This window comes from Streptomyces sp. GC420 (assembly GCF_009916105.1).
Lineage (GTDB): Bacteria > Actinomycetota > Actinomycetes > Streptomycetales > Streptomycetaceae > Streptomyces.
The window spans coordinates 1-42,295 of record NZ_JAAAXQ010000015.1 but is presented as its reverse complement, the minus strand read 5'-3'; the positions used below and the strand labels follow the sequence as shown (position 1 = coordinate 42,295).

The window sequence follows — 42,295 nt, the reverse complement described above, 5'->3', positions numbered from 1 at the left end:
GGCCGCGGGCGGCTGCGTGCTGCTGCGCACCGCGGCGGCCGAGCGGGCGGGGGTGCCCGGGAGCATCCGGCACGCGGTGATCGACGACGTGACGCTGGCGCGGGCGGTGCGGGACAGCGGCGGCCGGATCTGGCTGGGGCTCGCGGAGCACGTGGAGAGCGTCCGGCCGTATCCGCGGCTGAGTGATCTCTGGCAGATGGTCTCGCGCAGCGCGTACGCGCAACTGCGTTACAACCCGCTCGTCCTGGCGGCGACGGTCGGGGGACTCGCGCTCGTCTATCTCGCGCCGCCCGTCGCACCGGTCGCGGGGATGCTGTCAGGCGACACCCCCGCCGTCTGGGCGGGTGGCGCCGCCTGGCTGGTGATGACGGCCACCTACGTGCCGATGCTGCGCCACTACCGCCGGCCGCTGTGGGAGGCGTTGCTGCTGCCGGTGACGGCGGCGCTGTACCTGCTGATGACGGTGGACTCGGCGGTGCGGCACCACCGGGGACGCGGAGCGGCCTGGAAGGGCAGGACGTACGCGCGTCCCCGGACCGCCACTGCCCCGGAAGCGGCCCCGGGGGCCGCCCCGGAGTCCTGAGGGAGTCCTGACTGAGTCCGAGGGAGTCCTGACCGACTCCGAGGGCCGCCCTCGGGAAGCCCCGACGGCCGGCGCCGGGGCGGCGGACGGTCACTTGCGGCCGGGGGTCCAGTTCATGCCCCAGCCGTATGCCTGGTCGATGGTGCGCTGCGGGCTCACGCCGCGCTGCGGCACCAGGAAGCGGGACTCGCGCCGCACGACGAGGTCGCCTCCCTCGTTGGTCAGCAGGGCCAGCGCGCAGACGGTCGAGGGCACGGCGCAGTCGTCGAGGGAGAAGTCCACGGGGGCGCCGTGCTGGAGGTGGAGGGTGACCGTCGCGTGCAGGTCGGCGAAGCTGCGGGCGCCCTCGTAGATGGTGACGAAGACGAGGATCCGCCGGAAGTCGGCCTTGTGGTCGAGGTTGATGGTCATGTTCTCGCCCGCGGCCGAGGCTCCGGTGCGGTCGTCGCCGTCGAGGTGGATGTACGGCGGCTGGTGCAGGGCGCCGAAGGCGTTCCCCAGTGCCTGCACGACTCCTTTGCGGCCGTCGCGCAGCTCGTACAGTGCGCACAGGTCGAGGTCCAGGTCGGAGTGCATCGCGGTGGCCCTGCCGAGTTTGCTCGCCCAGCCGGTGAACTGCTTGCGCACCTGCCAGTTGAGGTTGACGCGCAGGGCCCCGGAGGTGCCTCCCTGCTTGGTGAGGGAGACGGAGGGCGCCTGCTTGGTCAGCGTCACCTTGGTCAGCCGCACCGGCGCGGGCACGGGCGGGGCCGGAGGCGCGGGCATCGCGGGCGCCGGGTCGGCCGGTGGCGCCGGTGCCGTGTGCTGGGGTTCGTCCACGGTGATCCCGTAGTCCGTGGCGAGCCCTTCGAGTCCGCTGCTGTATCCCTGCCCCACCGCGCGGAACTTCCAGGCGCCCTGCCTGCGGTAGAGCTCGCCGAGCACGAAGGCGGTCTCGACGGTGGCGTCCTCGCTGTCGAAGCGCGCGAGCTCCGCCCCGCTGCCCGCGTCGAGAACCCGGATGTAGAGCCCCGGGACCTGGCCGAAGGTCCCGCCGTCCGCGGAGGCGGCCAGCACCACGGTCTCGACGGCGGGCTCCACCCGGGCGAGATCCACGCCGAGCACGTCCACGACCTCCGCGGCGGAGGTGCGCCTGCCCTCGTGGCGTACCGCGCCGGAGGGATGCGCGGGCTGGTTGTAGAAGACGAAGTCCGCGTCCGAGCGGACCTTCCCGCCGACCAGCAGCAGGGCCGAGGCGTCGGCGTCGGGGATGCCGGGCCCGGAACGGCGCCCCAGTTCCACCCGCACCGCCTGTGCTCGCACCGGAACGTTCGCGCCTTTGCGCAGTGACATGTCCGCCCCCTCCTCGGTCCGTATCCCGCCGTCCGGCCGCGGTGGCGCGGTGCGTCCGCACGTCGTCCTCCGGCCGTTGTCCCACGCACACTCAACCTAGCCCCGCGGGGTGCGGAAGGCCCACAGTGCGGCAGGGCGCGGATCTCCGGGTCAACCGCCGGTAACCCGCCGGGAACTCGGGTTTTACACGATCCTCATGCACCTGGACGACCGATTTCGACGAGTTCGCTCGCATTGGGGATCGGCGGCCACTGGCAGCTCATAAAACAACCCTCTTATCGGGCTCCCCAAAAACACATCGTGGGCTTAACTTATGTGCCATGACCTCCCCCCGCGTCACCTACGGCGGCGGCTACTACTCGGCGTCGCCGTTCCCGGACACCCCGATCTACGACTCGCTCGTCGCGGAGCGGGGAACGCCGCAGATCGCACCCATACGGGTCCCCGCCGCGTATGACACGCCGGGCAGTTATCTGCCGGCCCTCCCGGCGGCGCTCCCCGCGCTTCCGGCTGCCCCCTCCCAGCCCGCCTACTCCTCGGGGTACGGCTACCCGCAGCATCATGCCGCCCAGCATCCGGCCCCGCTCCAGCAGGCGCCGTTGCAGCAGGCCCCGGCGCCGTACATCCCGCAGCAGACCGCCGGCCCGCGCGGATACCCCGGCACCCAGCCCCAGCAGCGTCCGATGGGCGGGGGGTACGAGGCGATGCGCCCCGCGGCCCCGCGTCCCGCCGCGCCCGCACCGGCGCCCACGGGTTACCAGGACCCGTACGGCACCGGCGGTTACCAGGGCCGCGGCTACTGATCCCTCAGCTTCCTCAACCAGCGGGCACCGAACCGGGGATGAGGGTCGGACAGGGACGGGCCGCAGGACGGACGGCATGCCGCGGACCGGCGCGCCGGGGTCCGGGCGCGCCGGACGGACAGGTGACCGGGGCCGGCGCGCCGGTGGCACGCGGATGCGGTGCGCCTGCGGCGCCCTGACGCGGTGTCGCCTGAGCCGCTGACGCCCCGACGTGGTGACGCCGGCCCGTCGCGCGGGGGCCGGGCCCGCCGTCCGGGCCGGCTGGCAGGATGGCCGGTATGCCGAATGCTGTCGTTCATTCCCTCCACGTCCACCCGGTGAAGTCGGTCGCGGGCTGCGCGCCCGACGAGGCGGTCGTGGAGCCGTGGGGGCTTGCCGGCGACCGCCGTTGGGCGCTGGTCGACGAGCGAGGGCGAGTGGTCACCCAGCGCGAACGGCCCACGCTGGCGCTCGCCTCGGCGGAGCCGCTCTCCGGGGGCGCCGTGCGGCTGCGGGTGCCCGGACGCGAGCCGCTGACCGTCGCCGTGCCCGATCCCGGGGCGGTCGGCACGGTCCCGGTCCAGATCTTCGAGGACAAGATCGAGGCCGTTCCCGCCGCCCCGGACGCGCACGCCTGGTTCAGCGCCCACCTGGGCACGCGCACCCAACTGGTCCATCTCGACGACCCCGCGGTACGCCGCCCCATCGATCCCCGCTACGCCCTGCCCGGCGAGACCGTGAGCCTCGCCGACGGCTACCCGCTGCTGGTCACCACCCTGGCCTCGCTCGACGCCCTCAACTCCCTCGTCGCGCAGGGCGACCACGCCGACGAGGGACCACTGCCCATGAACCGCTTCCGGCCGAACGTCGTCGTGGACGGCACCATGCCCTGGGCGGAGGACGACTGGACACTGATCCGGATCGGCGAGGTCGTCCTCCGCGCCGTCAAGCCGTCCGGCCGATGCGTCGTGACCACCACCGACCAGCGGACCGCCCGGCGCGGCAAGGAACCGCTGCGCACCCTGGCCAGGCACCATCGCATCGGCAACCGCCTGGTGTTCGGGCAGAACCTCGTCCCCGAGGGAACAGGCACCATCCGGGTCGGCGATCCGGTCGAGGTCCTCGGACAGCGGCTCTCGCACTAGCGGTTCACGCACCGGCAGTTCACGCACCGGCAGTTCACGCACCGGTGGCTCTCGCGGTCGCGGTTCGCACACCGGCGGTTCTCCGCTCAGCAGTTCTCCCGCAGCGCGCGCACGCCGGGAACCAGGCCCGACGGCACGCGCGTTGACCCGGTGAGGCCGGAGCTCCGCAGCGTACCGGTCAGGGCTCGAACAGGACGGAGGGACGGGTGATTTCCCTCTCGCTTGAGCCGGTTCGCGCATGCGCCGCGCCCTGGATGGCTATGACGGACGCGGAAGGGGGGTGCAGGACTGTGCGAGCGGTGACGGGCATGTGGCGCTGGCGGCACAACCCGCTGCGCCGCGCGACGGATCTCGTCGAGGCATGGGTGGCGCTCGCCGCACTTCTGCTGATCGTGCTGGCCGCGCCCGCGGCGGGCTGGTCGACCGGTGCGCTCGCCCACGGCGCGCTGCACAAGACGATGCGCGAGCAGCAGGAGCAGCGGCACCGGGTGACCGCGACGGTGGTGCGGGCCGCCACGAAGACCGCCGCCGATCCGGACCCCGAGACGTTCCCCCAGCGGGACGCGGTGGGCCGCGTCGTCGCCACGTGGCGAGCGCCGGACGGCACCCGGCACACGGACTCCGTGCGGCTCAGGCTGCGGCAGGCGGCCCCGGGGGGCCGGATACCCGTGTGGACCGACCGCCGGGGCCGCCTGGTGCCGCAGCCGATGGACTCCTCCACCGCCGCGACCCACGCCGTGCTGGCCGGCGTCGGCGCCTTCGCCGCCGTCGGCGCCCTGGCCGAGGTCGCCAGACGGCTCGTCGTACGGCAACTGATGCGCCGGCGGTTCGACGCGTGGGACCGTGCGTGGGCGCAGGCCGGGCCCGACTGTGGCCGCACGGGCACCGGAAGCTGACCGCCGGGCCCGGCCCCGGGGGGCGCCGCGCGGCCCGCGGTGCCCGTCCGGGACGCGGGGCCGCGGGCGCCCGGCGCGGGCGGTGCCCGTCCGGTCACCGCGAGCAGGGCGGACCGGTCAACCACGCTGCCCCGCGCGCGCTACGGTGGACCACCGGCCGCATCGGTCTCAGGTCCGCGACGCACGAGGTGGGGGCACAGCAAACCCATGGCACAGGGCACGGTCCAGGTGACGCACACCGGCACGTCGAGGTGGCGTCGCCGCACAGGCGAGTACGCCTCGCTCGCCGCGGCGTTGGAGGCGGCGGGAGACGGGGACGTCCTCACCGTCGCTCCCGGCACCTACCGCGAGAACCTCGTCGTCGAGCACGCCATCACACTGCGCGGCCCCGAGGGCGCCACTGGATCGGTGCGGCTCGCCCCGGCCGACGGGGTGCCCCTGACCGTGCGTGCCTCGGCGGTGATCCAGGACCTGCACGTGGAGGGACAGGACGCCACCTCCCCGGCCCTGCTGGTCGAGGACGGCTCGCCCGAGCTGGCGGACGTCCGGGTGGTGACCCGGTCCGCCGTGGGCATCGAGGTGCGCGGCAGTGCCCGGCCCACCGTGCGCCGCTGCACCGTCGACAACCCGGCGGGAGTCGGTATCGCCGTACTCGACGGCGGGGGCGGCATATTCGAGGACTGCGAGGTCGTCGCGGCCGGGCAGGCCGGGGTGTCGGTGCGCGGCGGGGCGCACCCGCGGCTCGAGCGCTGCCGGATCCATCACGCCTCGGGTGCGGGCATCTCGCTGACGGGGGAGTCCAGCGCGCTGGAGGCGGTCGGCTGCGAGGTGTACGAGATCAAGGGCAGCGGCGTCCAGGTCGCCTCGCGCGCGGCCGGCCACCTCACCGACTGCACGGTGCACCGCACCTCGTCCGACGGCGTCACCCTCGACACGGACGCCGTACTGACGCTCTCCGACTGCGACATCCACGACGTCCCGGAGAACGCCCTGGATCTGCGGTCCCGTTCGGTGCTCACGCTGACCAGGTCGAAGATCCGCAGGTTCGGCCGCAACGGACTGTCGGTGTGGGACCCGGGCACCCGCGTCGACGCCAACCAGTGCGAGATCCACGACAGTACGGGCGACTACCCGGCGGTGTGGGTCAGCGACGGGGCGACGGCGGTGCTGGACTCGTGCCGGGTGCACGACGTGCCCGACGCGCTGTTCGTCCTCGACCGCGGCTCGCGCGCCGACGTCGTCGACAGCGACCTGACGCAGGTGCGCAACACCGCCGTCTCGGTGAGCGACGGCGCCACGGTGCAACTCGACGACTGCCGGATACGCGAGGCGTCCACCGGCGCGTGGTTCCGTGACCACGGCAGCGGCGGCACGCTCGCGAACTGCACCATCGACGGAACCCAGACCGGGGTGATCGTCACCAAGGGCGCCGATCCGACGATCGAGCGCTGCACGGTGACCTCCCCCGCGGAGGCGGGCTTCTACGTCTCCGCGGAGGGCCGCGGCAGCTTCGACGGCTGCCGGGTGACGGGCAGCGGCGGCTACGGCTTCCACGTCATAGACGGCTGCCGGGCCACCCTCACCCGCTGCCGTACGGAGCGCTGTGCCCGGGGCGGCTACGAGTTCGCCGACGGGGCCGGTTCCTCCGGCGGCGGACCGGTCGTCGAGGACTGCACGAGCGACGAGAGCGCGAACCTGCGGCCGGGCGGCCCGGCCGGCTCCGCGAACGACGCGGGCTCCGGGAAAGCGGCCGCGACCGCCGTGCAGACCGCCGTCCGGTCGCCGGGACTGCTGTCCGCCCTCCCCGAGCAGCGCCCCGCGGCCGCCACGTCGGCCACGGCCGCGACGCCGGCCGGCGAACCGGCGCGCGACTCCGGGACGGTCCTCGACGAACTCGACGCCCTCGTGGGCCTGGAGAGCGTGAAGCGGGAGGTCAGGGCCCTCACCGACATGATCGAGGTGGGCCGGCGCCGGCAGCAGGCAGGGCTCAAGGCCGCCTCCGCGCGCCGCCATCTGGTCTTCACCGGCTCCCCCGGCACGGGCAAGACCACGGTGGCGCGGCTGTACGGCGAGATCCTCGCCTCCCTCGGGGTGCTGGAGCGCGGCCACCTGGTCGAGGTCTCCCGCGTCGACCTCGTGGGCGAGCACATCGGCTCCACGGCGATCCGCACCCAGGAGGCTTTCGACCGGGCGCGCGGCGGGGTGCTGTTCATCGACGAGGCGTACGCGCTCTCCCCCGAGGACTCGGGGCGGGACTTCGGGCGCGAGGCCATCGACACCCTGGTGAAGCTGATGGAGGACCACCGGGACGCGGTCGTGGTGATCGTCGCCGGTTACACGGCGGAGATGGAGCGCTTCCTGTCCGTCAACCCCGGCGTGGCATCCCGCTTCTCACGCACCATCACCTTCGGCGACTACGCGCCCGAGGAGCTGCTGCGGATCGTGGAGCAGCAGGCGGAGGATCACGAGTACTCGCTCACCGAAGGCGCGTCCGAGGCCCTGCTGAAGTACTTCACCGCACTGCCCAAGGGACCGACCTTCGGCAACGGCCGCACCGCACGGCAGACCTTCGAGGCGATGGTGGAGCGGCACGCGGGCCGGGTCGCCCAGCTCGCGGAGCCCAGCACGGACGACCTGACCCTGCTCTATCCGGAGGACCTGCCCGGCCTTCCGGGCCTGCCCGGCTGACACCGGCCCCGGCGGCGCGCCGGGCTGGGGGCCTGCTCGGTGCCGAGGGCGCCCTTTCGGCCGCTGGTGGCCGACGGGGAACGCACCGCGCCGGGCGGCCGACGGGGGACCTCGACTGGCCGACCTTGCCGCCGATCGGGAGCCCTCTGCCGGGCTGCGAGGCAACGCTGGTGATCATGCCCGAGCCGCTGCGCCGTGACGCGATCGCCCTGCTCGACTGGCTGGCGGACAACCGGATCGAGCGCCTGACAACGTGCCCCCACCAGGGCGCGATCCCGCCGGCGGCCGGCGTCGCGGGCGGCACCCTGCCCGCCCGCGTCAGCGCGTCGGCCTTGCGCGTGGCCTTGCGCGTACGGCCAGGGGGCGGACGACCCCAGCCGGTGGGTGGCCCGCTCCCTGGCCGATGCCCGTGCCCGCCGGTCGCCGACGCGGCGGGCGGGATCGCGGGACCGACGGTGACCGCCCCCGGGGATCGCGCCGTGCCACCTGCCGCGCCGCCGCCTCCGCCCCGCAGCGGCCCGGCTCCCGCGGCGCCGCCTCGGTCCGCGGACCGAGGCGGCGCAGGCGCGGAGATCCCGGCCGGAGATCGCGCGGCGGCAGCCGCGCCGTGCCCTGGCCCGGCCGCGCCGGGCTGCCGCACGGCCGCAGCGGTCCGCCCAGAGGCTCCTGGCGGAGCCTCAGACCTCGGGCGCCTCGTGGGCGCGCGGACCGGGCGGACCGGCCTGCGCGGCACGCGAACCGTCACCGGGCGGCTCCCCCGTCCCGGCCCGCGCGCGGTCACCGGTCCCCGTCCCCCGCTCCGGCCCGGGCCCCGGCGGCTGGCGCGGCACCGGCGCACCGGGGCGCAGCAGCTCCAGCAGGGTGCTGCGGGCACTCTCGAACGAGGGGTCCGCCCGGTAGTCGGAGTGGCCCAGGATCGGTGCGGGCAGCGGGTGCTGCCGCGTCCGCCCGTAGGCGAGAGGGTCCTTGAGCGGCCCCAGGTCAACGTCGGCACCGCCGTCCCCCGCGAGGCGCACCGGGCCCCCGATCGGGTCGGTTGCCCGCCACAGGTTGCGCCAGCAGCGCGTCTCGTCGTGCAGGGCACGCAGGCAGTCGGGCCCGAAGTGCGCCGGGAACCAGCGCCCGTACAGCCGCTCCAGCGGTGAGCCGTAGGTGAGCAGCGCGACCTTGGCCCGGGTGCCGGGGTCGAGCTGCCAGACGGCGGAGGCTGCCAGCACACTGCCCTGGGAGTGCCCGGAGATGACCAGCAGGCCGTCCGGGTGTGCGCCGGTCCAGGCCGCCATCCGCCAGGTGAGGTCGGGCACGGCCCGTTCGGCGTAGCAGGGCGGGGCGAACGGGTGTGCGGCGCGCGGCCAGTAGGTGCCGACGTCCCACAGGATGCCGATGGTGCGGCGTGCCGTGGCGTCGCGGTAGGCGCGCCTGGCCCACGTGACGAACAGTATGAATCCGAAGCCGATCAGCCAGGAGCCCAGGGCCTGGGAGGTCTCCGCGAACGACTCCACGAAGGGCGGCGTGCCCTCGGCGGCCCGGCCCGGCACCTTCCGCGTGGTCCAGGCCCCGGTCAGCGCGGCCGCTCCGAGGACCAGGGTGACCAGGGCGGTCGCGCCGACGAACCAGGGTGCGCGGTCGGTGAGTCCGGCCCTGGCGCGGGTGCCGGCGATACGCCGGGTGCGGGCGGTGTCGGGCCGCTCCTCCGGGTACTCGGCGGGCACCGCGCCGAGGAGCTCCCGTTTGACCCGCCATGTGCGTACGGCGAAGTACGCGGCCAGCGCCAGCAGGACCACGATCAGCGGCGGGATGACGGCGGCCTGCCAGGAGAGGACCTCCGGAGGCCCCTTGATCAGGCCGTTGCCCATGCCGGGTGTTCCGGGCCCGTCGAGCCAGTCCCCGACACGCTGCGCGACACCGCCGGTCATCACGCCGCCGAGCGCGCAGCCGAGCATGGCGACGGCCGGGCCGCCGAGTCCGCGCAGCGCCGCCCGCGGGTCCGGGGCGCTGCGGCGCAGCAGAACGGCGGTGATGCCGAGAGCGACGACCAGGAGTCCCTGGAGCAGCGCGATGACTCCGAAGGCCTGGTTGCCCGGGAGAAGTCCGTGCGAGGCCCAGCCGGGCCGGTCCCAGGCGGTGTGCAGCACGGCGAGGGCGAGCAGCACGGCCGAGGCGGCCGGCAGCCGGCCGGTGATCGCACCGTCGATGGCCATGTCGAGCCTGCGCTCGCTGCGGCCGCGGCTGCACACCACCCACAGCACGACCAGGGCGGCGGCGCCGAGGGAGCACTGCAGGACGGCCCCGAGGACGGCGAGGACGGGGTCGCCGTGCGGGCCGCGGTCGAAGCCCGCGGCCGCGAAGCTGAGGGTGGCGGCAACGGTCAGCAGGCCGGCCGCGGTGTGGGCGGCGCGCAGCCGCGCCACCAGCCGCCTGCCGTACCAGAAGCCGGGCCGGCCGAGCGCGGGGTGGCCGCCCGTCTCGCCGTCGTCGGGTTCCGGCAGACCGGGCAGCGGCCGCTCGGACTCGTAGGAGCTCCAGGTGCGGTGGGAGAGGTACCACAGCAGCACGGTGAGGGCGGTGGGAACGAGCGCGGCGAGGGCGAGGCGGCGGCCGGGCCCGGTCCACCAGCCGCCGCCGGCCGGGGACAGGAAGCCCAGCCAGGACCGCTGGCCGGCGCAGGCGGGCCGGCCGGCGCACTGCCAGGCGGCCAGGTCCAGGGCGACCTCGCAGGCCGCGCCGACGAGCAGCACGGTGAGCGTGAGTGCGACCACGCGCACCAGCAGCCCGTAGAGACGGCAGAGACGGGCCATGCCCCGGGCGGCGGGCCGCATCCAGTGAGCGAGGTTCACCACCATGAAGGGGAGCAGCAGCAGCCACAGGGCGCGGGAGGAGTTGCCCGAGGTGAGGTTCGACCACACGTACGCCTCGGGGACGGGCCGGTCCTGGTAGTCGGCGGGCCGGTCCTCGGCGTCGGCGTCCTCGCTGCGGCGGTGGACCGCGGCGGTCTCGTCCCCGGTGACCCGGACGGTCCGCGGGTCGCCCAGCATCGCGTCCGGCGTGGTGCCGCCCACGCCGTGGACCAGTAACTCGAGTGCGACTCGCGTCTCCCCCGCTGCACGCTGCACTGCTCTGCGCCCTTCCCCCGATGTACGGATCCGCCCCGTGCGGACTCGTCGTACGAGTATTCGCCACATGTCCGCTCGTGGCTGGACCCAGGATGTCGGGACGGCCGCGAATCCGCACCCCTCCCGCCACCGGTTGCTCCCCCTTTCGTACGCGCGGCCGATCGCTGTCCACCGGTGCGGCGGCCACGCGGCCCGCATGGGAGGATGAGAGCCCTTCACCCGCCGTCAGCATCGGAAAGGACCCGACCGGGCGTGAGCGAGAACCAGAACCTCCTCGCGGAGCAGCGCCGCGCCCTGATCCTCGACGAGGTCAGGCGGCGTGGCGGGGTACGGGTCAACGAACTCACCCGGAAGCTCAATGTCTCCGACATGACCGTCCGCCGGGACCTCGACGCGCTGGCCCGGCAGGGCATGATCGAGAAGGTGCACGGCGGCGCGGTGCCGGTGATGGAGGCCAGCACCCACGAGCCCGGCTTCGAGGCGAAGTCCAGCATGGAGCTGAGCGCCAAGGAGGACATCGCCAAGGCGGCGGCCGCCATGGTGGTGCCGGGCAGCGCGATCGCGCTCTCGGGCGGTACGACGACGTACGCGCTGGCGCATCACCTGGTGGATGTGCCGGACCTGACGGTGGTCACCAATTCGGTGCGGGTCGCCGATGTCTTCCACACCGCCCAGCGCAGCGGCGCCGCGGCGGGCGGTCCGCGCCCGGGGGTGGCGACGGTGGTGCTCACCGGCGGGGTGCGCACTCCCTCCGACTCGCTGGTGGGTCCGGTCGCCGACCAGGCGATCCGTTCCCTGCACTTCGACGTGCTGTTCCTCGGCGTGCACGGCATATCCGTGGAGGCGGGACTGTCCACGCCGAACCTCGCGGAGGCCGAGACCAACCGGCGGTTCGTGCGGTCGGCGCGCCGGGTGGTCGTGGTGGCCGACCACACCAAGTGGGGCACGGTGGGGTTGAGTTCCTTCGCCACGTTGGAGGAGGTCGACGCCCTCGTCACGGACGCGGGGCTGCCCGCCGAGGCCAGGGCGCAGATCGCGGAGCACCTGCCGCGCCTGGTGGTGGCCGGGGAGGAATCCGGCCCCGGGGACACCGTCGGCGTGTGAGGCACCCTGACAGGTGACGGCCCGGCAGATAGGGTGCGGCCCGCCGGTCCCGGCACCTGACCCCGACTCCCGGAGGCGCACCTCCATGGCACACCGACTGCGTACCGCAGGGCCCGAATTCGCCGAGAACGCTCCGGTGCGTCTGCTCTTCACCGCCGTGCTCTCCGCGCCGCCGGAGGCCGTGTACCGGGCGCTGGCGGAGGAGACCGAGGCGTGGCCGCGGTGGTTCACGGCGGTGCGGCGGGCCAGGCCGCTGGACGGCGGTGCCCGCCGTGAGATCCGGCTCGTGGGCGGCACCCGGTTCCTGGAGACCGTGATCGTCTCCGAGCCCGCCCGGCGCTACGCGTACCGGATCGACGAGACCAACGTGCCGGGTGCGCGGGCCTGGGTGGAGGACTGGGATCTGGAGCCGGCCGGCACCGGGACCCGTCTGCACTGGACCTTCGCCGTAGACGGCCCGCGCGGGTTCCGTCTCGCCGCGCGGCTCGCCCGGCCCGGCATCCACCGTTCCTTCCGGGACGCTGCCCGCAACCTGGAACGGCGACTGGCCTCCGCCCGGGCCTGAGGCCGCCGGGCACGGCCGGACCCGTTCCGGCGGTCTCGTACGGCAGCGACTGCCTGTGCCTGTGCCGGACGATCCCCGCGCCGGGTGGTACGGATACCCGCGGTGCCCGCGGGAGGTCGTGCCCGTTCGAGGCGGTTCCCGTGTCAGCCGGTGACGGCCTCGGGCCACACGCCCGTGGCCAGCAGAGTTCTGACGGCCTCGGTGTACGGGGCGATGTCCAGCCCCTGCTCCGCGAGCCAGGCGTCGGAGTAGTACTTGTCCAGGTAGCGGTCGCCCGGATCGCACAGCAGGGTGACGACACTGCCCGTGCGCCCCTCGGCGACCATCTCCGCGACGATCTTGAAGGCGCTCCACAGTCCGGTCCCGGTGGAGCCGCCGGCCTTGCGGCCCAGGACCGTTTCCAGGGCACGCACGGCGGCCACGCTCGCCGCGTCGGGCACCCGCATCATGCGGTCGATGGCCCCGGGCAGGAAGCTGGGTTCCATACGGGGGCGTCCGATGCCCTCGATCCGGGAGCCGCTGTCGCTGGTGGCGTCCGGGTCGCCCTTGGTCCAGCCGTCGAAGAAGCAGGAGTTCTCGGGGTCGGCGACACAGATCCGGGTGTCGTACTGCATGTAGTGGACGTAGCGGGCGATGGTGGCGGAGGTGCCGCCGGTGCCCGCGGTGGCGACGATCCATGCGGGTTCCGGATAGCGCTCCAGCCGCAGCTGCTGGTAGACCGACTCGGCGATGTTGTTGTTCCCGCGCCAGTCGGTGGCCCGCTCGGCGTAGGTGAACTGGTCCATGTAGTGCCCGCCGGTCCGCTCGGCGAGGGCGGCCGACTCGGCGTAGATGACCCGCGGGTCGTCGACGAAGTGGCACTGGCCGCCGTGGAATTCGATGAGCCGGCACTTCTCGGCGCTGGTGGTGCGCGGCATGACGGCGACGAAGGGGACCCCGATCAGCTTGGCGAAGTACGCCTCCGAGACGGCCGTCGAACCGCTGGACGCCTCGATGACCGGCTTGCCCGGGCGGATCCAGCCGTTGCAGAGCGCGTAGAGGAAGAGGGAGCGGGCGAGCCGGTGCTTGAGGCTGCCCGTGGGGTGGGTGGACTCGTCCTTCAAGTACAGGTCGATCCCCCACCGTTCGGGCAGCGGGAAGCGCAGCAGATGGGTGTCGGCCGACCGGTTGGCATCGGCTTGGACCCTGCGCACCGCCTCCTTCAGCCAGACGCGGTACTCGATGTCGCTGCGGTCCACGTCCATGGTGGGCATGGCTCCGCCGGTGTGCTCGCGCCCCATGCTCCCTGCGTTTTCCATGGTGCTGCTCACCGTGCGCTCCTCACTGGTCCCACTCACCCGTCACCCTGCCACTGTAGGCCCCTCACCTGCGCAAACATTTACTTTGGGTATCCATAAGCCATTCGCTCCCCCATGCGCCCTGGCGTGCGCCCCTCAGCGCGGGCAGACTGCCCAACAGGACTCGCGAGTGCGGTCGTACAGTCGTGGGTGGGGAAGAGGCACCCGGGGTGCGAAGGGGGCGGAACCGGCATGGCGGAACCGGAGTTCAACGCGACGGGAGTGCGGATCGAGCGGTGGCCGCGCTCACTGACCAGGGCCGGGCAGGTCCTCATCAAGGACGGCCGGCTGAGACTGCTCACCAGCAACGGGCGCGAGATCGACAGCGCCCCGCTGCGCGAGGTCAGCGCGGCGAAAGCCTGGTTCGCCGGGGAGGACAGCACGGTGGCGCACGTCAACGGCACGCGCTACCGGCTGACGATGGGACAGCGCGAGCCCCGGCACGACGGCGAGGAGACCGCCGACCGCTTCCTGGAGACCGTCCGGGAGAGCCAGGACAGCAGGGGCTGAAAGCCGCGAGTTGCGGATCCGTAGTCACTGACTCACTCTGAAGTAACCTCACTGAGGGTTTATGGATGGTGACTCTGCGAACCAGGCCACCGCCGAACCCCCGCCACCGGCGGGAAAACCCCAGCAGCAGGCGCCACTGCTGGATGCGTCGTCCGGAACTCAATTCGGGGAGTCGCAGCCGTGATCAGCAAGCCAAGCAGGCACTGCACGGTGGAGCTCCAGGCCCTGCCGTCGCGGATCGGCCAGGTCCGCAGAATCGTTTCTGCGCAACTGCGCTACTGGCATCTGGATTCTCTGATCGAGCTCGCCACGCTCGGTGTCACCGAGCTGTTGAGCAATGTCCACCGGCACGCGGAACCGGACAAGCACTGCACCGTGGAGATCGAGCTCCTGCTCGACCGGCTGACGGTCTCGGTGCGCGACCACGACCCGCGACTGCCGGAGTTCCGTCCCGCGGACCCGATGGCCACCACAGGCCGGGGGCTCGCACTCATAGCGGCCGTCAGCGAGAGCTGGGGCGTGAAGCCGCAGGGCGAGGGCGGGAAGATCGTATGGTTCACCCTTCCCGCGCCGACCCACACCACTCCCACCCGCACGCCGCACAAGAGCCCCTTGTACGGCGCGGCGACCGCGGGCCCCTTCGCGGACGCCGAACTCGACGCCCTGGCGGAGCCCGCTCACGCGCGCACCGCCGCCCGGTCGACCCTCACGGGCTGACCGGCCAGGACGCGCGGCACGGCCCCCGGGCACCGCCGCGCGTCCACCCGGCGCGGAACGCGGCCACCGCCCGCCACACCGGTCCGGGTCCCCGGTGAACCCGTACGCCGGTTCCGTCCGCGGACCGGCTCCGAGGCGATGAACCACTTCCCCCGGCCCCGGATTCGGCCGACCCTCGCAGACTCCCGCCTGCCTGCGGTGCGCCACCCGACCGGCCTCGCCCACGAGGCCGGTCCCTGCCGCGTCGGCGCTCCCGCACACGGCCACGCGAGCCTCCCCACGGGCCACGCCCGACGCACCACGCACGACGCGGGGCGCATGAGACGGGGCGGACACCGGGGCCGTCCCACAGCGGCGGAAGGGCGGCGGCGAGCAAGTCGGGTACCGCATGCGCATGTCTCCGCGCGCGGACGGGTCGCCCCTGCCCGAGGCAGGCAGCGGGACAGGACCGGTGTGCCCCGGCGTCCGACGAGAGGTCCCGGCCGCCGCGCGGTGCGTGCCGTGGATCCGCTGCTCGCGGTGCACTCCGGCGGCGGGCGCCGGCGCTCGGGCACCCGTGGCACCCCTGGTCGCCTCTCGCGCGCTGACTCCCGGGGGCCGTGCCGCCCGGCGGCCGGAATCGGCCGGCGCGGTGTCCACCGGCCCGCGAGACGTTCGTTGCGGGCGGCGGGTCTCACGGATCGAGGGCCGGGACCGAGGGTCGGCCGCTATTCGTGGGCGCGACCGGGACAGAGGCCGCCGCCCGCCGGAACCGCCCGGAGGGCGCCGCGGGAGGCGAGGACGCTCAGGACTCCCGCGCCGCCCCTTGCGCACCGGAGTCCTGCCCCGTGAGGGCGCCCAGCGGGTCGTCGAGCACCGGCTGCCAGGCGAGTTCGGCGGCACCCACCAGGCTGTTGTGGTCCAGCGTGCACGGCAGGATGGGCACTCCGCCGAGTTCCGCTCCGGCGACTCCCCCGGCCCGCCGGCCCCACAGGCTGCGGTCCGCGACCACGGCATGGAGCCGCTGCGGGTCCGCGGCCAGCAGTTCACGGTGCAGTCCGCCCAGGATGATGCGGTCCGGGTTGAGGATGTTCACCAGTCCGGCGAGCCCGAGGCCGAGCCGGTCGATGAGCTCCCGGGTCGCCCTGCGCGCCGAGGGATCCGCGCACTCCGTGCGGAGCAGATCGCGCGCCTGCTGGAGCAGCGACACCTCGGGGCCGGGTTCACGCCCGGCCGCGGTGAGGAAGGCCAGCGGGTCGGCCTCGACGTCCAGGCAGCCGCGGCTGCCGCAGTGGCAGGGCCGGCCCTCAGGGTTGACGGTGAGGTGACCGACCTCGAGGGCGAGCCCCGAGCTTCCGGTGTGCAGCCGCCCGTCGAGCACCAGCGCGCCGCCGACACCCCTGTGGCCCGTGGCCACGCACAGCAGGTGCCTCGACCCGCGTCCGGCTCCGTGGCGGTGCTCGGCGAGCGCCGCCAGGTTGACGTCGTTCCCGGTGAAGGCGGGCACGTCCAGCCCCGCCGCGCGCACGCGCTCGGCGAAGATCCGGCGCACCGGCGCGCCGGCGGGCCAGGCCACGTGCAGCGGATTGAGCGCCGTGCCGTCGGGCTCGGCGACGGCCGAGGGCACGGCGAGGCCGGCGCCCACACAGCGGCGTCCGGTCTCGCTCAGCAGTGCCGCGCCCGCCTCGACGACGGCGCCGAGAGCCTGCGCGGGGTCCGCCTCGACTGCCTCGCAGCCGGGCACCGTGGCAACGATCCGGCCGCCGAGACCCACCAGGGCGGCCCGGAATCCGTCGGCGTGCACCTGGGCGGCGAGCACGACGGGACCCGATTCCTCGAGGGCGAGCCGGTGCGAGGGACGGCCCTGGGAGCCGGCCGCGGCGCCGGGTCTCGAGTCGACGCGGATCAGACCGAGCGCCTCCAGTTCGGCGGCGACGGCGCCCGCCGTCGCGCGGGTGACGCCCAGCTCGGCGGTGAGTACGGCGCGGGTGGGCGCGCGGCCGGTGTGGACGAGTTCCAGCGCCGGGCCGAGTGCCCCGCGGCCTCTCTCCAGCTTCGTCCGCTTCGTTGTCGCCTTCCCGTTCATGGGGGCGAGTCTCCCATGATCCGCGCACGGCACGGCGGCCCGGTCGGGCGAAGCCGTTTCGCGCCCCACCGCGGGGGTACCGGGCCAAGACGTGGAACGCGGCGCACCGCCACCGGGGGGCACCGCAAGAACACGTGCGCTCTCCTGGGCACACGGCGGTGCAACGCGGCAGGACGCACCGAGCCGGAACCAGGACGCGCGGCCATGTCACGGGAACGGAATCAGGCACAGGAGGACCGGGCCGGCGAGAAGGCGCGGCACACGGTCCGGGAACTGCTGGACGCCAAGGGGCGTACGTACGCCGACGACGCGGGCATCAAGCTGCGCGACACTCCCCAGCCGCTCTGTCAACTGCTCGTCCTGGCCTGTCTGTCCAGCACACGGATCCGCGCCTCGGTGGCGGCGGCCTCGGCCCGCGCCCTGTTCGACGCGGGCCTGCGTTCCCCGCGCCGTATGGCGGACGCCTCGTGGCAGCAGCGCGTGGACGCCCTCGGCGAGGGCGGCTACCGGCGTTACGACGAGAGCACGGCCACCCGGCTCGGCGCGGGCGCCGAACTGGTCCTGGAAGAGTTCGGCGGCGATCTGCGCAGACTGCGCTCGGCGGCGGACGGCGACCGGGACGGCATGCGCGCCCTGCTGCGCAAGGTACCGGGCATCGGGCCGACCGGCGCGGACATCTTCCTCCGCGAGGCGCAGGGGGTCTGGCCCGAGGTGGCGCCCTTCTTCGACGGCAAGGCGCTCCAGGGAGCCGAGCGCCTCGGCCTTCCCCGGGATCCGGACCGGCTCGCCGCCCTGACGAACAAGGACGAATCACACCTTCTCGCCGCCGCGCTGGTCCGCACGGCTCTGGAGCGGCGGCGCTGAGCCCGCAACGGCGAACCTCACCGGAACCGCCCCGGCCCGTCGAGTGTCATTAACCCCATAGAGGGATTCCGGCCATCGGCGGCTGCGACATGGCATTATCTCGACGTCATCACCGGGTGGCGTGGTAGAGAACCAGAGCCTCCGTGGCTGCCCGGTGCGGTCGGAGAAGGTGTGCGGAGGTGCCAATTGGCGGGCGATGTGGTGCTGAAACGGTTCCCGGCGGGCGGGCCCCGCGGATCATGGCCGGCCGAGGAGTTCGCGGCGGCCCAGCGCGTCGCGGGCGTGCCGGCCGAGGTCGTGATGGAACTCGAGACGGACGCCTTTCTCGTCGTCGTACGCCAGCGGAGCGCCTCCGAGGACTGAGAGCCGGACCGGGGGACTCGGGAGTACCGGGCGGGCGCGGCGGCAGGACCGCCGCCCCCGCCCTTTCGCGGCCCCGGGTCGCGGCGAGCCCGGTACTCCGCCCTCGGCGGACGCGCCTTCGGCCGCGTGGTCCACACCCCGCCGTCGTGTCCGGGTCGCCGCGCCGGGCGCGGTCGCCCAGGCCGGTACCCATCGGGACTGAGTAGCCGTACTCAGGCACGCGCCCCCGGTCGGGCCCACCATGGGAGGACACGACCGACCGCATGGGGGTATGACGGTGAACACGCGACGACTGCACGGCCTGGCACGGCTGACCTTCGGAAATCCCGCCTCGATGGTGTACCTGGGACTGGTGGCGGCGGCCACACTGTTCCTCGTGTTCGACACGCTTTTCGTCGATCACGCGGACGCCTCGTTCGCCGGGGTCTACCTGCTCGCGCTGGCCTCGCCGACGCTGTTCCTCTTCTTCGGCGCCGAGCAGCTGCTCTGGGGCGGCGCGGAGGCCCCGCACTGGCTCCTGTACGTCGCGGTCGCCGTGTCCGTACTCGTCCAGTCGCTGCTGATCGGATCGGTGCTGAGGTACCTGCGCGGCCCGGCGGGTGCGGTCCGCCACCACCCTCAGGGCGCCTGACCTCGGGCGCCACCCGAGGGATCTCCGGGGGACTTCGGGATTTTCGGGAACCTCCGGGGGGGCGTCCGGGCCGTCCGGACCGTTCGGGCACAATCTCCGGCATGGAGACCGCCGAGTACGTCGAAGTCCTGGAGTGCGAGGGACGGTTGCTGGCCACCGCGGCGGAGCGGGCCGGCCCGGGGGCCGAGGTGCCCACCTGCCCCGGCTGGCGGGTGAGGGACCTGCTGCGGCACACCGGGATGGTGCACCGCTGGGCGACGACCTTCGTGGCGGAGGGGCACCGGAAGTACCAGCCGGACGGCGGCGAGCCGGACCTGGACGGCGCGGAGCTGCTGGACTGGTTCCGCGAAGGGCACGGGCTGCTGGTGACGGCCCTGCGCGAGGCGCCGGCGGATCTGGAGTGCTGGACGTTCCTGCCGGCCCCCACCCCCCTGGGCTTCTGGGCACGGCGGCAGGCGCACGAGACGACGGTGCACCGCGTGGACGCCGAGGCGGCGCTTGGTGGCGCGGTGTCACCGGTCGGGACCTCTTTCGCGCTCGACGGGATCGACGAGCTGCTGCAATCCTTCCACGCCCGGGACAGGAGCCGGGTACGCACCGAGGAACCCAGGGTGTTCCGGGTACGGGTCGACGACGCGGACGCGGTGTGGTCGACGCGGCTGTCGGGCACCGCACCGACGACCGTCAGGACCGCTCAGGGTCCCGCCGACTGCGAACTCAGCGGCCCGGCGGAGCGGGTCTATCTCGCGCTGTGGAACCGGGCCGACGACTCGGGGCTGAAGGTCACGGGTGACGGCTCACTGCTGGAACTGTGGCGGGAGAAGTCCGCGATCACCTGGAACTGACCGGCACACGGGGCGCCGGAGCCGGCCTCGGCGTTACCCCCGCGTCCCGGTGCAGGCCCGTCCCGGCGGGACGGCTCCGTTCCCCGTGCGGCCGGCCTGGGGCGGGCCCCGTGGGCGCCTTGCCGCCCGCGCGGCGCGGGCGCGGTGGCCCGAGCGGACCTCGGCCCTCGACAGGGTGCCGCCCTGCAGCCGATCCCGGTCCGCCCGTGCCCCGCACTCCGTGCGCCGCCGCACACCGGCGCGCGTCCGCCAGGGCCGGCCGGCCCTGGCGGCCGCGCTTCCTGTTCAGTCGGCGAGCATCCGGGTCAGCACCGCCCGCTGGAGGGGCTTGACCTCGGTATGCCTGGCCCTGCCCTCGTCCGTGAGGGCGACACGCACTCCGCGCCGGTCCTCGCTGCACATGCCGCGGTGCACCAGGCCCTCCTTCTCCAGCCGGCCGATCAGCCTGGACAGGGCGCTCTGGCTGAGATGCACGCGGGCGGCGATCTCCTGCACGCGGAAGGAGCAGCTCCCGTCCTCGGAGGTGCCCTCGGCGAGTACGTCAAGGACCTCGAAGTCGCTGGCGCCCAGTCCGTGCTGGTGCAGCTCGCGGTCCAGCTCGCAGATCGTCCGGGCGTGGACGGCGAGGATGTCCCGCCACTCCTCCACGAGCACCCGCTCGGTCTTCTTCGCGGCCATGGACGAACGGTAGCAGAAAAACGGCGTTTGTTGCATCGGAATTAAATGCACTTGCACCCAATGCATGTGCATGCACTCTGCTGCGCATGACCTCTGCCCCGCTCAGCACGACCGCGTCCAGGGACCACTGGAGCCCCCGGCTCTGGGGCGCCCTGCTGGTGCTGTGCGCCGCGATGTTCCTGGATGCCCTCGATTCGGCGCGGCCTGCGCGCTGGTCTTCCCCTCGCTCAACATCCAGGCCACCACCGGGGTGGAGGACCACGGGCAGGGCATGGTCTCCGGTCTGCTCAACACCTCGGTCCAGGTCGGCGGCGCCCTCTTCCTCGCGGTGGTCACCGCGGTGATCAGCGCGGGCGGCGAGGGTGCCGGCTCTGCGCGGGAGGTCCTCGACAGCTACCGCCCAGGCCTCGCGGTGGTGACCGCCATCGCCCTCGCGGGGCTGCTGATCGCCCTCCCCGGGCTGCGCCGGAGCCGTGCGCGGCGGTCCGTGCTCGTCGCCTCGTCCCCGCCTGCGCGGCGGGAGGGCGCGAGGACCGGCGGCGCGGCCGGGGAAGAGGAGGAACTGCTGACCGTGCGCGACTGAGCGCGCCACCGCCCGAGGAGGCGCGGCCGGCGGGTCCTTGCCCGTCGGCCGCCCGGCTGTGAGACTTCCGGGCATGGGGACGGGAACGGGGCCGAGGACACAGGCGGAGCGGGACGCGCTCACCATCGAGATCGGGTACGCGGTGCTCAGCGCCGCGTTCCTCGGAGCCGTCGTCTTCGGCGTGATCGCCGGGCCCGTCCTGGTCTGGCATCTTCCGCGGGCCGTGGAGGAGACTCTGCCCACCGCGGGTCTCGGTGTCGCGGTCCCGCTTGCGGTGATCCGTATGGTGCACGTCCTGTGGCGCTTCGCCCGGCCCGGCGCACCGGGCGCTCAGCCGAGCCGGCCGGGACGTACCAACCCCGACTCGTAGGCGAGGACGACCGGTTGGGCGCGGTCGCGGGCGCCCAGATTCACCATCGCACGGCTGACATGGGTCTTGGCGGTGAGCGGGCTGACCACCAGCCTGCGCGATCTCCTCGTTGGACAGACCGATGCCGACGAGGGCCATCGCCTCCCTCTCCCGTTCGGTCAGCCCGCCGAGCGCGTCCGCGGCCGCCGGTTCCTTGGACCGGGCGGCGGACTCGGCGATCAGACGGCGTGTCACCCCCGGCGGGAGCAGCACGTCGCCGGAGGTCACCGCCCGCACGGCCCGCACGAGTCCGGCCGGCTCGGTGTCCTTGACGAGGAAGCCGGAGGCTCCGGAGCGGATGGCCTCGAAGACGTACTCGTCGAGTTCGAAGGTGGTGAGCACGACGACCTTCACCCCGCTCAGCGCCGGGTCGCCGGTGATGCCCCGGGTGGCGGCGAGTCCGTCGAGGCGCGGCATCCGGATGTGCATCAGCACGACGTCCGGGCGCAGTTCGCGCGCCCGGGCCAGAGCCTCCTCGCCGTCCGCGGCATCCCCGGCCACCTCCGGGACGTCCCCCGTGCGGGGCGATCGCTCCTGCTCCCCGCGGAGTACGCCCCCGGTGCGGCGATCGTGCGTGCACACCGGGGTGGCGGGGCCCCGCCGCGAGGTGTCAGCGGTCCAGCAGCGTCAGGGCACGCCGGGCGGCAGGGTGCGTGCGCACTATCTCCGCAAGGGAGGTGGAGCCCCGGGTGATGTCGGCGAACGCGTTCCAGGCGGGCCGGAATCCCGTCAGCAACGCGTGCAGTATTCCAGGACGGCGTTCGAAGATCGCCAGCATCCGGCGTCCGACACCCATCTCCACGCCCAGCCCCGCCTTGATCGCGAAGGCGTAGTTCAGCGCCTGCCTGCGCGCGTCCACCGCGTCGTGCGCCTCGGCGATACGCACGGCCCACTCCCCGGCGAGCCGCCCGGACCGCAGGGCGAAGGAGATGCCCTCCCTGGTCCACGGTTCCAGCAGTCCGGCCGCGTCCCCGCAGACCAGCACGCGGCCCCGGGAGAGGGGCGAGTCGTCGGCACGGCACCGGGTCAGATGCCCTGAGGAGACGCTCGGTTCGAAGCCGGCGAGCCCGAGGCGGGCGATGAAGTCGTCGAGGTACCGCTTGGTGGCGGCGCCCTCCCCGCGCGTCGAGATGACGCCGACGGTCAGGGTGTCGCCCTTGGGGAACACCCAGCCGTAACTGCCGGGCATCGGCCCCCAGTCGATGAGCACCCGTCCGGCCCAGTCCTCGGCGACGGTCTCCGGGACCGGGATCTCCGCCTCGAGTCCCAGGTCCACCTGGTCGGTCTTCACGCCCACATGGGCTCCTATACGGCTGGCGCTGCCGTCCGCGCCGACCACGGCGCGGGCCAGGACGGTCTCCTCGCCGCGTTCCGAGGCCGGGCCGCCCGTGATGGAGAGCACCACGGCCACCGTGCGCCGGTCGGGCACCGAGGGACCGTGCTGCTCGACCCGGGAGACGGTCACCCCCGTGCGCAGCTCGGCGCCCGCCTTCTGCGCCTCCTCGACCAGAGCCTGGTCGAACTCGGGCCGGTTGACCAGACCGAAGAGCATGTTCTTGGAGCGGCGGGTGCGGGTGAGCCTGCCGTTCAGGGAGAAGGTCACCGCGTGCACCCGGTCCCGCAGGGGGAGCTCGAAGCCCGGTGGCAGCGCGTCGCGGGAGGGGCCGATGATGCCGCCGCCGCACGTCTTGTAGCGGGGCAGTTCGGCCTTCTCCAGGAGCAGCACGCGCCGCCCGGCGACGGCGGCCGCGTAGGCGGCGGACGCCCCCGCGGGACCGGCGCCGACGACCACGACGTCCCAGATCTGCTGCCCGGATTCGCCCGCGCTCCCGGCGTGTTCGGAGTTCTCGCTGCTCACGTGTGCTTCTGCTCCCCATCGGCCCGTGCCTGCCGCTATCGGAGGCATCCTACGGCGCGCAGCCGATCTTGCCTGCTGTGGGAGGATCGGCAGCGATCCGCCGTGCCCACAGGCTACGCGCGTACACGTACCCCCAACGTCGCACCCACGAGGAGCGTGCCCATGCCGCCGGCCCCGTTCGCCGCGCCCACCGCCGAAGCCGTCGCCGAGACCGTCGCGTCACTGCTGCCCCGCGCGAGGGCCGAGCTCGCCGAGCTGGTGGCCTTCCGGTCCGTCGCCGATCCCGCGCAGTTCCCCAGGAGCGAGTGCGAGGCGGCCGCGAACTGGGTGGCGGCCGCGCTGCGCGCCGAGGGCTTCCAGGACGTGGCGCTGCTGGACACCCCGGACGGCACCCAGTCGGTGTACGGCTTCCTGCCGGGTCCCGAGGGCGCGCCGACGGTGCTGCTCTACGCGCACTACGACGTGCAGCCGCCGCTCGACGTGGACGCCTGGGTCTCGCCGCCGTTCGAGCTGACCGAGCGGGACGGCCGCTGGTACGGGCGGGGCGCCGCCGACTGCAAGGGCGGCTTCATCATGCATCTGACCGCACTGCGCGCCCTGAAGGCGAACGGCGGCGTCCCGGTCGGCGTCAAGGTGATCGCCGAGGGCTCGGAGGAGCAGGGCACGGGCGGCCTGGAGCGGTACGCCGAGGCGCACCCGGAGCTGCTGGAGGCCGACACCGTCGTCATCGGCGACACCGGCAACTTCCGGGTGGGGCTGCCGACCGTCACCGCCTCGCTGCGCGGGATGACGATGCTGCGTGTCACGGTCGACACCCTGGAGGGCAATCTGCACTCCGGGCAGTTCGGCGGCGCGGCCCCCGACGCGCTGGCCGCGCTGATCCGCCTGCTCGACTCGCTGCGCGCACAGGACGGTTCGACGACGGTCGACGGACTGGCGGCGGACGGTGTGTGGGAGGGTCTGGAGTACCCGGAGGAGGACTTCCGCAAGGACGCCAGGGTGCTCGACGGCGTGGAGCTGATCGGCAGCGGTTCGGTCGCCGACCGGATCTGGGCCCGCCCCGCCGTGACCGTGATCGGCATCGACTGCCCGCCGGTCGTCGGCGCCACCCCTTCGGTGCAGGCCCGCGCCCGGGCGCAGATCAGCCTGCGGGTGCCGCCGGGCACGGACGCCGGTGAGGCGACCAAGCTGCTGACCGCGCATCTCCACGCGCACGCCCCGTGGGGAGCCCGGGTGTCCGTGGAACAGGTCGGCCAGGGCCAGCCGTTCCTCGCCGACGTCGGCAGCCCGGCGTACGCGTCGATGGCGCGGGCCATGCGGGTGGCGTACCCCGGTGAGGAGATGCAGTCGGCCGGGATGGGCGGCTCGATCCCGCTGTGCAACACGCTGGCGGCGCTGTACCCGCGGGCGGAGATCCTGCTGATCGGGCTGAGCGAGCCGGAGGCCCAGATCCACGCGGTGAACGAGAGTGTGTCGCCCCAGGAGCTGGAGCGGCTCTCGCTGGCGGAGGCTCTGTTCCTGGTCGACTACGCGGCCTCCAGGGCCTGATCCCGTAACGCCCTGAACCGGTGAGGCCCTGAACCGGCCGCACCCGAGCCGGCCGCGCCCGCCCGCTCCCTGTGGACGGCCCGCTGCCCGGGCGGGGCAGGCACGGACGGGGGCGCGGCGCGGCCGTCCGTGCGGGCCGCCGGTGTTCCCGTTCGTGCTTCGCGCTCGGCGAAGTTCACCGCCGGCGAAGACCGCGCCGCGGCCGCGGCCTCGCTGCGACGGCTGGCGGAACTGGCCCCGGCCACGGCCTGCTTCGGCCATTTCGGGCCGCTGACCGGTGACGCGGCCGGGGCGCTCGATGCGGCGGCCGGCGCGGAGGACTCAGCCGACGGGGACGCCGGCCTCCAGGTTGAGCACGGTGCCCCGCTCGCGGGCGCGCAGGGCCCAGCGGAGCCGTTCGAAACGGGTGGGCGGCAGCAGTCTCTCCGCCTCCTCCTCGGTGACGAACCGCCAGCCGCGCAGCTCGGATCCGGGCAGCAGGATCTGCCCGGCCCCGGCGCTGTCCAGCCTGCCGCCGTCGAAGAGCAGGCGCAGTCCGCCGTATCCGGGCGGTGCGGGCGGTTCCCAGTCGACGACGAGGAGGCTGGGCACCCTCTCGAGGGTGATGCCGATCTCCTCGGCGACCTCGCGCATGCCGGCGCGGGCGGGGGCCTCGCCGGCTTCGACGACTCCGCCGGGGAACTCCCAGCCCGGCTTGTAGGTGGGGTCGACGAGGAGCACGCGGTCCTGCTCGTCGAAGAGGAGCACACCGGCCGCGAGGGTCTCGGCGGTCGGCTCCGGCGTCTGCACGATCTCGCAGGCCGCGGCGGCACCGCTGCCGATCGCCTCGGCGATCAGCCGTGCGGTCTCGCGGGGTCCGCTCGCGCTGTTGTCGACCACGTAGGCGTCCGCGGTGATCCAGTCCCTGGCCGCCCGGTACGGGTCGATGTGCTCGTAGGCCCACCGGCGGACGCTCTCGCTGCGCTCGGGGTCGCATCCGAACTCCTCGCGGTTTGATATTCGTTCACGAAGTATCGTTTCGTCAGGCGCGAGAAGCACATGCCGCACCGGGATACGGCGGGCGGCCAGTCCACCGAAGATCTCGTCCCTGTACTCCTGTCTGAGCAGGGTCATGGGCACGACCAGCACTCCGCCGACCTCGGCCAGCAGCGCGGCGGCGGTGTCGACGACGAGCCGCCGCCAGATCGGCAGGTCCTGGAAGTCACCGATCTCGGCGAGCCGCTTCTGCGGAAGCAGGAGATCCAGCCCTGCGCCGATCACCTCCGGATCGTAGAGCGTGCTGTTCGGGATCAGGTCGAGCAGTTCACGCGCCGCGCTGGTCTTTCCCGCACTGAAAGCACCGTTGATCCAGACGATCACGGGTCCCCCTATTCCGTAGCCCACAGTGGCTTGCCCGCAACACCCTGCCACGGAAACCCGGGGAAGGGGGTTTGGCCTACCGGCGGCCCCTGCTCGTGCTGCGGTAGCCGAAAGGCCCCGGGAGGTCGTAGGAGGTGGTGCGGCGGCCGGTGCTGCTGACCGTGTGGCGCGGGCCGCCGCGGCCGCCGAAGGTGAACGACACGGACTTGCGGTTGATGTTGAGCCGCACTCCCGGGAAGATCCGGAAGCTCTTGCGGAAGGTGACCGGCACGTCTGCTCCTTCGGTTGCTCGGGGCCGTCCCCGGAAAACGAAATCCCGGCGTGCACAGACCTGTTCCCCGGGATGACGGTTTCTCACCCGGGCCGGTTTCCCGTCCTCCGGCCGCAGCGGGGCTGGACCCGCCGGCGAAGTGCCCCCGCGGGAAGGGCGATTCCGCCACCGCGGGGCGAGGACCGGCCTCCCCGCACACCGGCGTGCGGCCGGGCGGGTCACGGCGCGCCGGGCGGAAAACCGCGGGAGCGCCGGGACTTCAGCCCAGCACCGCCGCCGTCTGGCCCGAACTGCCCAGCGACGCCGCGGCCGCTGCGCCCACGAGGCCCGCGTCGGTGCCCATGAGCGCGGGAACGGCCTTCAGGCCCCGTTCGAACGACAGCGTCGCGTAGTCGCGCAGCGCCCGGCGCAGCGGCAGGAAGAGGACGTCGCCCGCCTTCGCCACTCCCCCCCCGATCACGGCGATCTGGATCTCCACCAGGCTCGCCGTGGCGGCGATGCCCGCCGCCAGGGCCTGCGCGGCGCGTTCGAAGGAGGCGACGGCGACGGGGTGTCCGGCGCGAGCCGACGCGGCGACCGCGGCGGCGGACACATCACCGTCGGGGCCGGGCCGCCAGCCGCCGTCCAGGGCGCGGCGGGCGATGTTGGGGCCGCTGGCGATCCGCTCGACGCAACCGCGTGACCCGCACGGGCAGGGATCACCGTCGAGGTCGACGCTGATGTGTCCGATGTGACCGGCGTTGCCGGTGGGACCGGGGTGCACCCGGCCTCCGAGCACCAGCCCGCCGCCGACACCCGTGGAGACCACCATGCACAGGGCGTTGCGGTACCCGCGGGCGGCGCCCTGCCAGTGTTCGGCGGCGGTGATCGCGACCCCGTCGCCGATCAGTTCGACCGGAAGCCCGCAGGTGACCGCACGGACCCGCTCCACCAGCGGAAAGCCGCGCCAGCCCGGGACGTTGACCGGGCTGACCGTGCCGGCCGAGGCGTCCACGGGGCCCGCGCTGCCGATCCCGACGGCGGTGACGTGCGGCCACAGGGCCGAGGCCGTCAGCTCTGCCAGGACCGCCTCGACCGCCCGCATCACCGTCTCGCCGTCCTCCCTCGCCGGGGTGGGCCGCTGCGCCCGTACGAGGATCCGGCCGTCCCCGTCGACCAGGGCTCCGGCGATCTTGGTGCCGCCGATGTCGAGCGCGGCGACGAGGTCGGTGTGCATCTGTGTGGGATCTCCTGGTGAGAAGGGGGCCGAGGGGGGCGGCCCGGTCAGTCTCCCGGACTTCTGACAACGTTGTCCAGGCTCTATGCTCGATGCCACATCATCCATTGTCCTCGTGCGGCCTTACTGTGGGGGCCCCGATCGTCGACGGACAGGAAGAACCGTGGCCGAAACCCTCCGCCGCCCCGAGCACCGCTACGGCAACAGGCCGACGATGAAGGATGTGGCAGCCCGGGCCGGAGTAGGGCTCAAGACGGTTTCGCGCGTGGTCAACAGCGAGCCCGGGGTGACGCCGGACACCGAGCGCCGCGTCCAGGAGGCGATCGAGGCACTGGGCTTCCGGCGGAACGACAGCGCCCGGGTGCTGCGCAAGGGACGTACGGCGAGCATCGGACTGGTCCTGGAGGACCTGGCCGACCCCTTCTACGGACCGCTCAGCAGGGCCGTCGAGGAGGTGGCACGCGACCACGGCGCACTGCTGATCAACGGCTCGAGCGCCGAGGACCCGGAGCGCGAGGAGGAACTCGTCCTCGCGCTGTGCGCGCGCCGCGTCGACGGTCTCGTCATCGTGCCGGCCAGTCAGGACCACCGTTATCTGGAGCCGGAGCTGGCCGCCGGCGTCGCCACGGTCTTCGTGGACCGCCCCGCGGGCCGCATAGAGGCCGACGCCGTGCTGTCCGACAGCTTCGGCGGCGCGCGCGACGGCGTGGCACACCTCATCGCCCATGGGCACCGCCGGATCGGCTTCATCGGCGACCAGCCCCGCATCCACACCGCCGCGGAGCGGCTGCGCGGCTACCGCGCCGCGATGGCGGCCGCCGGGCTCGCGGTCGACGAGTCGTGGGTCTCGCTGGGCACCACGGACGCCGGCCGGGTGGAGGCGGCGGCGACGGCGATGCTGGACGCTCCTGAGCCGGTCACCGCGATCTTCGCGGGCAACAACCGGGTGACGGTCACGGTCGTACGGGTCCTTGCCCGCCGCAGCCGGCAGGTGGCCCTCGTCGGTTTCGACGACCTCGAACTCGCCGACCTGCTGCAGCCGGGCCTGACGGTCATAGCCCAGGACGCCGCCGCCCTGGGCAGGACCGCCGCCGAGTTCCTGTTCCGCCGGCTGGAGGGCGGTCCTGAGGCCCCGCAGCGGGTCGTCCTGCCCACCACCCTCATTCCGCGCGGCTCGGGCGAACTCCCGCCGGTCTGACCCTCCCCCGGGCCCGGGGAAGGCCACCCAGGCCCACGCCCGTACGCGTACCCGTGCCTAGGCCTGCTTCTGCGCCCGGGGCGCGGACGCGGCGGCCGGGCCGGGGTGCCGGGGCGCGGTGAACGCTTCGAGGTCGTCACGGGACAGACCGGTGAGTCCGGTGACCTCGGACTCGTCGACCGCGCCGCAGTCGAGTCCGCGCAGCAGATAGCCGCTGAGCGCCCGTGCGGTGGCGGGCTCGTCCATCACGTCGCCGCCCCTCCTGGCCGCGTACGCGCCGAGGCGCGCGGCGGCGGGTCCGAGGCCCTCGCGGTAGAAGGCGTACACGGCCGCGTAGCGGGTCGGCAGATGGCCGGGGTGCATGTCCCAGCCCTGGTAGTAGGCACGGGCCAGGGAGCGGCGTACGAGGCGGTGGTGGAGCCGCCAGGCGTCGTGGACCCGCGCGGCCGGGCCGACGGGCAGCACGTTGGTGGAGCCGTCGGACAGGCGCACCCCGGTACCGGCCGCGGCGACCTGCATGACGGCCTTGGCGTGGTCCGCGGCCGGATGGTCCGGGGACTGGTGGGCGGCGCTGACGCCGACGCAGGCGCTGTAGTCGAAGGTGCCGTAGTGCAGTCCGGTGGCGCGGCCCCCGGCGGCCTGGATCATGCGGGCGACGGTGGCCGTGCCGTCGGCGGCGAGAATGGCCTGGCTGGTCTCGATCTGGAACTCGAATCCGAGCCGGCCCGGCTCCAGGCCGTGGACGTTTTCGAACGCCTCGCACAGCGAGGCCATCGCGGACACCTGCTCGGCGTAGGTCACCTTGGGCAGCGTCAGCACGAGCCCCGCGGGCAGGCCGCCGGCCCGCATCAGACCGGTCAGGAAGATGTCCAGGGTGCGGATGCCCCGGTCGCGCACGGCGGCTTCCATGCACTTCATCCGGATGCCCGTGTACGGGGCGGCGGTTCCGGCCTCGTACGCGGCGGCCACCAGACGGGCGGCGCGGGCGGCCGCCTCGTCCTCCTCGGCGTCCGGGCGCGGGCCGTAGCCGTCCTCGAAGTCGACGCGCAGGTCCTCCACGGGTTCGCCGCGGAGTTTGGCCCGGACGCGCTCGTACACCGGGACGGCCAGTTCGCCGGGCAGTCCGAGTACGGCGGCGAAGGAAGCGGCGTCGGGTGCGTGCTCGTCGAGCAGGGCGAGGGCCTGATCGCCCCAGGAGCGGACGGTGCCGGCGGTGTAGAGGTCGGCGGGCACGTAGACCGTGTGGACGGGCTGACGGGTGCCGGGGTCCCCGGGGTAGAGGCGGGCGAGCTCCTCGTCGACGGGCGCGAGCGCGGCGCCGACCGCCTCGCTCACCGCGCCGGGCAGACTCGTCGACACCTTGTCCTGCTGCCCCATGCCGGTACCCACGCCCTCTCCGGATTCCGCCCACCGGAAATCAACAATCCGTTGAATGACGCTAACCGCAGGCTCCGACCTGCGTCAATGGCCGCCGGGAACAGCTGGGGGCCGCACGGTGTGGTGCGGCCCCTGGCTGGTGTGGTGGTGCGGGGTGTCAGCCCTTGCGGGTGTTGATGTCCTCGGTGAGCTGGGGGACGACGTCGAAGAGGTCGCCGACGACGCCGTAGTCGACGAGGTCGAAGATCGGTGCCTCGGGGTCCTTGTTGATCGCGACGATGGTCTTGGAGGTCTGCATGCCGGCGCGGTGCTGGATGGCGCCGGAGATGCCCGCGGCGATGTACAGCTGCGGGGAGACGGACTTGCCGGTCTGGCCGACCTGGTTGGAGTGCGGGTACCAGCCGGCGTCCACGGCGGCGCGGGAGGCGCCCACGGCCGCGCCGAGGGAGTCGGCCAGCGCCTCGATCAGCGGGAAGTTCTCCGCGCCGCCCACACCGCGGCCGCCGGAGACGACGATGGCGGCCTCGGTCAGCTCCGGACGCCCGGTGGACTCGCGCGCCGTGCGCGCCACGATCTTCGTGCCGGTGGCCAGGGCGGAGAAGGTCACGGCGAGTTCGGCCACCTCGCCGGCGGCCCGGGCCGGCTCGACCGGCGCCGAGTTCGGCTTGACGGTGATCACCGGGATCCCCCTGACCACGCGGGAGGCGGTGGTGAACGAGGCCGCGAAGACGGCCTGCGTGGCCACCGGGCCCTCCTCGCCGGCCTGCAGGTCGACCGCGTCGGTGATCACACCGGAGCCGATACGCAGCGCCAGACGGGCGGCGATCTCCTTGCCCTCGGCGGAGGTGGGCACCAGCACGGCGGTGGGGGACACCTGCGCGACGGCGGCCTGCAGGGCGTCGACCTTGGGCACGACGAGGTAGTCGGCGAACTCGGGCGCGTCGGCGACCAGCACCCGGGTGGCGCCGTGCGCGCCCAGGACCTCGGCGGTCGCGGCGGCACCCGCGCCCAGCGCGAGCGCGACCGGCTCGCCCAGACGGCGCGCCAGCGTCAGCAGTTCCAGGGTGGGCTTGCGGACGGCACCGTCCACGTGGTCGACGTAGACGAGGACTTCAGCCATGGGATCTTCTTCTCCAGCGGTACGAAGCATCAGGGACAACAGCGGGACGGACGGACACGACAGGCGGCGGCAGGCCCCCACCCGGGGAAGGACCACCGGACGGAAAGGCCACCCGGGGCGGGGTCAGACGAACTTGCGGCCCGCGAGGAACTCGGCCAGCTGCCGGCCGCCCTCGCCCTCGTCCTTGACGACCGTGCCGGCCGTGCGCGGCGGACGCGCGGTGGCGGACTCCACCTTCGTCCACGCCCCGTCCAGACCGACCTCGTCCGCCTCGATCTCCAGGTCCTCCAGGTCCCAGGAGGTCACCGGCTTCTTCTTGGCGGCCATGATGCCCTTGAACGACGGGTAACGGGCCTCACCCGACTGGTCGGTCACCGACACCACCGCCGGCAGCGCCGCCTCCACCTGCTCCGACGCCGCGTCCCCGTCCCGGCGCCCGCGCACCGTGCCGTCCTCGACCGACACCTGCGACAGCAGCGTCACCTGCGGCACACCCAGCCGCTCCGCCACCAGCGCCGGCACCACACCCATCGTGCCGTCCGTCGACGCCATGCCCGAGACCACCAGATCGAACCCGGCCTTCTCGATCGCCTTCGCCAGCACCAGCGACGTCCCGATCGCGTCCGTACCGTGCAGATCGTCGTCCTCGACATGGATCGCCTTGTCCGCGCCCATCGACAACGCCTTGCGCAACGCGTCCTTGGCGTCCTCCGGACCCACCGTCAGCACGGTGACCTCCGCCCCGTCCGCCGCCTCCGCGATCTGCAGCGCCTGCTCGACCGCATACTCGTCGAGCTCCGAGAGCAGACCGTCCACGTCATCACGGTCGACAGTCAGGTCATCAGCGAAATGCCGGTCGCCCGTGGCGTCGGGCACGTACTTCACAGTGACAACGATCCTCAAGCTCACGCCGGCTCTCCTACTGCATCGTCTCTTCTGGGCTGCCTTGTTGCAGGCAGCATAGGCGCCACAAAGGGCAAATCCCGGTCGGGGCGGCCCACGCTCCGAACAAAATGTTACTCGCCAGTACAGCCAATATGCACCCGCGAGGCAAGTCCGGCGAACTGTGAGCTGAGCAACGCTCCGTAATCGCCGGGACCCGGAACTCTCAGTCGCGCAGCGCGTTGAAACGTCCCTGGTGGTAGAGGAGCGGCCGTCCGGCGGACGTGTGGCCCCCGGTCTCCACCTGGGCCAGCACGAGGCGGTGGTCCCCGGCGGGGACACGGGCCACGATGCGGCACACCAGCCAGGCGTTGACGCCGTCCAGCAGCGGGACCTCCCTTGGGCCGTTGCGCCAGGACGTGGCCGGGCCGAAGCGGTCGGCGCCCCGCCGGGCGAAGGTCTCGGCCAGTTCCCGCTGCTGCTCGGCGAGGATGTGGACACCGACGTGATCGGCCTCCGCGATCACCGGCCAGCTGGACGAGCCGGCGCCTATGCCGAAGGAGATGAGCGGGGGTTCGGCGGCGACCGAGGTGAGCGAGGTGGCGGTGAACCCGACGGGGATCGCGCCCCTGGCCGTGATCACGGCGACCCCGGCGGCGTGCTGCCGGAAGACCGCGCGGAGGAGATCGGGCGAGGCGGGGGCGGGCGAGTCGGCTCCCGCGCTCCGGGCACCGATCCCCCTCGTCACGAGTTCCGTCGTGTCGAACGCGGCGGTGGCCGCGCGGCCGGGCGGGTTGACCGCGTGGGCGTCGAGGTCGGCGGTGGCGAAATCCGGCGTGGCCGTCACTGGGTTGTCCTTCGTACGGGGAGACGAGCGGTCTTGGTCGGGCGTCACCGAGCCGGACAGCGCGCGCTCGCGTTGCGGGCGAGATCCACGGAGATCCGCCGGTGGAGAAGGAGTGAGGGCCGCATCCAGCCAGGGTCTCGATGTGTGGACCATGCAGTCAAGTGGCTCCCGGGAGATGGGAGGAGCGTCACGCACCGTCGCCGTTGACGAACGGTGCGGCGCGGCGCCCGGTCCTGCGGAGCGCGTCGCCGCGCTCCCGGGAACTGCCGCCCGGCGCCGGGACGCTGCGGTGGTCCACCGTCCGGACGCTCCGGCGCTCCGGGTCTTCTCCGGTCCGGAAGGGCCGGCGGGGACGCCGGTCCTTTCCGGACTCCGACGGTCTGTTGTTCCGTCCCGGACGGCGGAGTCCCGGAGCTAGTGCCGCGTCAGCCGAGGTTCGCCCCGTCGCGACGCCCTGCACGGCACTCCCCCGCAGCCCTCCGGGCGCGGGAGGTACCCCCACGCTGCGTTGGCCGAAAGCCCGAGCAGGCCCACTACGAGGGCTTCCGGCCGCCTCGCGATGCTCCCCCGCCTCCGGCGGGAGGTGCCCCCGGCACCGGACGCCGCTCCTCAGCGGGCAAACCCCGACCGACGCGGCACTAGGCGTCTCGCGCCTCCTCGTCCCGGACCGCGGCGCCGAGTGCCGCGATGACGTCCGCCTTCCGGGGCTGTCCGGTCGCGCGCCTGACGATCCGGCCCCCGGCGTCCACGACGAGCACCGTGGGCGTCCTCACGATGCCCAGTTCACGGACGAGTTCGAGATGCCGCTCGGCGTCGATCTCCACATGGGCGACCCCCTCGACCATGCCGGCCACCTCGGCGAGGGTCCGTCTGGTCGCCCGGCAGGGCTGGCAGAAGGCGCTGGAGAACTGCACCAGCGTGGCCCGCTCACCCAGCTCCGCACCCAATAGCTCCGCACCCAATAGCTCCGTACCCAGTGGCTCCGTACCCAGCGGCTCTGTACCCAGTGGCACCGCACCCGGTTGCGAGGCTCCGGGCCGCAACCCCCCGTCCTGACCGCGCACTCCCGCTCCCCTGTTCCGTCCGCCGGTGCGGCGGAAGACCCGGCCGCCGCCCCGGGCCCCCGGCCGCCGCCACTGCCCGCACAGCCCGTCGTCGGCACCAGCGCCTGCCGGACCGCCGGAATTCCCGGGGCCACGACCGGTCTCCGAATGACGCCGATTCGGCGGAGCGTCGGGGGCCGGGGAACGGGGAAGGAGGATTCCCAGCGTGACGTGACGAAGCTCTCCGCGTCGAGCGGGCACGCAGACTGGCCCCCCGACCATTCTTCAGGCACGATCTGCCCAAGCCAAAAACCTACGGCTGCGTAACTTCCGCCGGGAGAACCCTCCCTCAGGACAGGACAGAAAAGAAGGGTCCCCGCATGGCCGAGCTCGTCTATCCGCCCGTGGTCGGTGCCGCCCACACCCTCTTCAAGGCACTGGATCTGCGGATCGACATGAAGGGCACCGAGCACATCCCGCCCAAGGGCGGTGCGGTCCTGGTGAGCAACCACATCGGCTATCTGGACTTCATCTTCGCGGGGCTCACGGCCCGTCCGTCCAAGCGCCTGGTGCGCTTCATGGCCAAGGAGTCGGTGTTCCGGCACAAGGTCTCCGGACCGCTGATGCGCGCGATGAAGCACATCCCGGTGGACCGCAGGCAGGGCGAGGCCGCCTTCGACCACGCGCTGGACGCGCTGCGCTCCGGCGAGATCGTCGGCGTGTTCCCCGAGGCGACGATCTCCCAGTCCTTCACCCTGAAGACCTTCAAGTCGGGTGCGGCGCGCATGGCCCTGGACTCGGGCGTTCCGCTGATCCCGATGGCGCTGTGGGGCACCCAGCGGCTCTGGACCAAGGGCCGGCCTCGCAATCTGGGTCGCAACCACATCCCGGTCACCATGCGAGTGGGCGAGCCGCTGACCCCGGAGCCCGGCGAGACGGCCGTGTCGCTGACCGAGCGACTGCGCAACCGGGTGCAGGAGTTGCTGGAGGCCGCGCAGCGCGCCTATCCGGTGCGTCCGAAGAACGCGGACGACACCTGGTGGATCCCCGCTCATCTCGGGGGCACCGCTCCGACTCCCGCGCAGCTGCGCGAAGCCGGCTGACCCTCCCAGGGCCACCGCGCAACCGCCGGGCGGCGCATGCACCCCGGCGCCCGGGCGGTGCCGTGGCCCGGCGCCGCGCGGCCGGCCGCGGCACGCCGTCAGACCGTGCTCACAGGGCGGTGGGGAGCGTTTTCCACAGCGCCGGCCCGTCGGGGGCGGACCGCAGCGCCGCCAGAACGACCGGATGCGGTGCGGCGTGGACCGTTGCACCGTCCACCTCACCGAGCTCCGGCCGGACGGTCCAGGCCAGCCGCTCCTCGTCCAGCGAGAACCGCGCGTCGACTCCCGGCTTGTTGCCGCGCGGGTCCTGACGGGCCCACATGCCGTGCTCCGGCAGCCTGAGCGCGACAAGGCCGTGCACGACGTGGCCTCCGCCCTTGTCATCGGCGAGCAGTTGATAGCACAGCCCCGCGGGGATGGACCGGGCACGCAGCAGGGCGGCCAGCGCGTGGGTCTTCGCGTAGCAGATGCCGGTGCCCTGCTCCAGCACGTCGGAGGCGCGCCAGGTGACCCGGTGATCTCCCGCGTCGTGGGAGTGCGTGACGGTGTCGCGTACGAATTCGAAGGCGGCCCTTGCGTATGAGTATGCGTCCGGGGCTTGGGCGCGCAGCCGGGCGGCCGTCTCCAGCACCAGCGGGTGCCGGTGATCGATGGCGTCGTCCGCGGCAAGGTAGGCCGCCAGCCGCGGCACTTCCTGAATGAGCTCCATGCCGTCACGGTAGACGGGCGGACCACCGGACATCAATTGATTTCCGGTGGCCCGTATCTTTATGCATGACCGGCCAGGTCAGGTCACCTGGCCATTTCCTCCTTGAGTGCCATGACGAAGCCGTCCACGTCGTCATCGGTGGTGTCGAAGGAGCACATCCAGCGCACGTCGCCGGCCGTCTCGTTCCAGAAGTAGAAGCGGTAGCGCTTCTGCAGCCGTCGGCTGACCTCCTGCGGCAGCCTCGCGAAGACGGCATTGGCCTGGACGGGATGGAGGATCTCCACGCCGTCCACCGCCCGGACACCCTCGGCCAGGCGCTGCGCCATGGCGTTGGAGTGCCGGGCGTTGCGCAGCCACAGGTCCTTCGCGAGCAGCGCCTCCAGCTGCACCGAGATGAAACGCATCTTGGAGGCGAGCTGCATGGACAGCTTGCGCAGATGCCGCATGGCGCGCACCGAGTCGGGGTCGAGGACGATCACGGCCTCGCCGAAGAGCATGCCGTTCTTCGTTCCCCCGTACGACAGGACGTCCACGCCCACCGTGTTGGTGAAGGTCCGCATCGGCACGTCGAGGGACGCCGCGGCGTTGGCTATCCGGGCGCCGTCGAGGTGCACCTTCATGCCGAGGCCGTGCGCGTGCTCGCAGATGGCCCGGATCTCTCCGGGCGTGTAGACCGTGCCGAGCTCGGTGTTCTGGGTGATGGACACGACCTGCGGCATGGCGCGGTGTTCGTCGTCCCAGCCGTACGCCTGCCGGTCGATCAGCTCGGGGGTGAGCTTGCCGTCCGGGGTGGGGACGGTGAGCAGCTTGAGACCGCCGACACGCTCCGGCGCGCCGCCCTCGTCGACGTTGATGTGCGCGCTCTCCGCACAGATCACCGCGCCCCACCGGTCGGTCATGGCCTGGAGCGCGACCACGTTGGCGCCGGTGCCGTTGAAGACCGGGTAGGCCTGGGCGAGCGGGCCGAAGTGACTGCGCATCACCCGCTGCAGATGCTCGGTGTAGTCGTCGTCGCCGTAGGAGACCTGGTGGCCGCCGTTGGCCAGGGCCAGCGCGGCGAGCACCTCGGGATGGGCTCCCGCGTAGTTGTCGCTGGCGAAGCCGCGCACCTCCGGATCGTGATGGCGCCGGGCGTCGGTCCGGCTCCGGTGGTTGTTGTCCGGCCTCACGGCTGGGGGGTGAGCCACTGGCGAATCCCGTTCACTTCACTGGCGGGCTTGTCCCAGACGCCGGCGATGGCCTCGGCAAGGTCCTTCACGTCGGTGAAGCCCGCGAACTTCGCGTTCGGGCGCTCGGCACGCATCGCGTCGTGCACCAGCGCCTTGACGATCAGTATCGTCGCCGCGGCTCGCGATCCGTCCCCGCCCCCGGCCTTTCCGAAGGCGTCGGCGAGTGCCAGGGTCCAGGCCTCGGCCGCGGCCTTGGCCGCGCCGTAGGCCGCGTTGCCCGCCGTGGGCTTCGTGGCGCCTGCGGCGCTGACCAGGACGAACCGGCCGCGGGCGCTGCGTTCGAGGCCGGCCTGGAAGGCGAGGGAGGTGTGCTGCACGGTGCGGATCAGCAGCTTCTCCAGCAGCGTCCAGTCGTCCAGGTCGGTCTCGGCGAAGGTGGCGCTGCCGCGCCAGCCGCCGACGAGGTGCACCAGACCGTCGACGTGCCCGTACTCCTTCTCGATGCGGTCCGCCCAGTCCCGGGTGGCGCCGAGGTCGAGCAGGTCGACCGTGTCACCGATGACGGTGGCGCCGCCGTGCGCGTACCGCGCGGCGTCCACGGCCTCGGCGAGGCGCGCGGCGTCCGCGTCGGCCGCGAAGACGGTGGCGCCCGCCTCGGCGAGCCGCAGCAGCGCGGCCCGCCCCGCGGGCCCGGCGGCACCGGCGACCGCCACCACCGCCCCGTCGAGACCCCAGTTGTTCCCCTCGGCCATGGCCGTTCCCCTCTCCGGACCGCGGCCGGCGCTCACGCTGCCGCCCGCTCGGCACTCTCCGCCGTGATGCCCCTGGTGGATGCGATCACATTCTTCAGCTTCTTGGAGAGTGCCTCATAGAACATGCTGAGCGGAAATTCGTCCGGAAGCACGTCGTCCACCAGTTTCCGGGGCGGCTGCATGACGTCGAGGCCCTCGGGGCCCTTGGCCCAGCGGGAGCCGGGGTGCGGCGCGAGGTAGCGGGAGACCAGTTCGTACCCGGCGAACCAGTGCACCAGCTTGGGCCGGTCGATGCCGTCCCGGTAGAGCGTCTCGATCTCGGCGCAGAGCTGGTTGGTGATCTGCGGCGCCCGCTCCCAGTCGATCTTCAGCGTGTTGTCCGTCCAGCGCACCACGTCGTGCTTGTGGAGGTAGGCGAAGAGGAGCTGGCCGCCGAGGCCGTCGTAGTTGCGGACCCGGTCACCGGTCACGGGGAAGCGGAACATCCGGTCGAAGAGCACGGCGAACTGCACGTCACGCCCCTGCGGGACGCCGTCGGCCTCCAGCTTCACGGCCTCCTTGAAGGCGGTGAGGTCACAGCGCAGTTCCTCGAGGCCGTACATCCAGAACGGCTGGCGCTGCTTGATCATGAACGGGTCGAAGGGCAGGTCGCCGTGGCTGTGGGCGCGGTCGTGGATCATGTCCCACAGGACGAAGGCCTGCTGGCAGCGCTCCTGGTCGCCGACCATCTCCCGGATGTCGTCGGGGAGCTCCAGGCCGAGGACACCGACGGCCGCGTCGGTCACCTTGCGGAAGCGGGCCGCCTCGCGGTCGCAGAAGATGCCGCCCCAGGTGAAGCGCTCCGGGGCCTCGCGCACGGCCACGGTCTCGGGGAAGAGGACCGCCGAGTTGGTGTCGTAGCCGGAGGTGAAGTCCTCGAAGGTGATGCCGCAGAAGAGCGGGTTGTCGTAGCGGGTGCGCTCGAGCTCGGCGAGCCACTCGGGCCACACCATGCGCAGCACGACCGCCTCGAGGTTGCGGTCCGGGTTGCCGTTCTGGGTGTACATGGGGAAGACGACCAGGTGCTGCAGGCCGTCGGCCCGCTGGGCGGCCGGCTGGAAGACGAGCAGGGAGTCGAGGAAGTCGGGCACCGCGAAACCACCCTCGGCCCAGCGCCGCAGGTCCTCGACGAGCGCCTTGTGGTAGTCCGCGTTGTGCGGCAGCAGCGGGGCGAGCTCCTCGACGGCGGATATCACACGGTCGACGAGCCGCTCGGCGGTGGCACGGTCCGGCGCGCCCTCGGCGGCGAAGTCGATCGAGCCGTCCTTCGACTGCCAGGGGCGGATCTCCTCCACGGCATCCTTGAGCACCGTCCAGGCGGGGTGCTCGACCACCTTCTGGGCGGGCGGCGCCACATCCGCACCGGTCTGCACAAGAATTTCCGTCATCACTCTTCCTCCACAGGAGAACCTCGCGTGGGGACACCGTATCCATGCGAGGTTCTTCGACTCAAGTGGGGATGCCGGAAAATGTTCTGCCCATCGACACGTTTACCGCTGTTTTTCCTGTCGATCTCGCGGGCCGTCAAGGCAGGCGTGACGCGCCCACGCACGGGTGAGGAGTCGCCCGCGCACGCGTGAGCCGTGGCGGCGGCCGGTGAGGACCGGACAACCGGGACGCGGCTGTGCCGGACGCGGCCCGGGATGGGTCACATCGGGCGGCCCGGCGATTAGGCTGCGGTCTGCCGCGCGGCCGGACGACCGCGCGCGAGCCGCCGTCGACGGAAGCGAGACAGCCTTGACTTTCCTCACCATCGGTCATCGCGGGGTCATGGGCGTGGAGCCGGAGAACACCCTGCGCTCCTTCGTGCGCGCGGAGCACGAGGGTCTGGACGTCATCGAACTCGATCTGCATCTGAGCAAGGACGGCGCTCTCGTCGTGATGCACGACGCCACGGTGGACCGCACGACGGACGGGCGCGGCGCGATCAACGACTTCACCCTGGCCGAACTGCGGGAGCTGGACGCAGGGCAGGGCGAGCGGATCCCCGTCTTCGAGGAGGTCCTCGAAGCGGTGAAGTCGCCGCTGCAGGCCGAGATCAAGGACGTGGCGGCCGCACGCGCCCTGGCCGGGGTCATGAACTCCCGCGGCCTCGCCGAGCGGGTGGACGTCCTGTCCTTCCACGACGAGGCCATCGCCGAGATCTCCCGGCTGGTGCCGGGCGTGCGCACCATGCTCGTTGCCAGCCGCTATGGCATCGATGTCGTGGACCGCGCGCTGGCCGTCGACGCGGTCGCGCTGGTGCTCAACATCCGCCGCCTCACCCTGGAGATCGTGGAGCGCGCGCACGCGGCCGGTCTGCGGGTCTTCGGCTGGGTGGTCAATACGCAGGACGATCTGCGGCTGGCGCGCGCCCTCCAGCTGGACGGCGCGACGACCGACAACCCCGAGATCAAGCGGACGGGCCGCTTCACGGCCTAGGACCAAGGGGCCGTCCGCTTCCACCGCCGGGGACGCCGAGCCGCGCTCACGGCCGGGGACGCCGGGTGCCCCCGCCTCGCGGAGCGACACGGGGGCGCTCCGCCGCGGCGTGTGCTGCGGCCCGGGGACTCCCCGGCGGGCCCGGGCCCCGGCCCTGCGACGGGTGCCGCCGAAATCCCGGTCAGGCCGGGCCGGTCAGTCCAGCGGCTTGGCCAGCAGCTCGAACTCCAGGTCGTCCCGCTGCGGGATGCCGAACCGCTCGTCCCCGTACGGGAACGGGGACCTCTTCCCCGTACGCCGGTAGCCGCGCCGCTCGTACCACGCGATCAGGTCCTCCCGCACGGAGATCACCGTCATCTGCATCTCCCGCGCTCCCCACTCCTCACGCACGATCCGCTCGGCCTCGGCGATGATCACCTTGCCGAGGCCGGCGCCCTGCAGGCCGGGCCGGACGGCGAACATGCCGAAGTAGGCGTGCTCCCCCCGGTGCTCCAGCTGGCAGCAGGCCACGGCCTCGCCGTCCCGCTCCACCACGAGCAGCCTGCTGCCGGGCGCCCTGATGACGTCGAGCACCCCCTCCGGGTCGGTTCGCTGCCCCTGGAGGATGTCCGCCTCGGTCGTCCACCCGGCGCGGCTGGAGTCGCCGCGGTACGCCGACTCGACGAGCTCGACCAGTGTCGCCGCGTCGGTCTCGGCGGCCTCCCGGAAGACGAGTTCCCCGGTGGCCGGTCGCTGGGTGGTGTCCATGCGGCGCTCTCCTTGTGCACTTCGCGCACCGCGGTGCGGCGATGGTTCACTTCTTCACGTCTCCGCGGCCGGAAATCCCCGCGCGAGTCCCACGAGACTAACCCCGGCGCGCGGGCCTATGGTCCGGGGCATGGTGCATGTGCTGAGCAGCAGGATCCTGCTGCGTCCGACGGACCCGGAGCGTTCCCGCGCCTTCTACCTCGAGGCCCTGGGCCTCGAGGTGTACCGGGAGTTCGGGACGGGACCCACGCGGGGCACGGTCTTCTTCCTCGGCGGCGGCTTCCTCGAGGTGTCCGGGCACTCGGACGCGCCGCCGGCGCCCGGCCTGCAGCTGTGGCTGCAGGTCGCCGACGCCGAGGCGGCGCACCGCGAGCTGTCGTCGCGCGGGGTGGAGGTGCTCCGGCCGCCCAGGCGGGAGCCCTGGGGCCTGATCGAGATGTGGATCGCGGATCCGGACGGCGTCAGGATCGCGGTGGTCGAGGTTCCGCCGGATCACCCCCTGCGCCACCGCCCCGGCCTCTGACCGCGCGGCTCCGCGCTGCCCGCCGCGGCGCCCCGGCACGACCGGCGGGGCGCCGCGGGCGCGGTCGGGGGCGACTCGGCCGCGGGCCCTTCGACGCGGAGCCGTTCAGCCTCGAACGGCTGACCGCCCTGCCGGGCCGCCGCTCGCACTCGACGGTGCGCGCTCCGGCGCCTTCGTGCCGCGCGCGGTCCGCGGACGCGGCGACGCGCCGCCGGTACGAACGATCCGGCCGCCTCCCACCCGAAGGGAACGCCGTCCGGCTCCGGCCCTCGTGGCCGGGACGGGCCTCGCGCGCCGCGGCCGGATCCGCCCCGGCGCCGGGGTGCGCACCACCCGTGTGCTCCCCGTGTACTCCCTTGCGCTCGCATACGCCTCCCGCCGGCCCGGGCATCACCCCGACGACATCGTCGTCGAGCGGGGAGGTGCCCGGTGCACGGACCGGCGATGGCCGGCTGGCTGCTCGTGGGGGTGTGCGCGGCGACGGGCTCCTACTGCCTGCTGCGGATGCGCGCCGGTGATCGCGGACAGCGCGCCCAGGCCCGCGGCGAGGCGTTGATGGGCTTCGCGATGGCGGCGATGGCGGTTCCCACGGCCGTGCTGTCGCCGCCGCCCTGGGCCTGGATCCCGTACGCGGTGGTGTTCGGCGCCACCGCGGTGCGTGAGGCGTGGCTCGTCCGTGGCGGCGGCCACCATCTCCACCACCTCGTGGGTTCGCTGGCCATGGTCTACATGGCGGTGGCCATGGCCGCGGGAGCGCCGGGGGCGCACTCGGGACACGGCGGCTCGGGGGTGCCGCTGATGACGGGTGCCCTGCTCGCGTACTACGCCGTCTTCGTGCTGCGGAGCGGATCACAGCTGCTGCCCGCGGGCACCGCTGCCGCGACCGTGCGTTCCGGCCCGGGC

38 protein-coding genes and 3 pseudogenes are annotated in these 42,295 nt (G+C 73.2%); 21 read left to right on the top strand and 20 right to left on the bottom strand.

Going from position 1 to position 42,295, the window contains the following annotated elements; genetic code table 11:
* Nucleotides 1-583: pseudogene (locus GUY61_RS03580) on the top strand (glycosyl transferase family 2); the annotation flags it as partial.
* Between the two features lie 90 nt (nucleotides 584-673).
* Here the strand turns inward: GUY61_RS03580 and GUY61_RS03575 are convergent.
* Nucleotides 674-1,915, bottom strand: a complete 1,242-nt coding sequence (locus GUY61_RS03575) for a TerD family protein (RefSeq protein WP_166628557.1) — start codon at nucleotides 1,913-1,915, stop codon at nucleotides 674-676.
* Nucleotides 1,916-2,235: 320 nt separating this feature from the next.
* On the opposite strand from GUY61_RS03575, the gene GUY61_RS03570 reads away from it, so the two are divergent.
* The 4 genes from GUY61_RS03570 (at nucleotide 2,236) to GUY61_RS03555 (ending at nucleotide 7,426) form a co-directional block, all read left to right on the top strand.
* A complete protein-coding gene (locus GUY61_RS03570) occupies nucleotides 2,236-2,718 on the top strand; it encodes a DUF6643 family protein (protein WP_166628556.1) in 483 nt (160 codons plus the stop codon).
* Between the two features lie 278 nt (nucleotides 2,719-2,996).
* Complete coding sequence (locus GUY61_RS03565) at nucleotides 2,997-3,842, top strand: MOSC domain-containing protein (RefSeq protein WP_166628555.1); 846 nt, start codon at nucleotides 2,997-2,999, stop codon at nucleotides 3,840-3,842.
* Nucleotides 3,843-4,150: 308 nt separating this feature from the next.
* Entirely contained in the window at nucleotides 4,151-4,738 is a 588-nt protein-coding gene (locus GUY61_RS03560) for a hypothetical protein (protein WP_243766155.1), read from the top strand.
* Nucleotides 4,739-4,945: 207 nt separating this feature from the next.
* Nucleotides 4,946-7,426, top strand: a complete 2,481-nt coding sequence (locus tag GUY61_RS03555; RefSeq protein ID WP_166628553.1) for a right-handed parallel beta-helix repeat-containing protein — start codon at nucleotides 4,946-4,948, stop codon at nucleotides 7,424-7,426.
* 677 nt (nucleotides 7,427-8,103) lie between these two features.
* On the opposite strand, the gene GUY61_RS03550 is transcribed toward GUY61_RS03555, so the two are convergent.
* Nucleotides 8,104-10,539 (bottom strand): hypothetical protein, encoded by a 2,436-nt coding sequence (locus tag GUY61_RS03550; protein ID WP_398954093.1) that lies wholly within the window; start codon nucleotides 10,537-10,539, stop codon nucleotides 8,104-8,106.
* A 252-nt stretch (nucleotides 10,540-10,791) separates the two neighbouring features.
* On the opposite strand from GUY61_RS03550, the gene GUY61_RS03545 reads away from it, so the two are divergent.
* Nucleotides 10,792-11,643, top strand: a complete 852-nt coding sequence (locus GUY61_RS03545; protein WP_166628552.1) for a DeoR/GlpR family DNA-binding transcription regulator — start codon at nucleotides 10,792-10,794, stop codon at nucleotides 11,641-11,643.
* Nucleotides 11,644-11,728: 85 nt separating this feature from the next.
* On the top strand, nucleotides 11,729-12,208 hold the full coding sequence (locus GUY61_RS03540) for an SRPBCC family protein (RefSeq protein ID WP_166628551.1): 480 nt from the start codon (nucleotides 11,729-11,731) through the stop codon (nucleotides 12,206-12,208).
* 143 nt (nucleotides 12,209-12,351) lie between these two features.
* Here the strand turns inward: GUY61_RS03540 and GUY61_RS03535 are convergent, their stop codons facing one another.
* Nucleotides 12,352-13,488, bottom strand: a complete 1,137-nt coding sequence (locus GUY61_RS03535) for a PLP-dependent cysteine synthase family protein (protein ID WP_166628559.1) — start codon at nucleotides 13,486-13,488, stop codon at nucleotides 12,352-12,354.
* Between the two features lie 249 nt (nucleotides 13,489-13,737).
* On the opposite strand from GUY61_RS03535, the gene GUY61_RS03530 reads away from it, so the two are divergent.
* Together GUY61_RS03530 and GUY61_RS03525 are read left to right on the top strand one after the other, a co-directional pair.
* Entirely contained in the window at nucleotides 13,738-14,055 is a 318-nt protein-coding gene (locus tag GUY61_RS03530; RefSeq protein ID WP_166628550.1) for a hypothetical protein, read from the top strand.
* Nucleotides 14,056-14,235: 180 nt separating this feature from the next.
* A complete protein-coding gene (locus GUY61_RS03525) occupies nucleotides 14,236-14,772 on the top strand; it encodes an ATP-binding protein (RefSeq protein ID WP_166628549.1) in 537 nt (178 codons plus the stop codon).
* Between the two features lie 784 nt (nucleotides 14,773-15,556).
* Here GUY61_RS03525 and GUY61_RS03520 read toward each other — a convergent pair.
* Nucleotides 15,557-16,837 (bottom strand): ROK family protein, encoded by a 1,281-nt coding sequence (locus GUY61_RS03520; RefSeq protein ID WP_166628548.1) that lies wholly within the window; start codon nucleotides 16,835-16,837, stop codon nucleotides 15,557-15,559.
* A gap of 204 nt (nucleotides 16,838-17,041) precedes the next feature.
* On the opposite strand from GUY61_RS03520, the gene GUY61_RS03515 reads away from it, so the two are divergent.
* The 4 genes from GUY61_RS03515 (at nucleotide 17,042) to GUY61_RS03500 (ending at nucleotide 19,540) form a co-directional block, all read left to right on the top strand.
* The gene (locus GUY61_RS03515; RefSeq protein WP_166628547.1) at nucleotides 17,042-17,701 is read left to right on the top strand and encodes an endonuclease; all 660 of its coding nucleotides are present in this window, start codon (nucleotides 17,042-17,044) and stop codon (nucleotides 17,699-17,701) included.
* Between the two features lie 186 nt (nucleotides 17,702-17,887).
* On the top strand, nucleotides 17,888-18,064 hold the full coding sequence (locus GUY61_RS03510) for a hypothetical protein (protein WP_166628546.1): 177 nt from the start codon (nucleotides 17,888-17,890) through the stop codon (nucleotides 18,062-18,064).
* A 271-nt stretch (nucleotides 18,065-18,335) separates the two neighbouring features.
* Entirely contained in the window at nucleotides 18,336-18,695 is a 360-nt protein-coding gene (locus GUY61_RS03505) for an SCO4225 family membrane protein (RefSeq protein ID WP_166628545.1), read from the top strand.
* Nucleotides 18,696-18,796: 101 nt separating this feature from the next.
* Nucleotides 18,797-19,540: a maleylpyruvate isomerase family mycothiol-dependent enzyme gene (locus GUY61_RS03500; protein ID WP_166628544.1), complete on the top strand. Its 744-nt coding sequence runs from the start codon at nucleotides 18,797-18,799 to the stop codon at nucleotides 19,538-19,540.
* Nucleotides 19,541-19,825: 285 nt separating this feature from the next.
* Here the strand turns inward: GUY61_RS03500 and GUY61_RS03495 are convergent, their stop codons facing one another.
* The gene (locus GUY61_RS03495; RefSeq protein ID WP_166628543.1) at nucleotides 19,826-20,218 is read right to left on the bottom strand and encodes a MarR family winged helix-turn-helix transcriptional regulator; all 393 of its coding nucleotides are present in this window, start codon (nucleotides 20,216-20,218) and stop codon (nucleotides 19,826-19,828) included.
* A gap of 196 nt (nucleotides 20,219-20,414) precedes the next feature.
* Here GUY61_RS03495 and GUY61_RS03490 point away from each other — a divergent pair.
* A pseudogene (locus tag GUY61_RS03490) lies at nucleotides 20,415-20,801 on the top strand (MFS transporter); the annotation flags it as partial.
* A gap of 73 nt (nucleotides 20,802-20,874) precedes the next feature.
* Nucleotides 20,875-21,171 carry a DUF6332 family protein gene (locus tag GUY61_RS03485; protein WP_166628542.1) on the top strand — a complete coding sequence of 99 codons (297 nt, stop codon included), beginning with the start codon at nucleotides 20,875-20,877 and terminating at the stop codon, nucleotides 21,169-21,171.
* Here the strand turns inward: GUY61_RS03485 and GUY61_RS03480 are convergent.
* Nucleotides 21,132-21,792, bottom strand: a pseudogene (locus GUY61_RS03480) (response regulator). The gene GUY61_RS03485 and the pseudogene GUY61_RS03480 overlap by 40 nt on opposite strands.
* Before the next feature lie 28 nt (nucleotides 21,793-21,820).
* Nucleotides 21,821-23,068, bottom strand: a complete 1,248-nt coding sequence (locus tag GUY61_RS03475; RefSeq protein ID WP_166628541.1) for a geranylgeranyl reductase family protein — start codon at nucleotides 23,066-23,068, stop codon at nucleotides 21,821-21,823.
* Between the two features lie 162 nt (nucleotides 23,069-23,230).
* Here GUY61_RS03475 and GUY61_RS03470 point away from each other — a divergent pair, with 162 nt between their 5' ends.
* The gene (locus GUY61_RS03470) at nucleotides 23,231-24,616 is read left to right on the top strand and encodes a dipeptidase (RefSeq protein WP_166628540.1); all 1,386 of its coding nucleotides are present in this window, start codon (nucleotides 23,231-23,233) and stop codon (nucleotides 24,614-24,616) included.
* Between the two features lie 321 nt (nucleotides 24,617-24,937).
* Here GUY61_RS03470 and GUY61_RS03465 read toward each other — a convergent pair whose 3' ends face one another.
* The 3 genes from GUY61_RS03465 to GUY61_RS03455 form a co-directional block, all read right to left on the bottom strand.
* A complete protein-coding gene (locus GUY61_RS03465) occupies nucleotides 24,938-25,975 on the bottom strand; it encodes an NUDIX hydrolase (protein ID WP_166628539.1) in 1,038 nt (345 codons plus the stop codon).
* Between the two features lie 76 nt (nucleotides 25,976-26,051).
* On the bottom strand, nucleotides 26,052-26,246 hold the full coding sequence (locus GUY61_RS39680) for a DUF4236 domain-containing protein (protein ID WP_166628538.1): 195 nt from the start codon (nucleotides 26,244-26,246) through the stop codon (nucleotides 26,052-26,054).
* A 259-nt stretch (nucleotides 26,247-26,505) separates the two neighbouring features.
* Entirely contained in the window at nucleotides 26,506-27,462 is a 957-nt protein-coding gene (locus GUY61_RS03455) for an ROK family protein (protein ID WP_166628537.1), read from the bottom strand.
* Between the two features lie 214 nt (nucleotides 27,463-27,676).
* Between GUY61_RS03455 and GUY61_RS03450 the strand changes: the two genes are divergently transcribed.
* Nucleotides 27,677-28,660: a LacI family DNA-binding transcriptional regulator gene (locus GUY61_RS03450; protein WP_243766151.1), complete on the top strand. Its 984-nt coding sequence runs from the start codon at nucleotides 27,677-27,679 to the stop codon at nucleotides 28,658-28,660.
* 57 nt (nucleotides 28,661-28,717) lie between these two features.
* Here the strand turns inward: GUY61_RS03450 and GUY61_RS03445 are convergent, their stop codons facing one another.
* The 5 genes from GUY61_RS03445 to GUY61_RS03425 form a co-directional block, all read right to left on the bottom strand.
* Complete coding sequence (locus tag GUY61_RS03445; RefSeq protein WP_166628558.1) at nucleotides 28,718-30,037, bottom strand: DUF6986 family protein; 1,320 nt, start codon at nucleotides 30,035-30,037, stop codon at nucleotides 28,718-28,720.
* A 157-nt stretch (nucleotides 30,038-30,194) separates the two neighbouring features.
* Nucleotides 30,195-31,157, bottom strand: a complete 963-nt coding sequence (locus tag GUY61_RS03440; RefSeq protein ID WP_166628535.1) for an electron transfer flavoprotein subunit alpha/FixB family protein — start codon at nucleotides 31,155-31,157, stop codon at nucleotides 30,195-30,197.
* 123 nt (nucleotides 31,158-31,280) lie between these two features.
* Nucleotides 31,281-32,066, bottom strand: a complete 786-nt coding sequence (locus tag GUY61_RS03435; protein WP_166628534.1) for an electron transfer flavoprotein subunit beta/FixA family protein — start codon at nucleotides 32,064-32,066, stop codon at nucleotides 31,281-31,283.
* Nucleotides 32,067-32,265: 199 nt separating this feature from the next.
* Nucleotides 32,266-32,775, bottom strand: coding sequence for a flavin reductase family protein (locus GUY61_RS39675; protein WP_313896489.1), 510 nt, complete (start codon nucleotides 32,773-32,775; stop codon nucleotides 32,266-32,268).
* Between the two features lie 749 nt (nucleotides 32,776-33,524).
* A complete protein-coding gene (locus GUY61_RS03425) occupies nucleotides 33,525-33,950 on the bottom strand; it encodes a TlpA family protein disulfide reductase (RefSeq protein WP_398954079.1) in 426 nt (141 codons plus the stop codon).
* A gap of 359 nt (nucleotides 33,951-34,309) precedes the next feature.
* Here GUY61_RS03425 and GUY61_RS03420 point away from each other — a divergent pair, with 359 nt between their 5' ends.
* Nucleotides 34,310-35,032 carry a 1-acyl-sn-glycerol-3-phosphate acyltransferase gene (locus GUY61_RS03420; RefSeq protein ID WP_166628531.1) on the top strand — a complete coding sequence of 241 codons (723 nt, stop codon included), beginning with the start codon at nucleotides 34,310-34,312 and terminating at the stop codon, nucleotides 35,030-35,032.
* Between the two features lie 109 nt (nucleotides 35,033-35,141).
* On the opposite strand, the gene GUY61_RS03415 is transcribed toward GUY61_RS03420, so the two are convergent.
* The 4 genes from GUY61_RS03415 to GUY61_RS03400 form a co-directional block, all read right to left on the bottom strand.
* Nucleotides 35,142-35,741, bottom strand: coding sequence for a transglutaminase family protein (locus GUY61_RS03415; protein WP_166628530.1), 600 nt, complete (start codon nucleotides 35,739-35,741; stop codon nucleotides 35,142-35,144).
* Between the two features lie 83 nt (nucleotides 35,742-35,824).
* Nucleotides 35,825-36,910 (bottom strand): low specificity L-threonine aldolase, encoded by a 1,086-nt coding sequence (locus tag GUY61_RS03410; protein WP_166628529.1) that lies wholly within the window; start codon nucleotides 36,908-36,910, stop codon nucleotides 35,825-35,827.
* The gene (locus GUY61_RS03405; protein WP_166628528.1) at nucleotides 36,907-37,662 is read right to left on the bottom strand and encodes an SDR family NAD(P)-dependent oxidoreductase; all 756 of its coding nucleotides are present in this window, start codon (nucleotides 37,660-37,662) and stop codon (nucleotides 36,907-36,909) included. The genes GUY61_RS03410 and GUY61_RS03405 overlap by 4 nt, the downstream gene beginning before the upstream one ends.
* Before the next feature lie 32 nt (nucleotides 37,663-37,694).
* Nucleotides 37,695-39,089, bottom strand: a complete 1,395-nt coding sequence (locus tag GUY61_RS03400) for a DUF6421 family protein (protein WP_166628527.1) — start codon at nucleotides 39,087-39,089, stop codon at nucleotides 37,695-37,697.
* 349 nt (nucleotides 39,090-39,438) lie between these two features.
* On the opposite strand from GUY61_RS03400, the gene GUY61_RS03395 reads away from it, so the two are divergent.
* Nucleotides 39,439-40,122 (top strand): glycerophosphodiester phosphodiesterase family protein, encoded by a 684-nt coding sequence (locus tag GUY61_RS03395; protein ID WP_166628526.1) that lies wholly within the window; start codon nucleotides 39,439-39,441, stop codon nucleotides 40,120-40,122.
* A 195-nt stretch (nucleotides 40,123-40,317) separates the two neighbouring features.
* On the opposite strand, the gene GUY61_RS03390 is transcribed toward GUY61_RS03395, so the two are convergent.
* The gene (locus GUY61_RS03390; protein ID WP_166628525.1) at nucleotides 40,318-40,869 is read right to left on the bottom strand and encodes a GNAT family N-acetyltransferase; all 552 of its coding nucleotides are present in this window, start codon (nucleotides 40,867-40,869) and stop codon (nucleotides 40,318-40,320) included.
* 130 nt (nucleotides 40,870-40,999) lie between these two features.
* On the opposite strand from GUY61_RS03390, the gene GUY61_RS03385 reads away from it, so the two are divergent.
* Together GUY61_RS03385 and GUY61_RS03380 are read left to right on the top strand one after the other, a co-directional pair.
* Nucleotides 41,000-41,392 carry a VOC family protein gene (locus GUY61_RS03385; protein ID WP_166628524.1) on the top strand — a complete coding sequence of 131 codons (393 nt, stop codon included), beginning with the start codon at nucleotides 41,000-41,002 and terminating at the stop codon, nucleotides 41,390-41,392.
* 429 nt (nucleotides 41,393-41,821) lie between these two features.
* The coding region (locus tag GUY61_RS03380) for a DUF5134 domain-containing protein (protein WP_166628523.1) at nucleotides 41,822-42,295 on the top strand (474 nt) is incomplete at its 3' end.

Coding starts and splice junctions, on each gene's coding strand:
- GUY61_RS03505 (WP_166628545.1), top strand. CDS start 18,336: ATGACGGTGAACACGCGACGACTGCACGGCCTGGCACGGCTGACCTTC.
- GUY61_RS03560 (WP_243766155.1), top strand. CDS start 4,151: ATGTGGCGCTGGCGGCACAACCCGCTGCGCCGCGCGACGGATCTCGTC.
- GUY61_RS03500 (WP_166628544.1), top strand. CDS start 18,797: ATGGAGACCGCCGAGTACGTCGAAGTCCTGGAGTGCGAGGGACGGTTG.
- GUY61_RS03455 (WP_166628537.1), bottom strand. CDS start 27,462: ATGCACACCGACCTCGTCGCCGCGCTCGACATCGGCGGCACCAAGATC.
- GUY61_RS03390 (WP_166628525.1), bottom strand. CDS start 40,869: ATGGACACCACCCAGCGACCGGCCACCGGGGAACTCGTCTTCCGGGAG.
- GUY61_RS03530 (WP_166628550.1), top strand. CDS start 13,738: ATGGCGGAACCGGAGTTCAACGCGACGGGAGTGCGGATCGAGCGGTGG.
- GUY61_RS03565 (WP_166628555.1), top strand. CDS start 2,997: ATGCCGAATGCTGTCGTTCATTCCCTCCACGTCCACCCGGTGAAGTCG.
- GUY61_RS03405 (WP_166628528.1), bottom strand. CDS start 37,662: ATGGCCGAGGGGAACAACTGGGGTCTCGACGGGGCGGTGGTGGCGGTC.
- GUY61_RS03400 (WP_166628527.1), bottom strand. CDS start 39,089: ATGACGGAAATTCTTGTGCAGACCGGTGCGGATGTGGCGCCGCCCGCC.
- GUY61_RS03535 (WP_166628559.1), bottom strand. CDS start 13,488: ATGGGGCGCGAGCACACCGGCGGAGCCATGCCCACCATGGACGTGGAC.
- GUY61_RS03575 (WP_166628557.1), bottom strand. CDS start 1,915: ATGTCACTGCGCAAAGGCGCGAACGTTCCGGTGCGAGCACAGGCGGTG.
- GUY61_RS03555 (WP_166628553.1), top strand. CDS start 4,946: ATGGCACAGGGCACGGTCCAGGTGACGCACACCGGCACGTCGAGGTGG.
- GUY61_RS03450 (WP_243766151.1), top strand. CDS start 27,677: ATGAAGGATGTGGCAGCCCGGGCCGGAGTAGGGCTCAAGACGGTTTCG.
- GUY61_RS03515 (WP_166628547.1), top strand. CDS start 17,042: ATGTCACGGGAACGGAATCAGGCACAGGAGGACCGGGCCGGCGAGAAG.
- GUY61_RS03540 (WP_166628551.1), top strand. CDS start 11,729: ATGGCACACCGACTGCGTACCGCAGGGCCCGAATTCGCCGAGAACGCT.
- GUY61_RS03385 (WP_166628524.1), top strand. CDS start 41,000: ATGGTGCATGTGCTGAGCAGCAGGATCCTGCTGCGTCCGACGGACCCG.
- GUY61_RS03445 (WP_166628558.1), bottom strand. CDS start 30,037: ATGGGGCAGCAGGACAAGGTGTCGACGAGTCTGCCCGGCGCGGTGAGC.
- GUY61_RS03470 (WP_166628540.1), top strand. CDS start 23,231: ATGCCGCCGGCCCCGTTCGCCGCGCCCACCGCCGAAGCCGTCGCCGAG.
- GUY61_RS03520 (WP_166628548.1), bottom strand. CDS start 16,837: ATGAACGGGAAGGCGACAACGAAGCGGACGAAGCTGGAGAGAGGCCGC.
- GUY61_RS03495 (WP_166628543.1), bottom strand. CDS start 20,218: ATGGCCGCGAAGAAGACCGAGCGGGTGCTCGTGGAGGAGTGGCGGGAC.
- GUY61_RS03440 (WP_166628535.1), bottom strand. CDS start 31,157: ATGGCTGAAGTCCTCGTCTACGTCGACCACGTGGACGGTGCCGTCCGC.
- GUY61_RS03415 (WP_166628530.1), bottom strand. CDS start 35,741: ATGGAGCTCATTCAGGAAGTGCCGCGGCTGGCGGCCTACCTTGCCGCG.
- GUY61_RS03570 (WP_166628556.1), top strand. CDS start 2,236: ATGACCTCCCCCCGCGTCACCTACGGCGGCGGCTACTACTCGGCGTCG.
- GUY61_RS03485 (WP_166628542.1), top strand. CDS start 20,875: ATGGGGACGGGAACGGGGCCGAGGACACAGGCGGAGCGGGACGCGCTC.
- GUY61_RS03420 (WP_166628531.1), top strand. CDS start 34,310: ATGGCCGAGCTCGTCTATCCGCCCGTGGTCGGTGCCGCCCACACCCTC.